The organism is Pseudomonas sp. C9D1, assembly GCF_056491235.1.
In genome coordinates this window covers 4,014,326-4,069,771 of the sequence record NZ_JBSZIE010000002.1, presented here as the reverse complement: position 1 = coordinate 4,069,771, position 55,446 = coordinate 4,014,326, and the positions used below count along the sequence as shown (strand labels likewise).

At 66.5% G+C, this 55,446-nt stretch carries 53 protein-coding genes (1 of these 53 running past the window's edge); 21 read left to right on the top strand and 32 right to left on the bottom strand.

The features are described 5' to 3' along the window. The 7 genes from ACXI0U_RS26620 to bioB form a co-directional block, all read right to left on the bottom strand. A protein-coding gene (locus tag ACXI0U_RS26620; protein WP_431483237.1) for a putative metalloprotease CJM1_0395 family protein crosses the window boundary here: on the bottom strand, positions 1-154 show its start. It extends 548 nt beyond the left edge of the window; the window shows 154 of its 702 coding nt (coding positions 1-154); its start codon is at positions 152-154; its stop codon lies beyond the left edge, outside the window. Positions 155-211: 57 nt separating this feature from the next. Further along, positions 212-481, bottom strand: coding sequence for a hypothetical protein (locus ACXI0U_RS26615; protein ID WP_271659769.1), 270 nt, complete (start codon positions 479-481; stop codon positions 212-214). A gap of 90 nt (positions 482-571) precedes the next feature. Beyond that, on the bottom strand, positions 572-1,255 hold the full coding sequence (gene bioD / locus ACXI0U_RS26610) for a dethiobiotin synthase (protein ID WP_431483236.1): 684 nt from the start codon (positions 1,253-1,255) through the stop codon (positions 572-574). Further along, positions 1,256-2,086, bottom strand: coding sequence for a malonyl-ACP O-methyltransferase BioC (bioC, locus tag ACXI0U_RS26605; RefSeq protein WP_479551039.1), 831 nt, complete (start codon positions 2,084-2,086; stop codon positions 1,256-1,258). Further along, the gene (locus ACXI0U_RS26600) at positions 2,079-2,804 is read right to left on the bottom strand and encodes an alpha/beta fold hydrolase (protein ID WP_431483234.1); all 726 of its coding nucleotides are present in this window, start codon (positions 2,802-2,804) and stop codon (positions 2,079-2,081) included. The genes bioC and ACXI0U_RS26600 overlap by 8 nt, the downstream gene beginning before the upstream one ends. Then, positions 2,797-3,978 (bottom strand): 8-amino-7-oxononanoate synthase, encoded by a 1,182-nt coding sequence (gene bioF, locus ACXI0U_RS26595; protein WP_431483233.1) that lies wholly within the window; start codon positions 3,976-3,978, stop codon positions 2,797-2,799. Before bioF ends, ACXI0U_RS26600 begins: the two co-directional genes overlap by 8 nt. A gap of 85 nt (positions 3,979-4,063) precedes the next feature. Then, complete coding sequence (gene bioB, locus ACXI0U_RS26590) at positions 4,064-5,119, bottom strand: biotin synthase BioB (protein ID WP_021222750.1); 1,056 nt, start codon at positions 5,117-5,119, stop codon at positions 4,064-4,066. A gap of 218 nt (positions 5,120-5,337) precedes the next feature. On the opposite strand from bioB, the gene ACXI0U_RS26585 reads away from it, so the two are divergent. The 5 genes from ACXI0U_RS26585 (at position 5,338) to rarD (ending at position 9,337) form a co-directional block, all read left to right on the top strand. After that, the gene (locus ACXI0U_RS26585; protein WP_021222751.1) at positions 5,338-5,631 is read left to right on the top strand and encodes a hypothetical protein; all 294 of its coding nucleotides are present in this window, start codon (positions 5,338-5,340) and stop codon (positions 5,629-5,631) included. Between the two features lie 21 nt (positions 5,632-5,652). Continuing rightward, positions 5,653-6,387, top strand: coding sequence for a ComF family protein (locus ACXI0U_RS26580; protein ID WP_431483232.1), 735 nt, complete (start codon positions 5,653-5,655; stop codon positions 6,385-6,387). A gap of 64 nt (positions 6,388-6,451) precedes the next feature. After that, positions 6,452-7,216, top strand: coding sequence for a TOBE domain-containing protein (locus ACXI0U_RS26575; RefSeq protein WP_431483231.1), 765 nt, complete (start codon positions 6,452-6,454; stop codon positions 7,214-7,216). Positions 7,217-7,297: 81 nt separating this feature from the next. Then, positions 7,298-8,272 carry a serine/threonine protein kinase gene (locus tag ACXI0U_RS26570; RefSeq protein ID WP_374979654.1) on the top strand — a complete coding sequence of 325 codons (975 nt, stop codon included), beginning with the start codon at positions 7,298-7,300 and terminating at the stop codon, positions 8,270-8,272. A gap of 174 nt (positions 8,273-8,446) precedes the next feature. Beyond that, positions 8,447-9,337 carry an EamA family transporter RarD gene (gene rarD, locus ACXI0U_RS26565; protein WP_043245743.1) on the top strand — a complete coding sequence of 297 codons (891 nt, stop codon included), beginning with the start codon at positions 8,447-8,449 and terminating at the stop codon, positions 9,335-9,337. A 214-nt stretch (positions 9,338-9,551) separates the two neighbouring features. Here the strand turns inward: rarD and ACXI0U_RS26560 are convergent, their stop codons facing one another. Together ACXI0U_RS26560 and ACXI0U_RS26555 are read right to left on the bottom strand one after the other, a co-directional pair. Then, the gene (locus ACXI0U_RS26560) at positions 9,552-10,073 is read right to left on the bottom strand and encodes a glycine cleavage system transcriptional repressor (protein ID WP_263402793.1); all 522 of its coding nucleotides are present in this window, start codon (positions 10,071-10,073) and stop codon (positions 9,552-9,554) included. A 30-nt stretch (positions 10,074-10,103) separates the two neighbouring features. Beyond that, positions 10,104-10,550, bottom strand: a complete 447-nt coding sequence (locus ACXI0U_RS26555; protein ID WP_043245742.1) for a GNAT family N-acetyltransferase — start codon at positions 10,548-10,550, stop codon at positions 10,104-10,106. Positions 10,551-10,865: 315 nt separating this feature from the next. Between ACXI0U_RS26555 and ACXI0U_RS26550 the strand changes: the two genes are divergently transcribed. Continuing rightward, positions 10,866-13,043, top strand: a complete 2,178-nt coding sequence (locus ACXI0U_RS26550; protein WP_431483230.1) for a malate synthase G — start codon at positions 10,866-10,868, stop codon at positions 13,041-13,043. A gap of 59 nt (positions 13,044-13,102) precedes the next feature. Here the strand turns inward: ACXI0U_RS26550 and ACXI0U_RS26545 are convergent, their stop codons facing one another. The 4 genes from ACXI0U_RS26545 to ACXI0U_RS26530 all read right to left on the bottom strand — a co-directional run bounded on the left by ACXI0U_RS26545 (position 13,103) and on the right by ACXI0U_RS26530 (position 15,255). Further along, a complete protein-coding gene (locus ACXI0U_RS26545; RefSeq protein WP_431483229.1) occupies positions 13,103-13,672 on the bottom strand; it encodes a TetR/AcrR family transcriptional regulator in 570 nt (189 codons plus the stop codon). A gap of 63 nt (positions 13,673-13,735) precedes the next feature. Next, entirely contained in the window at positions 13,736-14,143 is a 408-nt protein-coding gene (locus tag ACXI0U_RS26540) for a PaaI family thioesterase (RefSeq protein ID WP_431483228.1), read from the bottom strand. Then, complete coding sequence (locus tag ACXI0U_RS26535; RefSeq protein ID WP_265170330.1) at positions 14,143-14,574, bottom strand: PaaI family thioesterase; 432 nt, start codon at positions 14,572-14,574, stop codon at positions 14,143-14,145. Before ACXI0U_RS26535 ends, ACXI0U_RS26540 begins: the two co-directional genes overlap by 1 nt. 174 nt (positions 14,575-14,748) lie before the next feature. Beyond that, positions 14,749-15,255 (bottom strand): response regulator, encoded by a 507-nt coding sequence (locus tag ACXI0U_RS26530; protein WP_031289061.1) that lies wholly within the window; start codon positions 15,253-15,255, stop codon positions 14,749-14,751. A gap of 295 nt (positions 15,256-15,550) precedes the next feature. Between ACXI0U_RS26530 and ACXI0U_RS26525 the strand changes: the two genes are divergently transcribed. From ACXI0U_RS26525 to ACXI0U_RS26490, 8 genes are all read left to right on the top strand, one after another. Continuing rightward, positions 15,551-17,485, top strand: coding sequence for a putative nucleotidyltransferase substrate binding domain-containing protein (locus tag ACXI0U_RS26525; protein WP_479551038.1), 1,935 nt, complete (start codon positions 15,551-15,553; stop codon positions 17,483-17,485). Further along, positions 17,482-18,192, top strand: coding sequence for a 3'-5' exonuclease (locus tag ACXI0U_RS26520; RefSeq protein WP_479551037.1), 711 nt, complete (start codon positions 17,482-17,484; stop codon positions 18,190-18,192). Before ACXI0U_RS26525 ends, ACXI0U_RS26520 begins: the two co-directional genes overlap by 4 nt. Positions 18,193-18,316: 124 nt before the next feature. Beyond that, positions 18,317-18,835, top strand: a complete 519-nt coding sequence (locus ACXI0U_RS26515; RefSeq protein ID WP_350447537.1) for an RNA polymerase sigma factor — start codon at positions 18,317-18,319, stop codon at positions 18,833-18,835. Beyond that, on the top strand, positions 18,832-19,782 hold the full coding sequence (locus ACXI0U_RS26510) for a FecR domain-containing protein (RefSeq protein WP_431483224.1): 951 nt from the start codon (positions 18,832-18,834) through the stop codon (positions 19,780-19,782). The genes ACXI0U_RS26515 and ACXI0U_RS26510 overlap by 4 nt, the downstream gene beginning before the upstream one ends. A 157-nt stretch (positions 19,783-19,939) precedes the next feature. Next, the gene (locus ACXI0U_RS26505; protein ID WP_479551036.1) at positions 19,940-22,324 is read left to right on the top strand and encodes a TonB-dependent siderophore receptor; all 2,385 of its coding nucleotides are present in this window, start codon (positions 19,940-19,942) and stop codon (positions 22,322-22,324) included. A 140-nt stretch (positions 22,325-22,464) separates the two neighbouring features. Then, positions 22,465-23,589, top strand: coding sequence for a PepSY-associated TM helix domain-containing protein (locus ACXI0U_RS26500; RefSeq protein WP_431483222.1), 1,125 nt, complete (start codon positions 22,465-22,467; stop codon positions 23,587-23,589). Next, the gene (locus tag ACXI0U_RS26495; protein ID WP_164488210.1) at positions 23,586-23,750 is read left to right on the top strand and encodes a hypothetical protein; all 165 of its coding nucleotides are present in this window, start codon (positions 23,586-23,588) and stop codon (positions 23,748-23,750) included. The genes ACXI0U_RS26500 and ACXI0U_RS26495 overlap by 4 nt, the downstream gene beginning before the upstream one ends. A 77-nt stretch (positions 23,751-23,827) precedes the next feature. Further along, positions 23,828-24,778, top strand: coding sequence for a Vgb family protein (locus ACXI0U_RS26490; RefSeq protein WP_431483221.1), 951 nt, complete (start codon positions 23,828-23,830; stop codon positions 24,776-24,778). Positions 24,779-25,068: 290 nt separating this feature from the next. Here ACXI0U_RS26490 and ACXI0U_RS26485 read toward each other — a convergent pair whose 3' ends face one another. The 5 genes from ACXI0U_RS26485 to ACXI0U_RS26465 form a co-directional block, all read right to left on the bottom strand. Next, positions 25,069-27,162: a TonB-dependent receptor gene (locus ACXI0U_RS26485; RefSeq protein ID WP_431483220.1), complete on the bottom strand. Its 2,094-nt coding sequence runs from the start codon at positions 27,160-27,162 to the stop codon at positions 25,069-25,071. 168 nt (positions 27,163-27,330) lie between these two features. After that, complete coding sequence (locus ACXI0U_RS26480) at positions 27,331-27,498, bottom strand: hypothetical protein (RefSeq protein WP_021222773.1); 168 nt, start codon at positions 27,496-27,498, stop codon at positions 27,331-27,333. Beyond that, positions 27,488-27,814, bottom strand: coding sequence for a hypothetical protein (locus tag ACXI0U_RS26475; protein ID WP_374979643.1), 327 nt, complete (start codon positions 27,812-27,814; stop codon positions 27,488-27,490). Before ACXI0U_RS26475 ends, ACXI0U_RS26480 begins: the two co-directional genes overlap by 11 nt. A 56-nt stretch (positions 27,815-27,870) precedes the next feature. Next, on the bottom strand, positions 27,871-29,223 hold the full coding sequence (gene creD, locus ACXI0U_RS26470; protein ID WP_479551035.1) for a cell envelope integrity protein CreD: 1,353 nt from the start codon (positions 29,221-29,223) through the stop codon (positions 27,871-27,873). A gap of 340 nt (positions 29,224-29,563) precedes the next feature. Continuing rightward, positions 29,564-30,001 (bottom strand): CBS domain-containing protein, encoded by a 438-nt coding sequence (locus ACXI0U_RS26465; RefSeq protein WP_021217056.1) that lies wholly within the window; start codon positions 29,999-30,001, stop codon positions 29,564-29,566. 143 nt (positions 30,002-30,144) lie between these two features. Here ACXI0U_RS26465 and ACXI0U_RS26460 point away from each other — a divergent pair, with 143 nt between their 5' ends. Next, a complete protein-coding gene (locus ACXI0U_RS26460) occupies positions 30,145-30,867 on the top strand; it encodes a hypothetical protein (protein ID WP_184488481.1) in 723 nt (240 codons plus the stop codon). Between the two features lie 94 nt (positions 30,868-30,961). On the opposite strand, the gene creC is transcribed toward ACXI0U_RS26460, so the two are convergent. From creC to ACXI0U_RS26440, 4 genes are all read right to left on the bottom strand, one after another. Continuing rightward, positions 30,962-32,386: a two-component system sensor histidine kinase CreC gene (gene creC / locus ACXI0U_RS26455; protein WP_184488480.1), complete on the bottom strand. Its 1,425-nt coding sequence runs from the start codon at positions 32,384-32,386 to the stop codon at positions 30,962-30,964. A 13-nt stretch (positions 32,387-32,399) separates the two neighbouring features. Further along, positions 32,400-33,095 carry a two-component system response regulator CreB gene (creB, locus tag ACXI0U_RS26450; protein ID WP_021217053.1) on the bottom strand — a complete coding sequence of 232 codons (696 nt, stop codon included), beginning with the start codon at positions 33,093-33,095 and terminating at the stop codon, positions 32,400-32,402. 92 nt (positions 33,096-33,187) lie between these two features. Next, positions 33,188-33,706, bottom strand: a complete 519-nt coding sequence (rloA2, locus tag ACXI0U_RS26445; protein ID WP_479551034.1) for a retropepsin-like aspartic peptidase RloA2 — start codon at positions 33,704-33,706, stop codon at positions 33,188-33,190. Between the two features lie 61 nt (positions 33,707-33,767). Beyond that, positions 33,768-35,024: an HD-GYP domain-containing protein gene (locus ACXI0U_RS26440; protein WP_184488478.1), complete on the bottom strand. Its 1,257-nt coding sequence runs from the start codon at positions 35,022-35,024 to the stop codon at positions 33,768-33,770. 164 nt (positions 35,025-35,188) lie between these two features. Between ACXI0U_RS26440 and ACXI0U_RS26435 the strand changes: the two genes are divergently transcribed. Further along, positions 35,189-36,082, top strand: a complete 894-nt coding sequence (locus tag ACXI0U_RS26435; RefSeq protein WP_479551033.1) for an acyltransferase — start codon at positions 35,189-35,191, stop codon at positions 36,080-36,082. Positions 36,083-36,398: 316 nt separating this feature from the next. After that, positions 36,399-38,357, top strand: a complete 1,959-nt coding sequence (gene betT, locus ACXI0U_RS26430; RefSeq protein WP_479551117.1) for a choline transporter BetT — start codon at positions 36,399-36,401, stop codon at positions 38,355-38,357. Positions 38,358-38,594: 237 nt separating this feature from the next. Here betT and fdhA read toward each other — a convergent pair whose 3' ends face one another. The 7 genes from fdhA to glyA form a co-directional block, all read right to left on the bottom strand. Next, complete coding sequence (gene fdhA / locus ACXI0U_RS26425; protein ID WP_479551032.1) at positions 38,595-39,794, bottom strand: formaldehyde dehydrogenase, glutathione-independent; 1,200 nt, start codon at positions 39,792-39,794, stop codon at positions 38,595-38,597. A gap of 189 nt (positions 39,795-39,983) precedes the next feature. Beyond that, a complete protein-coding gene (purU, locus tag ACXI0U_RS26420; protein ID WP_263402768.1) occupies positions 39,984-40,841 on the bottom strand; it encodes a formyltetrahydrofolate deformylase in 858 nt (285 codons plus the stop codon). A 155-nt stretch (positions 40,842-40,996) separates the two neighbouring features. Continuing rightward, a complete protein-coding gene (locus ACXI0U_RS26415) occupies positions 40,997-41,638 on the bottom strand; it encodes a sarcosine oxidase subunit gamma (protein ID WP_021217046.1) in 642 nt (213 codons plus the stop codon). Positions 41,639-41,695: 57 nt separating this feature from the next. Next, a complete protein-coding gene (locus tag ACXI0U_RS26410) occupies positions 41,696-44,716 on the bottom strand; it encodes a sarcosine oxidase subunit alpha (protein WP_479551031.1) in 3,021 nt (1,006 codons plus the stop codon). Then, positions 44,713-45,039, bottom strand: a complete 327-nt coding sequence (locus tag ACXI0U_RS26405) for a sarcosine oxidase subunit delta (RefSeq protein WP_021217044.1) — start codon at positions 45,037-45,039, stop codon at positions 44,713-44,715. Before ACXI0U_RS26405 ends, ACXI0U_RS26410 begins: the two co-directional genes overlap by 4 nt. A gap of 11 nt (positions 45,040-45,050) precedes the next feature. Beyond that, positions 45,051-46,301: a sarcosine oxidase subunit beta family protein gene (locus ACXI0U_RS26400; RefSeq protein WP_184488474.1), complete on the bottom strand. Its 1,251-nt coding sequence runs from the start codon at positions 46,299-46,301 to the stop codon at positions 45,051-45,053. 15 nt (positions 46,302-46,316) lie between these two features. Next, the gene (gene glyA / locus ACXI0U_RS26395; RefSeq protein ID WP_374979638.1) at positions 46,317-47,570 is read right to left on the bottom strand and encodes a serine hydroxymethyltransferase; all 1,254 of its coding nucleotides are present in this window, start codon (positions 47,568-47,570) and stop codon (positions 46,317-46,319) included. Between the two features lie 507 nt (positions 47,571-48,077). Between glyA and ACXI0U_RS26390 the strand changes: the two genes are divergently transcribed. Next, on the top strand, positions 48,078-48,383 hold the full coding sequence (locus ACXI0U_RS26390; RefSeq protein WP_021218145.1) for an NIPSNAP family protein: 306 nt from the start codon (positions 48,078-48,080) through the stop codon (positions 48,381-48,383). A gap of 169 nt (positions 48,384-48,552) precedes the next feature. Here ACXI0U_RS26390 and ACXI0U_RS26385 read toward each other — a convergent pair whose 3' ends face one another. Further along, positions 48,553-48,852, bottom strand: a complete 300-nt coding sequence (locus ACXI0U_RS26385) for a hypothetical protein (protein ID WP_021218146.1) — start codon at positions 48,850-48,852, stop codon at positions 48,553-48,555. Between the two features lie 233 nt (positions 48,853-49,085). Between ACXI0U_RS26385 and ACXI0U_RS26380 the strand changes: the two genes are divergently transcribed. Beyond that, positions 49,086-50,129, top strand: a complete 1,044-nt coding sequence (locus ACXI0U_RS26380) for a threonine aldolase family protein (protein ID WP_374979637.1) — start codon at positions 49,086-49,088, stop codon at positions 50,127-50,129. Between the two features lie 775 nt (positions 50,130-50,904). Here the strand turns inward: ACXI0U_RS26380 and gbcB are convergent. Beyond that, positions 50,905-52,008: a glycine-betaine demethylase subunit GbcB gene (gene gbcB, locus ACXI0U_RS26375; protein WP_043240720.1), complete on the bottom strand. Its 1,104-nt coding sequence runs from the start codon at positions 52,006-52,008 to the stop codon at positions 50,905-50,907. A gap of 349 nt (positions 52,009-52,357) precedes the next feature. Here gbcB and gbcA point away from each other — a divergent pair, with 349 nt between their 5' ends. Further along, entirely contained in the window at positions 52,358-53,647 is a 1,290-nt protein-coding gene (gene gbcA, locus ACXI0U_RS26370) for a glycine-betaine demethylase subunit GbcA (protein WP_479551030.1), read from the top strand. A 266-nt stretch (positions 53,648-53,913) separates the two neighbouring features. Here the strand turns inward: gbcA and ACXI0U_RS26365 are convergent, their stop codons facing one another. Next, complete coding sequence (locus tag ACXI0U_RS26365) at positions 53,914-54,291, bottom strand: NUDIX hydrolase (RefSeq protein ID WP_265170321.1); 378 nt, start codon at positions 54,289-54,291, stop codon at positions 53,914-53,916. A gap of 532 nt (positions 54,292-54,823) precedes the next feature. Between ACXI0U_RS26365 and ACXI0U_RS26360 the strand changes: the two genes are divergently transcribed. Next, positions 54,824-55,132 (top strand): hypothetical protein, encoded by a 309-nt coding sequence (locus tag ACXI0U_RS26360; RefSeq protein ID WP_265170320.1) that lies wholly within the window; start codon positions 54,824-54,826, stop codon positions 55,130-55,132. Positions 55,133-55,446: the final 314 nt, after the last annotated feature.

Here is a 55,446-nt window from a genome sequence, read left to right as displayed (position 1 = left end):
CAGCACGCGTTTCGGATGAGGAAGCCAGTTCGCCGGAAGAGGCGGGATCACGAAGGGGGGAAGAGGATTCGGCTGCAACGCTGTCAACCGCGCCGCGCGTAGGCAGGAGCGTCCTCGCCGACGAAGGGAGATATGCAGCACTGCCGATCCGCATGGGGCCCTCCCTGCCCGCGCCAGGCCACCGCCGCTATCGCAGTCGGGAAGCCGTCAGTCAGGCACGGGTGTCGATCAGGGTTCCGAGTACATCGTCAGCGGTCTTGATCACCTGCGCCCCGGCTTCCGCCTGGAACTTGCCGACGTTGAGGTCCACCAGGTTGCTTGCCTGGTCGGCACCGTTGAATTCCTGCACGCGGGCGCTGGGGGCCTGCTGGTTGCGCTGCACGGACGAGCCTGCGATATCCGCACCAGCCTGGTCGATACGACGCTGGCCAGACTGCAGAGCACTCAATCCTGCGCTGAAGGCACTACCGGAGATTTCCATCACCAACCCCGAAACAAGAGATTAACGACCTAATTGAAGCAGAAAACGCCTAAAAAACGTACAAACAAAAGGCTATCAACTTCGGATCGCTTATAGCCCAAGCGGGGCGAGGTCCAGCCAGGCGGCAACGGCGCCGGGTGTCGGGGCGTCGAGGCGCGGGATACGGCCCAGGCAAGGTGCCGGAAGACGTTCTGCCAAGGTGGCCAAGTTCTCTTCCAGGCGCGAGGTATCAGGGTCCACCAGGTTGGCCACCCAGCCGGCGAGCGGCAGTCCATCCCGCAGGATCGCCTCAGCGCTGAGCAGTGCATGGTTGATGCAGCCCAGGCGTACGCCGACCACGAGGATCACCGGCAGGCCCAGGGCAATCGGCAGGTCGGACAGGTTGGCCCGGTCCGCCAGGGGCACCCGCCAGCCACCCGCCCCTTCCACCAGGGTGAAGTCGGCGCCTTTGTCGAGAATCCGCCGCACCGGGACCGAGAGCGCGGCCAGGTTCAGCTCGACACCGGCTTCGCGGGCAGCCAGATGCGGGGCGATGGCGGGCTCGAAGGCCAGCGGGTTGATCTCCTCGTAGGCCAGCGGCAGCGAGCACTCGCCCAGCAGTGCCAGGGCGTCTTCGTTGCGCAGGCCATCGGCGGTAGCCAGGCAACCGGACGCCACCGGCTTGCTCGCCGCCGTGGACAGCCCGGCCCGGCGCGCGGCATGCAGCAGGCCAGCAGCCACCGTGGTCTTGCCGATCTCGGTGTCGGTACCGGCGATGAAGAAGGCAGCGGCCATTCAGGAATCCTTGCGCAGCAGGCCGTGGACGACCTGATAGGTAACGGGCAGGCCGGCGTCATCGCGGCGACGCTCGTAGGCGTCGATCAGGGCGAGCATGCGCGCCCGGCCGGTCAGGCCACCGGGCCGACCGGGGTTGAGATTGTGCGCACCCAGCGCCTTGAGCTCATGGGTCAGGCTGCGCAGGTCGGGGAAATGCAGGGTTCGCGGGCGACGTTCGAGCTGCAGCGGAGTCAGTCCGCTTGCGCCGCAAAGCGCCTGGTAGCGCTGGAACTCACGGAAGCGGTTGACGTGGACGAAGCCGTCCACCTCCTGCCAGCTGTCGCGCAGCTCCTGCAGGGTGCCGACACAGAGGCTGCTGAACACCAGCAGTCCACCCGGGCGCAACACCCGCCGCGCCTCGGCCAGCACCGCCGCGAAATCGCCGCACCACTGCATCGCCAGGCTGCTGAACACCAGGTCCAAGCAACCATCTGCCAGCGGCAGGCGCTCGGCATCGCCCGCCGCGAAATACCGCGCGCCCCCCAGCGGTTGCGCGTGCTGCAACATGCCTTCGGCGATATCCATCGCCAGGCCGGACGAAGCTGGGAAGCGCTGCGCCAGCTGGCGCGAGAAGTACCCGGTGCCGCAGCCCAGGTCGAGCCAGCGCTCAGGAGCAAAGTGCTTGGGCAGGCTGTCGAGCAGGGCACCGCCGACGGCGCGCTGCAATTCGGCCACGCTGTCGTAGCTGGCCGCTGCGCGGGAGAAAGAGGCCGCTACCTGGCGCTTGTCCGGCAGGGTCGAAGTTTCCTGGGGAGCACAGGGCAGAGGCAGGGCAACGGATTCAGACATCTTCACCTTCGAACATGAACGCCAGCATCGCTTCGGCGACCGCATCCGGGCACTCCACCGGCAGGCCGTGGCTGGCCTCACGGATGATCGACGCCTCCACGTCCGGTAACCAATCCAGCAACGCCTGGCAGGCGGCGGCGGGCACCAGCGCATCGCGGCCGGCGAACAGGTGCAGCTGGGGGCCGCTGTAGGCACGCAGGGCGCCACGGGTATCCAGCCCGGCCAGCAGTTGCAGGCCGGCCTCCAGTACTTCGAATGGCGTCGACGGCTGGGTGACCTGCAGTTGCCGCGCCAGGGTGCGCGGGTCCTTGGCACCCTGGCTCACCAGCATGCGGAAGCGCTTGAGGGTCAACTCGGGGTCAAGGCCGAAGGCTTCGTGGAAGGCAGCGAAGACCTCGCCGGGCATGGCGCTCGGCCAATCGTCGCGGGCACGGAAACACAGGTTGCTGGCCAGCCCGATGAGCCCGCGGCATGCCCCATCGCGCCGTGCCGCCAATTGCGCCGCCAGCATGCCGCCCAGGGACCAGCCGGCCAGCCAGCAGTCGCTCGGCAGGCGCGCATCGAGTTCGTCGAGCCAGGCTTCCGGCTCCGCCAGGTCGGGCAGCGCTTCGATCTCGATGTTCAGGTGCGGCGCTCGCTCGGACAGGGCATCGCGCAGCGGCTCCAGGGCCGCCGGGCCCAGCGCCCAGCCGGGCAGCAGGATCAATCGATCACGCATCGGTTCTTCCTTCCTTAGCCAGAATGTTCCAGCTTTCGGACAACGCCAGGAGCAACAGTTCCAGCTGGGCCTCGCTGTGGGAGGCGCTAAAGGTCACCCGCAGGCGCGCGCTGCCGGCCGGCACCGTGGGCGGGCGGATGGCGCCGACGAGAATGCCGCGCTCGCGCAGCAGGGCCGCGAGCCTCAGGGCCCGGGCGCTGTCGCCGACGAGGATCGGCTGGATCGGCGTCGGGCTGTCCATCAACGTCAGGCCGATCTCGGCGGCGCCCTCGCGGAAGCGCTGGATCAGCCCGTTCAGGTGCTCGCGGCGCCAGCTCTCCTTCTGCAGCAGCTCGAGGCTCTTGAGCGTGGCGCAGGCCACAGCGGGCGGCTGGCTGGTGGTGTAGATGTAAGGGCGGGCGAACTGCACCAGCGTCTCGATCAGCTCCTCGCTGCCGGCGACGAAGGCACCGGCGGTGCCGAAGGCCTTGCCCAGGGTGCCCACCAGCACGGGCACGTCTTCCAGGCCGAGGCCGAAGTGCTCGACGATGCCGCCGCCCGTGGCGCCCAGGGGACCGAAGCCGTGGGCGTCGTCGACCATCACCCAGGCGCCCTTCTCCCTGGCCTTGGCGCAGAGCGCAGGCAGGTCGGCGAGGTCGCCGTCCATGCTGAACACACCGTCGGTGACCACCAGGGTGTTGCCTTCCGCCTTCTCCAGGCGCGAAGCCAGGCTGCCCACATCGTTGTGCAGGTAGCGGGAAAAACGTGCCCCGGAGAGCAGGCCCGCGTCCAGCAGCGAGGCGTGGTTGAGGCGATCCTCCAGCACGCTGTCGCCCTTGCGCACCAGGGCAGTGACGGCGCCCAGGTTGGCCATGTAGCCGGTGGAGAACAGCAGCGCGCGCGGCCGACCGGTGAACTCGGCCAGGGCCAGCTCCAGTTCGTGGTGCGGTCCGCTATGGCCGATCACCAGGTGCGAGGCACCCCCACCGGCACCCCAGCGCTCGGCACCGGCACGCAGCGCGGCAATCACCTCGGGGTGGTTGGCCAGGCCCAGGTAGTCGTTGGAACAGAAGGCGAGCACCGCCCGGCCATCCACCACCGCCTCGGGCCCCTGGGGGCTTTCCAGCAGGGGGCGCTGGCGGTAAAGGTCGGCGGCGCGGCGCTCGGCGAGTCGGTAAGCGAGATTGAAGGGCATAGAAAGCTCGAAGCGGGAAGCTAGAAGCTGAAAGCCCGAGCCACCCGCTTCAAGCTTCCGGCTTCAGGCTTCCAGCTCGCCGTCTTTAAACAGCAGCGTTATAGAAGAGCTTGGAGTCTCTCTGCTCCACCAGCGCCTGTTCGATGGCGGCCTGGTGCACTTCGTCGGCGTGTTCTTCGCGCTCTTCCGGCTTGATGCCGAGGCGAGCGAAGAGCTGCATGTCCTTGTCCGCCTGGGGGTTGGCGGTGGTCAGCAGTTTTTCGCCGTAGAAGATGGAGTTGGCGCCGGCCATGAAGGCTAGGGCCTGCATCTGCTCGTTCATCTGCTCGCGGCCTGCGGAGAGGCGTACATGGGACTTCGGCATCATGATGCGCGCCACGGCCAGGGTGCGGATGAAGTCGAACGGGTCGACGTCCTTCTCTTCGGCCAGCGGCGTGCCCTTGACCTTGACCAGCATGTTGATCGGCACCGACTCCGGGTGCTCCGGCAGGTTGGCCAGCTGGATCAGCAGGCCGGCGCGGTCGTCCACCGACTCGCCCATGCCGAGGATGCCGCCGGAACAGATCTTCATCCCCGCCTCGCGCACGTAGGCCAGGGTCTGCAGGCGCTCACTGTAGGTGCGGGTGGTGATGATGTTGCCGTAGAACTCCGGCGAGGTATCGAGGTTGTGGTTGTAGTAGTCCAGCCCGGCATCGGCCAGCGCCTGGGTCTGCTCCTGGTCGAGGCGGCCGAGGGTCATGCAGGTCTCGAGGCCGAGCTTCTTCACGCCCTTCACCATCTCCAGCACGTAGGGCATGTCCTTGGCGGAAGGGTGCTTCCAGGCGGCGCCCATGCAGAAGCGCGTGGAGCCGATGGCCTTGGCCTCGGCAGCGGCCTGCAGGACCTTCTGCACCTCCATCAGCTTTTCCTTGTCCAGGCCGGTGTTGTAGTGGCCGGACTGGGGGCAGTACTTGCAGTCTTCGGGGCAGGCGCCGGTCTTGATCGACAGCAGGGTGGAAACCTGCACGCGATTCGGGTCGAAGTGGCTGCGATGCACGGTCTGCGCCTGGAACAGCAGGTCATTGAAGGGTTGCTCGAACAGCGCCCGCACTTCGGCGAGGGACCAGTCGTGGCGGGTGGAGATGGCTGCGGTTGCACTCATGGGAGCTTCCTTCGACGCGTGGATCGCGCCTCTTGTAAGGGGAAATCCCGACGGCGAGCGCGGGAATTCAGGCTGATGGGCATCTTGATTTTGGGGTATGACGCTGTCAACCGAAAATTCGACACAGGTTTACATCTGGTTATTTATTAACCACAAAGAACCCTTGGCTGCCGTTTGGATCAAAGACCCTGACGGTCCTGAACGCATAAGGAATGAGCATGGGTAACGACGGTTTCTTCAGTTGGCTGGGCGAGGCGATCGGCAAGGTGATCCGCTTCATCGTGGACCTCCTTTCCACCGTCCTCGGCGGCGTCTGGGCGGCCATGGACGACTTTCTCCACGGCCTCGCGCGGGCCATCGGCATGGATGTGTCGATCTTCAGCTTCGTCGTACTCATTCTCGGCCTGCTCCTGCTGTTCAGCGGCGTACGCGCATTGCTGCGAAAGGGCATCATCAGCGGCCTGATCCTCATCTTCCTCGGCCTGGTCGTCATGAGCTGGCTGATTCACTGACCTCGCCCACGGAGGGGCGCCATGGACAGGATCGTCCACCTGCTGCGCCACCTCGTCACCCCATCCCCGACCTGCGCGCTATGCGGCGCGTGGGCGAGCGGCGGCACCTTGCCCATCTGCCCCGGCTGCGAAGGCGACCTCCCCTGGCTGGACGGCTGTTGCAGCGTCTGCGCCCTGCCCCTCCCCGCCCACGGGCTGGTGTGCGGCGAATGCCTGAAGCAGCCACCCGCCTTCGATGCCGCCCACATCGCCTGGCGCTATGACTTCCCGGTAGACAGCCTCATCACCCGCTTCAAGCACCAGGCCCAATGGCCCTTGGGGCGCCTGCTGGCGGAGCTGCTGGCCAACCACCTGCAACGGACCCAGGCCGCAGGTGAACCCCGCCCCGATGCCCTGCTCGCGGTGCCGCTGGCCGCCCGGCGCCAACGCCAGCGCGGCTTCAACCAGGCGCAGATGCTCGCCCACTGGCTTGGCCGTCAACTTCGCCTGCCCGTGCACGACGACTGGCTACTCCGCGCCCTCGACACCCCCGCCCAGCAAGGCCTGGACGCCGCCACCCGCAAGCGCAACCTGCGCGGCGCCTTCCAGCTCGCCAGGCACGCCGCGCCGAGCGGGCTGCACCTGGCCCTGGTGGATGACGTGCTGACCACCGGCACCACCGCGCAATACCTCGCCCAGTTGCTGAAACGCGCCGGCGCCGCACGGGTCGACATCTATTGCCTGGCCCGCACGCCCAAACCCGGCAGCACGCCCTGAGTGCTTGACTGAAGCGTCAGACTCACTCAGCCTGCTGCGCCATATTCACCAGCAGTTATCCGCCATGAGCCAGCTCACGCCCCTGACCCAGCAACTGACCCGCCGCCCGCAGCGCATGGCCCTGCTGGAGCAGATCGGCGTGCAGGGCTCGATCACCCGCGCGGCCAAGGCCGCGGGGCTGAGCTACAAGGCCGCGTGGGACGCCATCGACGAACTCAACAACCTTTCCGAGAAGCCCCTGGTCGAACGCAGCGTCGGCGGCAAGGGCGGCGGCGGTGCACGGCTGTCCGCCGAGGGCGAGCGCCTGCTGGCCCTATTCAAACGCATGGAAAGCCTGCAGGCGCGTCTGCTGGAAAGCGCCGAAAGCGAGCAGGACCTTGAGCGCCTCGGCCGCCTGATGCTGCGCACCAGCGCCCGCAACCAGCTCAGCGGCAAGGTCGTTGCGCTGCACGCCCAGGGTCGCAACGACGTGGTGGAGATCGAACTCCCCGGTGGTGCGAGCATGCGCGCGCAGATCACCCATGACAGCAGCGAAAAACTGGAGCTCGCCCCCGGCGGCGGCGTGATCGCCCTGATGAAGGCCGGCTGGCTCAGCGTACAGTCCCTGGGCGCTACGCCCGACCCGCAGATGAACGCCCTGGAAGGCCGCATCGAAGCGATCCTGCCCGATGACGAAGGCCCCAGCGAAGTGCGCATCACCCTGGCCAGCGGCCAGACCCTGTGCGCCCTGGCCGAAGCCCAGCAACTCAAGGCCGATGGCCTGCAGCCCGGCAGCATGGCCCGCGCCCAGTTCTCCCCCAGCCAGGTTCTGCTCGGCACCCCGCTCTGAGATGCGCTCCTTATAGATAGATAGGCCGCCCCACTGGTGCCATTGGCGCTAGACTTGCCGCCCAATCCATCGGAGCCACCCATGTCCCATCCCTTCGCCGAACTGACCCCCGACCTGGTGCTCGATGCAGTGGAGAGCCTGGGCTACCTCAGTGACGCCCGCGTGCTGGCCCTGAACAGCTACGAAAACCGCGTCTACCAGGTCGGCATCGAGGACGAGCAGCCGCTGATCGCCAAGTTCTATCGCCCGCAACGCTGGACCGACGCCGCGATCCGCGAAGAGCACGCCTTCAGCGCCGAGCTCGCCGAACATGAAGTCCCGGTGGTGGCCCCGCTCTCCCGGGATGGCGAAACCCTGTTCGAACATGCCGGCTTCCGCTTCGCCCTGTTCCCCCGTCGCGGCGGCCGCGCCCCCGAGCCCGGCAACATGGACCAGCTCTACCGCCTCGGCCAGCTGCTCGGCCGCCTGCATGCGGTGGGTGCCGTGCGCCCCTTCGAACACCGCGAGACCCAGACCGTCCAGGCCTTCGGCCACGACTCGCTGCACACCCTGCTGGAAGGCGGCTTCGTGCCCAAGAGCCTGCTGCCGGCCTATGAGTCCGTCGCCCGCGACCTGCTCAAGCGCCTCGACCAGCGCTTCGGCGAGGTGCGCTACACAGCCATCCGCCTGCATGGCGACTGCCACCCCGGCAACCTGCTGTGCCGTGACGAAACCTTCCACATGGTCGACCTCGACGACTGCCGTATGGGCCCAGCGGTGCAAGACCTGTGGATGATGCTGGCCGGCGAGCGCCACGAACGCCTGACGCAGCTTTCCGAGCTGGTGGACGGCTACCAGGAATTCCACGACTTCGACCCGCGCGAACTGCCCCTCATCGAAGCCCTGCGCGCCCTGCGCCTGATGCACTACAGCGCCTGGCTGGCGCGGCGCTGGGACGACCCGGCCTTCCCCATGAGCTTCCCCTGGTTCGGCAGCGAGCGTTACTGGGGCGACCAGGTGCTGATCCTGCGCGAGCAACTCTCGGCGATGGATGAAGAGCCGTTGCGGCTGTTCTGACGCACGAGGCTGCGGGCGGTGCACGCATGCACCGCCCTGCCGGTCGCGTCGTAACGTATTCCTTACGCTTGGATTGACTGAGCTGCACTAGAAGATCCTGAGCACACAGACAAGTCGGCCAGGCGGCCTCTAGAATGTCGGACCTTTCGTTAGCGACCTAAGCAAGGACCCTGCATGGCCACCGCCAACCCGCGTCGCGGGTACATCCTCGGCCTGACCGCCTACATCATCTGGGGCCTGTTCCCCATCTACTTCAAAGCCATCCAGGCCGTCCCTGCCCTAGAGATCATCGTCCATCGCGCGGTCTGGTCCGCCGTGTTCGGCGCCCTCCTGCTGCTGGTGTGGAAGCACCCCGGCTGGCTGCGTGAGCTGCGGGCCAACCCGAAACGCTTCGGCATCCTCGCCGCCAGCGGCATGCTGATCGCCTCCAATTGGCTGGTCTACGTCTGGGCGGTGAACAACGGGCGCATGCTCGAAGCCAGCCTGGGCTACTACATCAACCCGCTGGTGAACGTGCTGCTGGGAATGCTGCTGCTCGGCGAGCGCCTGCGTCGCCTGCAATGGCTCGCCGTGGGCCTGGCGACTGCGGGCGTGGCGCAGCAGATATGGCAAGTGGGCAGCCTGCCCTGGGTGTCCCTGACCCTGGCGCTGACCTTCGGTTTCTATGGGCTGATCCGCAAGCAGGCGCCGGTAGCCGCGCTGCCCGGGCTGGTGGTGGAAACCTGGCTGCTGCTGCCTATCGCGCTGGGCTGGCTGGCCCTGCACCCGGTGGCGCAGACCAGCCAGGTGGCGTTCTGGAGCACGCCCGAAGCCTTCTGGCTGATGGCCGCCGGCCCCATCACCCTGGTACCGCTGGTGTGCTTCAACGCCGCCGCCCGCCACCTGCCCTACACCACCCTGGGCTTCCTCCAGTACCTGGCGCCGACCTTGGTGATGCTGCAGGCCATCTTCCTCTATGGCGAACACTTCGACCCGAGCAAGCTCGTCGCCTTCTGCTTCATCTGGGCCGGCCTGCTCGTCTACAGCGTCGACGCCTGGTTCACCCTGCGTCGCAACGTCGGCTGAGCAGAAAACGAACGATCGGCTACAGGCCATGCAACGCGAGGCCTGTAGCCGTTTCTCCCAAGGTTATCCACAGCTCCATCCCCGCCCTTTGTGCACAAGCCGCTGATTTAGCTCGTTTTTCACCCAGGTAGCGGAAAGGCCCGCCCCGCGTGGCGCAGCCGTTACGCTCCCCAGGTTATCCACAGGCTTGCCCAGGTTTTCCGGGGATAGCGGCTCAGGACGCCTGGGGCTGCAGGTTGAGTTCCACCATCAGGTCGTCGGCCAGGGTCTCCAGGCGCCTCTGCAGCACATCCAGCGAAAGCGTCAGCGGCACCGCCAGCAACGCTTCGGCATGGAACAGCGGCTCGCTGCTCATGGGCGCGGGCTTCACCTCGGTCACCAGGCGCTCCAGGTTCACCCCCTCCTCGGACAGCAGCCGGGTGATATCGCGGACGATGCCGGGGCGATCGTTCCCCACCAGGTCCAGCAGGATCGGCTTCCAGGTGCAGGAGGGCTCGATGCCACTCTCCGCCAGCATCACCCGGATGCCGTGGGCGGCCAGGCCCTGCAGCCCTTCCACCAGTTCGTCATAGCCCTCGGCCGGTACCGCCACCCGCAGGATGCCGGCGAACTGCCCGGCCATGCGTGACATGCGGCTTTCCAGCCAGTTGCCGCCATGGGCGGCGATGCACTGGGCGACCCGTTCCACCAACCCGGGCTGATCCGGGGCGATTACCGTCAGTACCAGATGGTCCACGTTCTACTCCTTGCTTTAAGTGGGGCCGCCTCAGGCGAGGCTCAGCCAATAGGTCAGGTACACCTGATCACGCACGTAGCCCAGGCGCTCGTACAGGGCCTGGCCGGCCAGGTTGGTCTTCGCCGTCTCCAGCTGCAGGCCGCAGGCACCGGTGGCCTCGCCATGGGCACGCGCCGCGTTCATCAGCTCTTCGCCCACGCCTTGCCGGCGGGCATCGGGGGCGACGTACAGGTCGCTGAGCAACCAGGCCGGCGCCAGGGCCAGGGACGACATAAAGGGGTAGAGCTGCACGAACCCTTGCGCCCTGCCCTCCAGGCTACGCGCGATGAACAGCACCGAATCGCCGCGCGCCAGGCGGTCGCCGAGAAAATCACGCACCTCGCCCAGGGGGCGCGGCACTTCGTAGAAATCCAGGTAGCCGGAAAAGAGTGCGGCGAGCTCATCGATATCGGCAGCGGTTACGGCATGCACAGCCATGGTGGAACTCCGTTTTTTGTAGTGGGAGGAGTATAGAAAAGAGCTGGATGTAGTCCCGAAATCTACCTTCACAGCCTGCGGCGCTGGGTCGCAGGCACGTTTTTTCAGAAATCGTGTACGTTTTTAAGATTTATCTGGAACAATCACCCAGTTTTTTGAGAACATTCTGCCCCCGCTGTGACTGTAAGGCGTTTTCCGGTCGCATAGCGACGCACGCCCATGATTTTTACGACGGGTTCATGTAGTATGCCGCGGCTCGGACTACAAGCACTGGAGCATGGTCCGAAGCGGATATTGAGCAGAGTGAGGCAAGCAATGACTGAGCGCGTTCAAGTCGGTGGCCTGCAGGTCGCCAGAGTCCTGTTCGACTTCGTGAATAACGAAGCCATCCCCGGAACCGGCCTCAGCGCCGATAAGTTCTGGGCCGGAGCCGAAGCGGTCATCAATGACCTGGCGCCCAAGAACAAAGCCCTGCTCGCCAAGCGCGACGAACTCCAGGCGCAGATCGATGCCTGGCACCAGGCCCGCGCCGGCCAGGCCCACGATGCCGTGGCCTACAAGACCTTCCTTCAGGAAATCGGCTACCTGCTCCCCGAGCCGGCCGACTTCCATGCCACCACCACCAACGTCGACGAAGAAATCGCCCGCATGGCCGGCCCGCAGTTGGTCGTACCGGTGATGAATGCCCGCTTCGCGCTGAACGCCGCCAACGCCCGTTGGGGCTCGCTGTACGACGCGCTCTACGGCACCGACGTGATCAGCGAAGAGAACGGCGCCGAGAAGGGCAAGGGCTACAACAAGGTCCGTGGTGACAAGGTCATCGCCTTCGCCCGCGCCTTCCTCGACGAAGCCGCCCCGCTGCACGACGGCTCCCATGTCGACGCCACCGCCTACGCCATCAAGGACGGCGCCTTCGCCGTGACCCTGAAGGACGGCACCGCCACCGGCCTCAAGGACGCTGCCCAGTTCATCGCCTTCCAGGGTGATGCCGCAGCCCCGCAAGCCCTGCTGCTGAAGCACAACGGCCTGCACTTCGAAATCCAGATCGACGCCAACAGCCCCATCGGCAAGACCGATGCCGCTGGCGTCAAGGACGTGCTGATGGAAGCCGCCCTGACCACCATCATGGATTGCGAAGACTCCGTTGCCGCCGTCGACGCCGACGACAAGACCGTGGTCTACCGCAACTGGCTGGGCCTGATGAAAGGCGACCTGGCCGAGAGCGTGTCCAAGGGCGGCGAGACCTTCACCCGCACCATGAACCCCGACCGCGTCTACACCAAGGCCGACGGTTCCGAGCTGACCCTGCACGGCCGCAGTCTGCTGTTCGTGCGCAACGTCGGTCATCTGATGACCAACCCGGCCATTCTCGACGCCGCCGGCAACGAGATCCCGGAAGGCATCCAGGACGCGCTGTTCACCAGCCTGATCGCCCTGCACAACCTCAACGGCAACACCAGCCGCAAGAACACCCGCACCGGCTCGGTCTACATCGTCAAGCCGAAGATGCACGGTCCGGAAGAAGTCGCCTTCGCCGCTGAAATCTTCAGCCGCGTCGAGGATGTGCTCGGCATGCCGCGCAACACCCTGAAGGTCGGCATCATGGACGAAGAGCGCCGTACCACCATCAACCTCAAGGCGTGCATCAAGGCCGCCAGCGAGCGCGTGGTCTTCATCAACACCGGCTTCCTCGACCGCACCGGTGACGAAATCCACACCTCCATGGAAGCTGGCGCCGTCGTGCGCAAGGCCGCCATGAAGAGCGAGAAGTGGATCGGCGCTTACGAGAACAACAACGTCGACATCGGCCTGGCCACCGGCCTGCAAGGCCGCGCCCAGATCGGCAAGGGCATGTGGGCCATGCCCGACCTGATGGCCGGCATGCTCGAGCAGAAGATCGGCCACCCGCTGGCCGGCGCCAACACCGCCTGGGTGCCGTCGCCGACCGCCGCCACTCTGCACGCCCTGCACTACCACAAGGTCGACGTGTTCGCCCGTCAGGCCGAGCTGGCCAAGCGCACGCCCGCCTCGGTGGACGACATCCTGACCATCCCGCTGGCGCCCAACACCAACTGGAGCGCCGACGAGATCCAGAACGAACTGGACAACAACGCCCAGGGCATCCTCGGCTACGTAGTGCGGTGGATCGACCAGGGCGTCGGCTGCTCCAAGGTGCCGGACATCAACGATGTCGGCCTGATGGAAGACCGCGCCACCCTGCGTATCTCCAGCCAACTGCTGGCCAACTGGCTGCGCCACAACGTGGTCACCGAGGAGCAGATCCTCGCCAGCCTCAAGCGTATGGCCCCGGTGGTTGACCGTCAGAACGCCAACGACCCGCTGTACCGCCCGCTGGCCCCCAACTTCGACGACAACGTAGCCTTCCAGGCCGCGGTCGAACTGGTGGTCGAAGGCACCAAGCAGCCCAACGGCTACACCGAGCCGGTCCTGCACCGTCGTCGCCGCGAGTTCAAGGCGAAGAACGGCCTGTAAGCCGGGCTCCACAAAAAACCGCCCCTCGGGGCGGTTTTTTCATGCCTGTGAAAAGCCCTTCATCCCGGCAACAAGGGCAGCAGCTCCGCCTCGATCAATTGCAGCGGCCGCAGCGAACGCTGCACCCGGGCCACACCCAGCGCGCCTTCCAGGGCGGCGATCAGCAACCAGGCACGGCTCTCGGCGACAGCCGCCGGCACACCGTCCGCGCCCAGCGCCTGCTCGAACACGCCGTGCCAGCCATCCAGCGCGGCGCCGCAACGCTGGTGAACGCCGTTCAGCCCATCGTCGATGCTCAAGGTGGTGGCGAAGATCGGGCAGGACTCGGCGTAGCCCGACGCCTCCAGCCAACCGCGCAGTGTGGCGGTGAACCCCAGCAGGGCGTTGCGCGCATGGGGCGCCCGGCTTGCGGCCTGTTCGAGATGCGCACGCACCTCGCTGGCGACGAAGTCGATCGCCGCGCCGACGATCTCCGGCTTGCCATCGGGGAAGTAGTGATAGAGCGAACCCTTGGGCGTTTCCGAGCGCGCGATGATGTCGCCCAGGGCGGTGCCGAAATAGCCCTTGCTCGCCAGCAGTGAAGCGGTGGCGCGCACGACGCGATCGGCAGCGTTGGATTTCTTCGGCAAGGGAACCTCTCAAGGGCAGTGACGCGCGCCGGTCCCCCGGCGCGCGCAAAGCATGCCCGAGCTTCAGGGAATATGAAACACAGCGCTGGCGCGGGCCACGGGGTGCCCGCTGCTGCTCAGGTCGGCACTGGCGAAGGCCAGGCGCTGGCCGATCTTGTGGATCGCCGTGCGCACTTCCACCAGGTCGCCCAGGCGTGCCGCTCCGCAGAAGTCCAGGCTCAGGTTCACCGTGCCCATCGCCAGGGGCGGCTCCTGGGAGAAGGCCGTGGAGTAGCCCAGCGCGACATCCGCCAGGGTGCAGAGCAAACCACCATGGGCGGTGCCCCGCAGGTTGCAGTGCTTCTGCTGGATGCGCGCCGCGATGACCAGGCCGCCCTCCTCGTCGCGCCGGGAATACAGCGGGCCCAGCAGATCGAGGAAGGGGCTGCTGCGGAACAGCGGCTCGAAACCGGGAGGGATCGCGTCGTCCATCAGCGTCCGCCCTCGCCACCGACCTTGGCCACGCTGGCCAGGGCCACCGCCACCAGCTTCTCTTCGCCATTCCTGATCGCGAAGACCTCGGCGAAGGTGGCCAGGGACCGGCTCGATGCCTTCAGCACCCGCCCCCGGGCCAGCAACCGCTCACCCACCGCCGGCGCCAGCAGGTTGAGTTTGTACTCCGAGGTCACCACGTCCCCCGCCACCGAGGCCGCCGCCCAGGCGCAGGCGCTGTCGGCCATGAAGCCGACCACTGCGCCATGCACGAAGCCATGGTGCTGGTGCATCACCTCCGGCTTCACGTCGACTTCCAACTCGACGACGCCATCGCCCAGCGCATTGACGCGCGCGCCCATCAGCGCAGCGAAGGGGGTGGCGCGGATCACCGCCTCGAGTCTTTCCAGCAAACGCGGATTCTCACTCATGACACGTCCTCCTGAAGAAAATGGCCGGCCTTTTTATATAGACCGGTCTAACTATTTTGCTCAGAAAGCGATCACCCACAAGCAGGCGCAGGCCTGCATCAGGCCGGCGAATGCCAGGCCAACCAGCACCTTGATGAACGGAGGGAGGAAATGAAAAGCCGCCTCGCGGCGGCTTCAGGCGCTTTTCAGCGCGAGGATTTCGGCCTTGCCTTGCCTCGCCCTCACCGGCGGGCTCTTCGCCGGCGGAGCACCCAGCTCGTTGCGCACCAGCGTAACCAGGCGGCTGATATCCACGGGCTTGAGCAGGAAATCGAGCACCTTCAGGCGCATGGCCTCGATAGCGTCCTGCACATCGGCGTCACCGCTGGTGATGATCACCGGCAGGTCGGCACGTGCCGATTGGCGAACCTCGCGGACCAGCTCCAGGCCGCCGCCGCAGGGCAGGTGCAGCTCGGTCACCAGCAGGTCGATGGAGGGCCGCGCCAGCAGCAGCGCCAGTGCCTGCTCGGCGCTGCCGGCGGTGGTGCAGACGATGCCCTGGGCCAGCAACCGCTCGGCCAGGGCGTCACGCGCCGCCTCGTCGCCGTCCACCAGCAGGACGCTGGGCTGGGCGTTGGGCACGCGCACGAGCTCATCGAGGGCCTTCATCTCCTCCTGGCTCAGCAAGTCACCGTAGCTCATGGACTTCACCTCGTAGCGGCCGTTGCAGGCGCGCTGCTCCACACAAAACCGGAATGCGCGGGATTACGCCTGTGTGATAGCGGATGAACATAAGAGTTCCTGCACCCCCGCCGAACGGTACGAAAAACGACCAACGCGACGGCACGCACGCAAAACCCCGGTCCAGACAGCCCCGGCCTTGGCGACCGAGCGACCGGTAGGCGCCGGCGGCCTCTCTATACTTACGTCCAATGTGCAGCACCGCTGCAGCCACCGACCATGCACCCCACAACAAGAGAGCCGTGGAACCCACAGCATGAGCACGACGGACGCCTTCGCCCAGGCGGGCAAGCTGGCGGTGATGCAGAACGTCCATGGCACCATGGAATTCCTGCAGAAATTCCCCCCCTTCAACCAGATGGAAAGCGCCCACCTGGCCTACTTGGTGGAGAACTGCCTGCTGCGTTTCTACGGGCGTGGGGAATCCATCATCAAGCCCAGCGACGGGCCGGTGGAGCACTTCTATATCGTCAAGCAGGGCCGAGTCGTCGGCGAGCGCCCGCATTCGGCCAAGCGCGGCACCGAAACCACCTTCGAGATCGCCGGCGGCGAGTGCTTCCCCCTCGCCGCCCTGCTCGGCGAACGCGCTACCCGCACCGAGCACCTGGCCGGTGAAGACACCTTCTGCCTGCTCCTGGCCAAGCCGGCGTTCGTGCGCCTGTTCGCCCTCTCCGGCCCCTTCCGCGACTTCGCCCTGCGCGGCGTCAGCAGCCTGCTCGACCAGGTCAACCAGCAGGTGCAGCTGCGCGCGGTGGAAACCCTCGGCGCCCAGTACTCCCTCGACACCCGCCTGATCGACCTCGCCGTGCGCCAGCCCATCGCCTGCCCGCCGCAGATGCCCCTGCGCGACGCGGTGCGGCTGATGCATGAGAACCAGGTGGGCAGCATCGTCATCGTCGACGAGCAGCAGCAGCCCCAGGGCATCTTCACCCTGCGCGACCTGCGCCGGGTGATCGCCGACGCCTGCGCCGACCTCGGCCAGAGCATCGCCGAGCTGATGACCCAGCAGCCCTTCCACCTGCCCCCGGATGCCAGCGCCTTCGACGCCGCCATCGCCATGACCGAGCGCCACATCGCCCACGTCTGCGTGGTGGACGACGGCCGCCTGCGTGGCGTGGTCTCCGAGCGCGACCTGTTTTCCCTGCAGCGCGTCGACCTGGTGCACCTGGCGCGCACCATCCGCCACGCCGGCCGGGTGGAAACCCTCGCCGCCCTGCGCAGCGAGATCCAGCGCCTGGTGGACAGCATGCTCGCCCACGGCGCCAGCTCCACCCAGATCACCCACATCATCACCCTGCTCAACGACCACACCGTGTGCCGGGTCATAGAGCTGGCCATCGAAGCCCTCGGCGACCCCGGCCTGCCCTTCACCTGGCTGTGCTTCGGCAGCGAAGGCCGTCGCGAGCAGACCCTGCACACCGACCAGGACAACGGCATCCTCTTCGAGGCCCGCGACGCCGCCGAAGCCGCCGCCATCCGTGGGCGCCTGCTGCCCCTGGCCGAACGCATCAACCAGGACCTGGCCACATGCGGCTTCGAGCTGTGCCGGGGGCGCATCATGGCCAGCAATCCCGAGCTGTGCCTGTCGCGCCAGGAGTGGGGCCGCCGCTTCGCCGGCTTCATCCGCGAAGCCACGCCGGAAAGCCTGCTGGGCTCGAGCATCTACTTCGACCTGCGCACCGTCTGGGGCGACCGCGAGAGCTGCGAGCAACTGCGCCGCGAGGTGCTCGTGCAAGTAGCCGACAACCAACTGTTCCAGCGCCTGATGGCCGACAACGCCCTGCGCCAACGCCCGCCCGTGGGCCGCTTCCGTGATTTCGTGGTGGCCCGCAAGGGTGCCGAGAAAGACACCCTCGACCTCAAGGTCCAGGGCCTCACCCCCTTCGTCGACGGCGCGCGCCTGCTGGCCCTGGCCCACGGCATCGACAGCTGCAACACCCTCGAACGCCTGCGCCAACTGGTCGCCCACGAAGTGATCGACGCCCAGGACGGCGCCGCCTTCGAGGAGGCCTACCACTTCATCCAGCAGACCCGCATGCAGCAGCACCAGCAACAGGCCCGTCAGGGGCTGCCCTTCTCCAACCGCCTCGACCCGGACAGCCTCAACCACCTGGACCGGCGCATCCTCCGCGAATCCTTCCGCCAGGCCCAGCGCCTGCAGGCCAGCCTCGCGCTGCGCTACCAGCTATGAACGCCCTCGCCTGGCTCACCCGACGCCACCGCCCGCCGTTGAGCGATGCCCAGCAGCGCCGGCGGGAACAGCTGCCCGCCCCGCTCGGGCTGGGAGACGGCCCCCTGGGCGAACAGCGCTTCGTGGTGCTCGACCTGGAAACCAGCGGCCTGAACATGAGCCGCGACCTGGTGCTGTCCATCGGTGCGGTGAGCATCGAGAACGGCGCCATCGACCTCGGCCACCAGTTCGAAGCCACCCTGCACCGCGAAACCGGCCGTGTCAGCCCCAGCGTGCTGATCCACGGCATCGCCCCCAGCGAGTCGGCCGAAGGTGTGGAGCCCGCCGAAGCCCTGCTGGCCTTCATGGAGTACCTCGGCGACAGCCCGCTGCTGGCCTTCCACGCCCCCTTCGACCAGCGCATGCTCGCCCGCGCCCTCCGGCGTGACCTCGGCCACCGCCTGCAGCACCCCCTCCTCGACGTCGCCGAACTGGCCCCGCTGCTGTGCCCCGACGCCGGCATCCGCAACGGCGGGCTGGACCAATGGGCCGAGTATTTCGGCCTGCAGGTGCAGCAGCGCCACCACGCTAGCGCCGACGCCCTGGCCACCGCCGAAATGGCCCTGATCCTCTTCAGCCGCGCCCGCCAACAAGGCCTCGGCAGCCCCGCCGCCCTCGCCGCCGCCCTGACCCGCTGGCAACGCCGCCAGCAGCAACCCGGCCTCTGATCCCTCCGCGAACGGTCATCGCCAACCGACGGCCTGCGATTGCGGCCCGTGGCCAGCATGGGCATAATTGCGAATCATTCTCGCTCTATTTCCTACCAGCCAGCTTCGAGCGGCGGAGGTTGCAGTGTCGCTTGGGGAAACCACGAACCATGCTCTGGCGGGCGCGCTCTATCGCGACCATCGTGACTGGCTGCTCGGCTGGCTGCGCCGCAGCCTGAGCTGCCCCCATCGGGCGGAAGACCTCAGCCAGGACGCCTTCGTGCGCATCCTCGGCAAAGCCGACCTGCACCAGGTGCGCGAGCCCCGTGCCCTGCTCACCACCATCGCCCGTGGCCTGCTGGTGGACCACTTCCGCCGCAGCGCCCTGGAACGCGCCTACCTCGACGAGCTGGCCCTGGTGCCCGAAGCCGTGCACCCGGACCTGGAAGAACAGGCGCTGATCCTCGAGGCCCTGCGCGAGATCGACCGCCTGCTGGGCACGCTCTCCAGCAAGGCCCGCGCCGCCTTCCTCTACAACCGTGTCGACGGCCTGGGCCACGCCGAAATCGCCGAGCGTCTGGGCGTCTCCGTGCCGCGCGTGCGCCAGTACCTCGCCCAGGGCCTGCGCCAGTGCTACATCGCGCTCTACGGTGAGCCGACGTGAATCGCGCCCCGGTTTCCTCACAGGTTCTCGACGAAGCCATCCACTGGCAGCTGTGCCTGGGCTCAGGCGACGCCAGTGCCGGCGAGCAGGCGGAGTTTCTCCACTGGCACGCCGCCAATGCCGAGCACGCCCGCGCCTGGGCGCAACTGGCCGGGCTCGACCAGCAATTCATCGCCGCCGGCAGCGCCCCGGCCCGCCGTGCCCTGCTGCGCTCGCCGCGCAGCATGCGCCGCAGCGGCGGCCTGCTCGGCCTGGTGCTGGTCGGCGCCCTGGCCCTGGGCCTGGCCAACCAGCAGCGCCCCCTGAGCGACTGGCTGGCCGACGAAGTCACCGCCAGCGGCGAACAACGCGACCTGCTGCTGCCCGACAGCACCCACGTTCGCCTCAACAGCCGCAGTGCCCTGGACATCGAGTTCGACCCGGCCCAGCGCCGCATCCACCTGCGCAGCGGCGAGATCCTCGTCGAAACCGCCCACGGCGACCCGCGCCCCTTCGTGGTCGGCACCGAGAACGGTGACCTGCGCGCCCTCGGCACCCGCTTCCTGGTACGCGCCGAGAAAGACGGCACGCGCCTGGTGGTCCTGCAATCGGCGGTCGCCGTCCACCCGGCCCAGGCCGATGACGAACGCATCATCAAGGAAGGCCAGCAGGTGCTGATGCGCCGCACCCAACTGGAGGCCAGCCAGCCCGCCGCAGTGGGCGCCGACGCCTGGGTGCACGGCATGCTGGTGGTGGAAAACGCCCGCCTCGCCGACCTGCTGGAGCAGTTGGGCGAATACCGCAGCGGCTACCTGGGCGTCGCCCCGGAAATCGCCGACCTGCGCATCAGCGGCAGCTTCCCCCTGCGCAACAGCGACCTCGCCCTGGACGCCCTACCCCCCAGCCTGCCCGTGCGCATCGAACGCCACACCGGCTGGTGGACCCGCGTGGTGCCCGCCGAGAAATAGCGCTGCTAACCGCGTTCCCCTGCGTAGCCCGGGCTCCGGCCCGGGAAATCACCTTCCGCCGGATATTCAAAAAATATTTCGCAGTGCCCCTATCACTTTTCTATCCTGATCCGGCAACAGGTCATTGAGACTTATTTCCTATCAGGAGTCGTTCGCAATGACCTTCGCCTTCCGCCCCGGTTTCCGCCCCAGCCTGCTCGCCGCCGCGATCCTCCTGGGTAGCCTGTCCACCCAGGCCAGCGCCGATACCCAGCAGTACCAGCTGCCCGCCGCGCCCATGGCCAGCACCCTGAGCCGCATCGCCAGCGAAGCCGGCATCGTCCTGAGCATCGACCCGAGCCTGACCAGCGGCAAGACCTCGCAGCCGGTACAGGGCGAATACAACGCCGAAGGCGCCCTGCGCGCCGCCCTCAGCGGCAGCGGCCTGCAACTGGTGAAAAGCCCGGCGGGCACCTTCAGCCTGGAGCCCCTGGCGGAAACCGGCATGGCCCTGCCCGACGTCAACGTCAACGCCCGCGCCGCGGCCCAGGACGGCAGCGCCGCAGCCGGCTACCGCACCGAGAACGTGAAGAACGTCGGCGCCCTGGGTGGCATGCGCCTGCAAGATACGCCCTACTCCATCAGCGTCGTCTCCAAAGAGATGCTGCAGAACACCCAGACGACCTCCACCGACGACGTCTTCAAGCGCAACCCCTTCACTCAGCTCTACTCGCCGAAGAACGCCGGCTATGCCAGCGCCGTGGCCATTCGTGGCTTCAGCTCCGCCGGCAACCTGAGCATCGCCAACGATGGCCTGCGCTACTCCACCGGTTTCGACGCTGGTAACTATGTAGAGGAAATGGAGCAGATCGAGATCCTCACCGGCCTCAGCGGCTTCCTCTACGGCCCGGCAAGCCCCGGCGGCCTGGTCAACTACGTGCTCAAGCGCCCCACCTACGAGCGCTACAACAGCGTGACCTTGGGTAATGCCGGTGGCGACAATTACTACCTGCACGGCGATTTCGGCGGCCCCATCGATGACCAGGGCGTATTCGCCTACCGCGTCAACGTCCTGACCCAGGACGGCGAGACCGCCATCGACATGCAGAAGCGACGCCGCCAGATGATCACCATGGCGCTGGACTGGAACGTCAGCGATGACCTGCTGATCCAGTTCGATGCCTCTCATAAGAAAAGTGAAGTACGCGGTCTGAACAGCTACTGGTACGTCAACAACGGCGCCGACCGTCCGGATGCCAAAGACCTGAGCAACGACAAGCTCTACAGCCAGAAGTGGGCCTTCTCAGACACCGAGCAGGATCGTATCGGCAGCCGCTTCAACTGGCGCCTCGACGATGTCTTCACCCTGCGCGGTGCACTGGGCTACTCCGAGTACACGGAGGAATACACCTATACCGGCCCGACCGTTTATAGCTCCGGCGTTTACACCCAGCCGCTCTATGCGTTTGCCCCCACAGACAGCGCTGAAACCTCGGCCTACCTGTTCCTCGACTCGGTGTTCGATACCGGCACCATCGGTCACAAGGTCACCGTTGGCTATCAGGGCAACAGCGTCCGCACCAAGCAGCACGAAGACCACATCCCGGTTGGCTACCAGTGGAACTCTGTGGTCGGCACTGTGCCTATTGGCACCTCCCCGCAGGTCGACAAACCCGGCTACAGCATTGGCAACAAAGCCCAGCACATCTCGTCCACCAGCAACATGGACAGCTTCCTGATCGGCGACACCATTACTTTCAACCCGCAATGGTCCTCCGTACTCGGCCTGGTTCACTCCAAGATCGATACCTATGCCAACGACTTCGTCTATGGCACCGGCAAGACCCGCTACGCGAAAAGCGAGACTTCGCCGAACGTTTCCCTCATCTACAAACCGGTCGATTGGCTGACTACCTACGCTACCTATATCGAAGGCCTGCAATCTGGCGGTACTGCCCCCGATGGCGTAGCAAACCTTCCCCGAGGCACGCCGCTGTCGCCGGAAGTGAGCGAACAGTATGAGATCGGCGCCAAGGCCCAGTTGGGTGAAGCGCTGTTCACTCTGGCCCTGTTCAACATCGATAAGCCCAACTACATCACCAACTTCGCCTACACCCCCAATGGTCGCCAGGAGAACTACGGTCTGGAGTTCGGGGTTACCGGCAAGGTCACCCGCGACCTGACTCTGGTGGGTGGTATCACGCTGCTTGATCCGGAAGTGAAAAAATCCAACAGCCCGGAATTCGAAGGGAAAAAGCCCACCAACGTTGCCTCGACGCTGGCCAAGCTTTACACCGAATACGACGTCAATGACCTACCAGGCTTTGCTCTGACCGGCGGCGCCTACTACACAGGCAAGCAGTATGCGGATGGCGCCAACAACTACAGCCTGCCGTCCTTCACCACCTTCGACGCCGGTGCCCGTTACCGCATGCCGGTGGCCGACAACACCCTGACCCTGCGTGCCAACGTCAGCAACCTGGCCAACAAGGAATACTGGCTGAACAGCTACTACCTGGGTGACCCGCGCACCCTGACCTTCTCCGCTCAGCTGGAGTTCTGATCCACCCGTGACCACGAAGGCCGGCGCTGCCGGCCTTCGTCATTGATAGGCCCGGCACAGAAGATCGAAGCCTTGTGCAGGGCCCACCTGGGCGGCCGCGTAACCCTCGCGAGAAGGGGAAAGAGCCGCTGGAGAAGCCGATGAAATCAACCACCATCCGCCGCTGGTCCTTCGTCCACACCTGGACCAGCCTGATCTGCACGGCCTTCCTGCTGCTCCTGGCACTGACCGGCCTGCCGCTGATCTTCCACCACGAGATCGACCACCTGCTGGGCGACGCCCCGGTGCTGCGCGAGATGCCGGCGGACTCGCCGCGCCTCGACCTGCAGCAACTGGTGCAGGCCGCCGAGGCCCATCGCCGGGGCGAGGTGGTGCAGTACCTGGGCTGGGAAGACGACGAGCCCAATGGCGTGGTGGCCATCACCGCCGCCACCGCCGGCACCGAACCCAACTCCTCGCACACCTTCATGCTCGACGCCCGCAGCGGCGAGCCAGTGGCCATGCCCTCGGCCAACGGCGGCTTCATGATGACCATGCTGCGCCTGCACGTGGACATGTTCGCCGGGCTGCCGGGCAAGCTGTTGCTGGCCTTCATGGGCCTGCTGTTCGTGGTCGCGATCGTCTCCGGCGCGGTGCTCTATGCGCCCTTCATGCGCCGCCTGGAGTTCGGCACCGTGCGCCGCGACCGCTCCACCCGCACCCGCTGGCTGGACCTGCACAACCTCATCGGCATCGTCACCCTGACCTGGGCCCTGGTGGTCGGTGTCACTGGGGTGATCAGCGCCTGCGCCGACCTGGTGATCGCCGCCTGGCGCAACGAGAGCCTGGCCGCCATGGTCGAGCCCTACCGCGACGCCCCGCCGCTCACCGAGCGCGCCCCGGCCACGCGCCTGCTGGAGATCGCCGCCCAGGCGACGCCGGGCATGGCGCCGGACTTCATCGCCTTCCCCGGCACGCGCTTCTCCAGCGAGCACCACTACTCGGTGTTCATGAAGGGCAGCAGCCACCTCACCTCGCACCTGTGGACGCCGGTGCTGATCGACGCGCGCACCCTAGAAGTCACCGCCATCGGCGAGCGGCCCTGGTACATGGACACCCTAGCCATGTCCCAGCCGCTGCACTTCGGCGACTACGGCGGCCTGCCCATGCAGCTACTGTGGGCGACCTTGGACGTGCTGACCATCATCGTCCTCGGCAGTGGGCTCTACCTCTGGTGGGTGCGCCGACGCGCGCCGGCGCGGCAGCGTGGGGAGGCGGCGGCATGAACCTGAAGCGCACCTTCGCCGTGCCCGCGCTGCTGGCGGCGCTCACCGCCATCGGCCTGGTGGGCGCCCTGCTCGGCGACGGCCTCTGGGACGCCCTGGCCTGGGTCGGCCTGGGCATCCCCGCCTTCCTAGGCATCCGTCCCTTGCTGCTGCGGCGCTGAGCCGCCGGGGAAATTCGCGGCGAACCCTTGGAGCGCGGCGGCGTCCATACGTCTGTGTCCCAGACCTGGAGGTCGCCATGCTCCGCAACGCTGCTGCGCTCCTGTTCGCCGCCCTGCTCAGCACGACCGTGCTCGCCGCCGAGGTGAAGTACTTCCCCCTGCCACCGGGCAGCGGCCCGCGCGACGTGGCCCCCGCCACCGACGGCCGCGTCTGGTACACCGCGCAGAAACTCGGCCTGCTCGGGCTGCTCGACCCCATGACCGGGCAGAGCCAGCAGATCGCCCTCGGCGCCGGCTCCAGCCCGCGCGGCGTGGTGGTCGGCCAGGACGGCGCGGCCTGGGTCACCGACGCCGGCCTCAACGCCCTGGTGAAGGTCGACCCGGACCGCCTCAGCGCCAAGCACTACCCCTTGCCGGGCAGCGCCGCCGACGCCGGCCTCAACAGCGCCACCTTCGATAGGGCCGGGCTGCTCTGGTTCACCGGGCAGGACGGCTACTACGGCCGACTCGACCCGAAGAACGGCGAGATCAAGGTCTGGCCCGCCCCCGGCGGCGCCGGGCCCTACGGCATCACCACCACCCCCAATGGCGAGATCTGGTACGCCAGCCTCGACGGCAAGCACATCGCCCGCATCGACGCCGGCTCCGGCCATGCCGAGGTGATCGCCTCACCCGAGGCGCAGCAGGGGCCGCAACGCATCTGGAGCGATTCCAAGGGCACCCTCTGGGTCAGTGAAAGCGGCAGCGGCAAGCTCAGCCGCTACGACCCGCTGGCCAACGCCTGGAACAGCTGGGCCCTGCCCGGCGGCAAGGCCGACGCCCATGCCATGTTCGTCGACGAGCAGGACCGCATCTGGATCAGCGATTTCAGCAGCAACGCCATCCTCCGCTTCAACCCCTTCAGCCAGCGCTTCACCGCCTTCCCAAGCGACCAGGCCAACGCCCGCGTGCTGCAGCTCTCCGGCCGCATCGGCGAAGTCTGGGGCGCGGAATCGGGCCTCGACCGGCTGGTGATGATCAGGGATTGAGCGGGTACAAGGCTCAACCCAGGCACGGTCATCCGTAGGATGGGTAGAGCACCGCGAAACCCATGCTGAAGGCCCGGCACCCAAGGCGTCTCCGTGCTGGGAGCTGATGGGTTTCGCTTCGCTCTACACCATCCTACGGGCCAGGCTCGTACTCGGCGCCAGCCTCCCCGGGGTTACCCGCCGTAGGTTGGCGCCGAGTGCAGCGAGGCCCAACGGTGCAAGACCCAGCCCCGCCTCGGCCGCTGAATCGTAGGATGGGTTTCGCTTCGCTCTACGCCATCCTACGGCGATCAGAACCGATAGCTCGCGCTGGTCATCAGGGTGCGCGGGTCGCCGGGCATGATCTGCACGGCGCTGGTGGCGGTGGCGTAGTAGGTCTTGTCGGCGATGTTGGTCAGTGCGGCCTTCAGGTCCCACTGCTCCAGGCGGTAGCCGAGCATGGCGTCCCAGCGGCCGTAGCCCGGCAGCGCCACGGTGTTGGCGTTGTCGGCGTAGCGGTCGCCCACCAGGGTCAGGCCGGTTTCACCGTACAGGCCCTGTTCCGGTTTCCAGCTGAGGAACAGGCTGCCGTTGCGCTCGGCCACGTCGCCGATGCGCTTGCCTTCCAGGCCGTTGTTGTCCTTGACGATCTCCGCGTCCTGCAGGCCGATGCCGCCGCGCAGGTACCAGTTGCCGTGGAGGCGGCCGCTGGCGGTCAGCTCGACGCCGCGGGAGCGCTGCAGGCCGGAGAGCAGGAAGTTGCCCGGGTTCAGCGGGTCGGAGGTGCGGCGGTTGTACAGCTCGATCTCGTAGACGGCCAGGGTGGTGCTGAGGTTGTCCTCCAGCCAGTCGCTCTTCACACCCACCTCGTACTGGCGGGTGTGTTCCGGGCCGGTGTCGTTGGTGTTGGTGGTCGCGCCGGCGGTGACGCCGATCAGGCCGCCGCCCACCGGCGAGTAGGTCTTGCTGTAGGAGGCGTAGAAGGAATGGTCGCGCAGCGGCGTCCAGACCACGCCCACGCGGGGGCTGAAGCTGTCGTCCACCTGCTGCTCGCTGCGACGGGTGAGGCGGTTCTGGCTGTCCACGTCGAAGTGGTCGTAGCGCAGGCCGAATAGCACCTGCCACTGCTCGTTCAGGGTCACCTGGTCCTGGATGTACAGGGCGCGGCTGTCGATGCGGTGCTGGGCATCGCTGCTGGCGACCATGCGCCCGGTCTGCTGGCGGGTGGTGTCGGGGTTGAAGATGTCCAGCGAGGGCGCGGCGTTGGCGGCGCCGGTGGCGTTGGTGTAGAGCTTCGGGTCGCGGTGCTGGTTGCCCAGCTCCAGGCCGGTGAGCAGACGGTGCTCCAGGCCGGCGGTGTGGAACACGCCTTCCAGCTCGACGTTGCTGAAGATGTTGCGGGTGGTCAGGTCCTGCTGCCAGCGGGCGCGGCCCACGGTGCGGGCGGCGGCGTTGACGCTGGTGACGTAGGTGTTGTCGAAGTTGCTGTCGAGCTTGAACACGCCGAGGGTCTGGCGCAGTTGCCAGTCGGCGTTGATGTCGTAGGTCAGGCGCGAGCGCAGGGACTGCGCCTTGTCGTCGATGTAGTCGCGCTGCAGGTCGCTGTAGACGGTGTCGCGGCTGACGTCCGCCGGGTGGCCGTTGAGGCCGGGGATGCCGCGATCCGGGGTGCGGCGGTGGCGGCTGTACTCGTATTGCACCAGCCAGTTGAGGTCGGGGCTGAGCTGCCAGCTCATGGACGGCGCGAACAGCTGGCGGCTGGAGTCGATGCCCTTGCGGAAGCTGTTGGCATCCTGCTCGCCCATGTTCAGGCGCAGGGCGATGTTCTCGTTGGCGTCGGCGCTGAGGTCGGCGTAGAGGCTGCGGAAGTCCTGGCTGCCCAGTTGCGCCTCCAGGGTCGAGGCCAGCCCGGCCTGAGGCTGTTTGCTGATGCGGTTGACCAGGCCACCCTGGCTGCCACGGCCGTAGAGCACCGCCGCCGGACCCTTGAGCACCTCGATGCGCTCGATGTTGTGCAGGTCGCGGGTGTACTGGCTGTCGTCGCGGATGCCGTCCAGGTAGAAGTCGTTGCTGGCGTCGAAGCCGCGGATGCGCAGGCCGTCGAAGCGGGTGTCGCTGGCGTCGCTGACGTTGGGCAGGCCGGCCAGGGCCTGGGCGAGGGTGCGGGTGCCGTAGTTCAAGGCGTCTTCGGTGCGCACCGTGTCGATCGCCTGGGGCACGTAGCGCACGGGGGTGGCGGTGCGCGTGGCGGTGGAGACGTCCCTGACCCGCGAGTCCTGGGTGCGCTTGCCATCCACTTCGATGGCGGGCAGCTCGGTGGCGGCCATGGCCAGCGGCGACAACAGCAGGGAAGCCAGGCTCAGGGCCAAGGGCGTAAGGGCAGGTAGTTTGGCAGGGGTCGACATGGGGCAGGTCCGCATCCGAATAGGGGGCAAAAGAATCGGGTGCGGATGATATTCATTTCCATTTGATCTTTGTAGTCATTTGCATCTTTTTATTTACAAAATGCTTACATTGCTCCGTTTCTACCTCCTAGAACGCCTACAGACCTCGCCATCCGTGGCCTGCGGTCATCAGCGAGCCAGTCGCTGCGGTTGCCGGGGAGCCTCTGCCCGCCCCGGCCAGGGCTCGAAACCGATCACCACACCCTGCCTTTCCGCCCGGTAACCGGGGAACAGTTCGGCGATGCGTGAGGCCAGGCGGCGGCTGATCACGCGTTCTTCATGCAGTTCACCGCGCATCACGGGGTTCCTCCTCTTCATCACGGTGCCAGTACCACAGGCGGAAGAACCCGGCCGCCAGCAGCAAGGCGCCCTGGGAGAGCGCCACGCACAGCTGCAGGAAGGAGTTCACCGATGGGTTGTTGCGCGGGTCGATGACGCCGGTCAGCGCGTGCCAGAAGGACTCGGGCAGCACCATCAGCGCCAGGTTGGCCACCGGCTTGCCGGTGATCAGCCAGAGGTCGATGAAACCGAAATTGCCGGCGAACATCAGGCCGCCGAGGATCAGTACCGAAATCACCAGGCCAAGGGCGAAGCAGGCTGTGAATTGCACCATTGCACGCATCGTTTCTTCCTCCTGAAGGGGCGCGGCGATGGCCGCGCCCGGGGTTATCAGCCCTGAACCTGGGCGGGTTTGACGGCACCGACGCCGTACCAGTCGAGCTTGCGGGTCAGCACCATCACGCAGGCCAGCAGGCCGAACACCAGCAGCGAGCCCATCAGCAGCGCGTAGTCCTCGGCGCTGAGCAGGCCGTAGAGCATCCCGTAGAGCGCCGCCAGCCCGGCGGTGAAGCCCGCGCCACGGGCCCAGCTGTGCAACACGTGGCTGACGTAGAAGCCCACCAGCAGCACGCAGGCCGCCGCGGAGAGGCCGTAGGCCAGGGCGAACTCCAGGTGCTCGGAGAGCGACAGCAGCAGCAGGTAGAAGAACGCCAGGGCCAAGCCCACCAGGGCGTACTGCACCGGGTGCACCGCCAGGCGCTTGAGCACTTCCATGAGGAAGAAGCCGGCGAAGGTCAGGCAGATGAACAGCAGGGCGTACTTGATGGCGCGATCGGTCTTCAGGTACTGGTCCACCGGGTCGACGAAGCTGACACCGAACACCTTGCTGTTGAAGGCCTCGCAACGTTCGGCGTAGGCACAGTTGGCCAGGGCCGCTTCCATGTCGGTGGCGAAGAAGCTGGTCTGCCAGCGGGCACTGAAGCCGTCGTCACGCACCTCGCGCTCGGCGGGCAGGAACTCGCCGACGAAGCTCGGGTGCGGCCAGCCGGACTTCAGCTCAACCTGGCTGTCGCGCCCCACCGGGGTGATGCTCAGCGATTCGGTGCCCTGAAGCTTGAGGTCGAAGGCGAAATCGAGGTTCTGCACCTCCGCCGTGAGCAGGCTAGGCAGCGGCACATGCACGCCACCGGCCAGTACCGGGTCGCCGCTGCCGGGCTGGAAGTCGAAGCTGCGGCCGTTGAGCTCCAGCTTCAGCGCGTTGCTGATGCCACGGATGTCGCTGATGCCTACTGCCAGGAAAGGCGCCTCGAAGCGGTAGTCGGCCAGGCCGTCATCGATGCCGTAGTTGGCCGGCAGCACGAACTGCCCGCTGACGCGGCTATCGCTCTTGTACAACCGCGCCTGGTAGATGCCCCGGGCACGCAGCTCGGTATCCACGTCGCCGACCAGGCGCAGGCGCTCCGGCAGGAAGAACAGGCGGCTGTGCTCCTCGCTCTCATCGAGGTAGCGCTGGCCGGTCTTCTCGTTGGTCTTCCACTCGCGGATCACGCGGCGATAGGGCACCACCAGGATCGGCCCCGTCACCTGCTGGCTGTAGCTGGAGCTCTGGGCGATGTTCTCCAGCACGCCATTGCGCGCCTGCTGACGCTCGTCGATCAGGCCGTCGATCATCAGCAGCGGAATCATCAGCAACAGGATCAGCAGGGCGATGGCGCCCAGCTTGAAACCCAGGGTACGGGTCATCTCGGACTCTCCTCATGTGTTCTCGATGGGGAAAGTCTGGAGCCCGCCCAAGGTGGGGCGATGGGGGAAGTGTGGAGTTTGTGTGGGAATTGGGTGGAGAGTGGGGATCGCTCATGCGGGGATCGTAGGATGGGTAGAGCGAAGCGAAACCCATCAGCGGAGTCGGGCGTTGCCCCATGGGTTTCGCTTCACTCGCAGAACGCCGCCCGGCCCACCCTACGAGGTACCCGATAATGCGTAATGCGCGAGACGGAACACCGCCCGGTGGGTGGGTGAAGCGTCATCCACCCCACAGGCCACATTCGCGAATGAATTCGCTCCCGGCGCCCACATCAAACGATCAGCACGACCCGCGGATGTAGTCCTCCAGATGGTGGATCAGGCTTTCCTGCTCGGCGGTGATGTCGCGTACCAGGTCGCGGATGGACAGCAGCCCGATCACCTTGCCGTCATCCAGCACGGGCAGGTGGCGCAGGTTCTTCTCGGTCATCAGTTGCATGCAGAACTGGTTGCTGTCCTTCGGGCCGACCACGAAGAGGTTGGAGGTCATGATCTCCTGCACCTCGGTGCCGTAGGAGGAGCGGTCCTTGGCGGCCACGCGACGCACGTAGTCGCGCTCGGTGACGATGCCCACCAACTCGTCACGCTCCATTACCAGCACCGCGCCGATGCCCTTCTCGGCCATCAGTTCGGCCGCCTCCAGCACGGTGGTGGTGGGGTCGACCCGGTAGATGGTCGTGTGGGGCTTGCCCCGCAGTATTTCGGCGACGCTCTTCATTGGCTGCTCCCGGTTTCTCGTTGTTATGTGCACCGCGTTCCATGCACGGCGACGGTTTGAGAATAGTCAATTGTGGGCACTCGCAAGAAGCGGCAGAATCGCCGCCAGTCGGGCCTTCCGGCCCTTTGGAAAAGGACGTTCCCATGCTCCCCCGCAAGACCCTCTTTGCCCTCACCGCCCTCTCGCTGCTCATGCTCGGCGGTTGCTCCAGCAAGAGCTATGTCACGCCCAGCCATGGCGTTCCCCTGGCCGGCATCGACGACGCCGATATCGAAGAGCTGTTCAGCAAGAAACCTGCCAGCCCCTTCCCGGCGCAGTTGAGCATCGTCCGTGTCACGAGTACCTATCGGGACGGGTTCGAGGTGGTGCAAACCCGCGACATCGAGTCCGACGCCGATCTGGCGCGCATCGCCGAACAGCCGCTGATCAGCCAGACCGCGCCCCTGAGCCGCCTGCTGGTTCCCAGCGACATGAAGAGCCTGAAGGACCTGCGCCTGCCCGCCGCGCGCATGCGTTCGGACCTGCTGCTGGTCTACACCGTGGACACCACCTTCTATGTCGACAGCACCCCGCTGGGTCCGCTGACCGCCGTTTCGCTGGGCTTCCTGCCCAACCACCAGGCGCATGTCACCGCCACCGTCGCCGGCATCCTGGTGGATGTGCGCAGCGGCTACATCTACGGCTCCACCGAGGCCACCGCCCAGGAAGAACAGCGCTCCAGCACCTGGTCCACCGAGGACGCGGTGACCGAGTCGAAGAGCCGCGCCGAGAAGGCCGCGTTCGCCCGCTTCAGCGAAAGCTTCCCGGCGTTCTGGAAGGGTGTGACCGCGAAGTACGCCAAGAGCGCACCGGCCACGGCGGAGTGATTGCTCCGCACTGAGGTGGATCACGCGGAGTCCGGCCACCCGAGCACCTGGAGAGCCAGGCAGGCGGATGCACCAGGATGGTGCCTGCGCGAAATCAGGCCACCGGCAGGCGCAGGCGCACTTCCACACCGCCGTCGAGGTTGCAGACCTGCAGGCTGCCGCCGTGCAGCTGCGCCACTTCCTGGACGAAATTGAGCCCCAGGCCGGTGCTCTTGCGGCCGCTGCCGGGGCGCGGCAGGGAATAGAAGCGCTCGGTGAGGCGCGGCAGGGCGTAGTCGGGAATGGCCTCGCCCTGGTTGTACAGCCGCAGGTCCAGCTCATGGCCGTCGCGGCTCGCGGCGATGCGGATCAGGCCGCCCGCCGGGGTGAAGTCCAGGGCGTTGTCCAGCAGGTTGGCCAGCGCCTGGCGCAGCAGGAAGCGTTCGCCCGATGCCTCGAGACCGATGTTCACCGCATTCTCGATGCGGAGTCCGGCGGCCTCGATGCGTGCCGCCTGGGCCTGCAACAGGTCTTCCACCAGGGGCGCCAGCGGCACCGGCACGCGCTCTTCCAGCCCTTGGCGCTGCTCGACCTGGGCGAGGTACAGCAGCCGCTCGATCAGGTGCTGCAGGCGCGCGCTCTCGCCGCTGATATTGGCCACGAAGCGCTGGCGCTGCGCCGGGGGCATCTCGCCCTCCAGCAGCTCGGCCGCACCCCGGATCGCTGCCAGCGGGCTCTTCAGCTCATGGGTCAGGGTGTGCACGTAGCGCTCGACGTAGGCCTTGCCTTCCAGCTCGGTGCGCATGCGCTCCACGGCTCGGGCCAGTTGCGCCAGCTCGCCACCGCGCAGGGTGGGTAACTCGGCGCGCTGGCCTTCGCTCACGGCCTGGGCATAGCGGGTGAGGCGCCGCAGGGAGCCGCTGAGCCACCAGGACAGCAGCCCGCCGATCAGCAGGCCGAGCCCGATGAGCCCGGCACCGAGCCAGGCCAGGCGCATCTGCGAGCGGTAGATGTAGGGCTGCAGCGAGCGGTTGGGCTTGGCCACCGAGACCACACCGATGATCCGACCGTTGTCGCGGATCGGCGCCGCCACGTACATCACCGAGGAGTCCGGGTCGCTGGGGTCTTCACGGGTGGAGCGGGCGCCGTACTGGCCGCGCAGGGTCAGCAGCACGTCGTTCCAGCCGGAGTAGTCCTGGCCCACGGCCAGGCCGCTGGAGTCCAGCAGCACCTTGCCGGTGCCGTCGGTGACGTAGATGCGGTGGTTCACCTCGGTCTTGCGCACGCCCCAGATCTCGGCGCCGGGCTGGCGCTTGCCATAGGCCTTGAGCAGCTCGGGCAGATTGCTCTGGCCCAGGGTGCCGTCGCGCACCGGATCGCGGAGGATCTCGGCCAGCAGGTTGGCGGTGTCCACCAGGGTCTCTTCGGTGGACTGGCGCACGCCGGGGCGGATCTCGTCCATCACCGTGCTCAGCACGAAGTAGCCGGCCAGGCCGACGAAGAGGAAGTACACCAGGAAGATGCGGACGCCGAGCGGCATGGCGGGGCTCCGGTCAGGCGTTGGGGTCGTAGCTGTAGCCGAGCCCGCGATGGGTCTGGATCGGCTCGGCCTCGGCGTTCACCTGGCGCAGCTTGGCGCGCAGGCTCTTGATGTGGCTGTCGATGCTGCGCTCGTAGCCGGCATCGCTGGCGACGCCCACCGAATCCAGCAACTGCTCGCGGCTGAACACCCGCTCGGGCTGGGCCAGCAGCGTCTGCAGCAGGCGGAATTCGTGGCGGGTGAGGCTGAGCAACTGGCCCAGGTAATGAATGCGCACACGCTCCGCATCCACCACGAAGGCGCCTTCGGCCGCCGGGGCGGGCACGCTGGCCCGCGCGGCCTCCCGGGGCGCGGTGCGCTTGAGGATGGCGCGCACCCGAGCGGCCACCTCGCGGGGGCTGAAGGGCTTGACCACGTAGTCGTCGGCACCGATTTCCAGACCCACCACGCGGTCGATCTCGGCATCCCGGGCGGTAAGGAAGATCACCGGCACCTCGGAGAAGCGCCGCAGGCGCTTGCAGGCTTCGAAGCCGCTGATATCGGGCAGGCCGACATCGAGGATGACCAGGTCGAACGGGTCACGGGCCAGCAGTTCCAGCGCCTCGCTGGCCAGGCTCAGCCAGGTGACCTCGAAACCGTCAGCCTGCAGGGCATAGACCAGGGTGTCGGCGATGGCCGCTTCGTCTTCGACAATCAGGATAGTGGGCATGGCGTCCGTGCAGGCGGGGAAATAGCCGGCACGGTGCCGCAGGCCTCGGGCGGCGTCAATCCCGCCGAGGCCGTCACCTCAGCCGGCGCGGCTCAGCACTGGGGCTTGCCGGCGGTGAACTTGCGCCCGGGGTAGATGGCGGCGCGGAACTCGCGCAGGGCCTTGGCGCCGATCAGCAGCGGGTAGTTGAAGCTGCTGCGGTCGGTGAGGTTGACCTCGACGGTGCGCTTGGTGTCGCCCAGGCACATCTCCATCTCGATCACCGGGCGCTTGGTCGGGTCGGCCTTCTCGCCTTCGTCGTCCTCTTCGTCGCCGGCCTCCTCGGCGCGCGTCTTGATCTTGCTGATGCGCGCCAGGCGGTGCTCGTAGAGGGTGTCGTCGGCGTCCTTGGTGGCCAGGCGGAAGCGCACCCAGTCGTCACCGTCACGCTTGAAGCGCTCGATGTCCTTGGCCGACAGCGAGGCAGTCAGGGCGCCGGTGTCCATCTTGGCCTTGAGGGTCTGGCCGATCTCCGGCAGGCGGATGTACTCGTAGCGACCATAGAGCTCGGGGTCCTCGGCGGCGAAGGCCGGCAGGGCGACCAGGGTCAGCAGGGCTAGGAAGCGTTTCAACGGGTTCTCCTCGGGATCAGGGTGCAGGGAGTAGGACTGGATGGCCGGCCATTCGTTCGCGTCACTTCGCCTTGGCGGGTGGCAGGCGTTCGCCACCCCAAAGGGCGTCGAGGTTACGGAAGCCCCAGTCTTCCGGGGCTTCGCGGCCGATGATGCGGTCGCGGCCGTCGAGGGCGGCGAGGTCGATCACCTCTTGGGGAATCGGCACCTTCGAGCGGGCCGAGAAGAACACCTTGACCCGCGGCAGCAGCAACGAGCGGGCGTTCTGGTCGATCACCACGCCGAGACGGCCGCTTTCCAGGCGCACCAGGGAGCCAGTGGGGTAGATGCCGACGGTCTTGACGAAGGCCTGGAACACCTGGGGATCGAAGTGCCCCTTGGTCCACTCGGCCATCTTGTGCAGGGCCTCGGCCGGCGCCCAGCCCTTCTTGTAGGGGCGGTCGGAGGTGATGGCGTCGTACACGTCGCAGACCGCGCCCATGCGCGCCAGCAAGCTGATCTGCTCGCCGCCGAGGCGGTGCGGGTAGCCGCTGCCGTCGAATTTCTCGTGGTGGTGCAGGCAGACATCCAGCACCAATGCGCTGACCTGACGGCTGTCGATAAGCATGCGCGCGCCAGCCTCCGGGTGGTGGCGCACCGTGGCGAACTCGGCGTCGGTGAGGGCGCCGGGCTTGTTCAGCAACTCCAGCGGCACGGCCATCTTGCCGATGTCGTGGAGCAGGCCGGCCAGGCCCGCCTCGCGCACCAGGGCTTCGCTGAGCTGCAGTTGGCGCGCCAGGGCGATCATCAGCGCGCAGACGGCCACCGAGTGCATGTAGGTGTATTCGTCGGAACGCTTGAGCCGCGCCAGGCTGATCAACGCATTGGGGTGGCGCAGTACCGAGTTGGTGATGGATTCCACCAGCTCGGCGGCGTGGCCCAGTTCGATGGCGTGGCCGAGGCGGGCGTCGCTGAACATCTCCATCACCGCCTCGCGGGAGCGGGCACAGAGCTGCACCGCGCGGGACAGTTCTTCCTCCATGCTCGCCGGGCTGACCACCACCGGCGGCGCCTTGGCGGCTTCCAGCAGGCGCGCTTCGGCTTCCTGCTGCACCTGCTCGGCGGTGCTGCCGCCATTGGCGGAGCCCGAATCGATGTCCAGGCCTTTGGACGCGTCTATCCACACCTCGGTGACGGCACTGTCGAGGATGCGGGCGAGGTCCTTTTCGGATTTCAGCAGGAAGCTGCTCTTCCAGAAGGGGTGGTCCATCCATGAACCGCATAATTCCTGGACGTACATGCCCAGGCGCAGGTCGGACACGGCGATCTTCTTGAGCACGATAACTACTCGATGGACATACGCGAATGCAGCTCCATCATGCCTGATGGCCAGCTGCCAGGACAGCTACCCGCGATGGACTTTCGCACCCCGTCACGTCTTGGCAAGCGAAGCCCACTGCGTATCATGGCAACGCCACCCACAGGCCAAGGAGCCAAGGACCTATGCGGGCGCTGCTGACCGGTATCACCACCATCCTGCTCATCCTGATCAACACCCTGGTGCTGATCGGCCCCATGCTGCTGATCGCGCTGCTGAAACTGATCCTGCCCGGGCAGGCCCTCAAGGACGCCTGCTCCCGCGCGGTGATGTGGATCGCCGAAGCCTGGGCCGAGAACGACAAGCGCATCTTCGCCCTGCTCACCCCCACCGTCTGGGACATCCGCGGCGGCGACGGCCTGCGCAGCGATACCTCCTACTTGGTGGTGTCCAACCACCAGTCCTGGGTGGACATCCCCGCCCTGGTGCAGGCCTTCAACCGCAAGACGCCCTACTTCAAGTTCTTCCTCAAGAAGGAGCTGATCTGGGTGCCCTTCATCGGCCTGGCCTTCTGGGCGCTGGATTACCCCTTCATGAAGCGCTACTCCAAGGCCTTCCTCGACAAGCACCCGGAGATGAGGGGCAAGGACCTGGAGATCACCAAGGCCGCCTGCGAGAAGTTCAAGCGCTTGCCGGTGACGGTGGTGAACTACCTCGAAGGCACGCGCTTCACCCCGGCCAAGCAGGCGCAGCAGGGCTCGCCCTACCGCCACCTGCTCAAGCCCAAGGCCGGCGGCGTGGCCTTCGTGCTCGCCGCCCTGGGCGAGCAGCTCGACGCCATGCTCGACGTCACCCTGATCTACCCCGGCAAGCAGGTGCCCGGTTTCTGGGCGCTGGTGTCCGGCCAGGTGCCGACGGTCATCGTCGACATCCAGACCCGCGACATCGACCCCTCGCTGTGGCAGGGCGACTACGAGAACGACCCGCAATTCCGCCAGCACATCCAGGACTGGGTGACCCGCCTCTGGGCCGAGAAGGACGCACGCATCGAGCAGCTGCGCGCCGAACTGCAGGGCTGAATCAGCCCGCCTCCGCGCCCTCCACCCTCTTCCGCAGCATTTTCCGACGAAACGGCACAGCCCCCTTGAGCACTGGCTCAGGGGGCTGCGATGCCCTGCGCGACGGGGTGTGGGAATTGGCCGAAAAGACGCTTGCCGTGTTTATATTGAACGCTCGATCAATTTAAAAGGAACCTCGACGCCCTCTTCCGTTTCTCATCAGGCGCGTGCCTGAACCTGCGTCAAAGGAGTATTTCTTGTCGACCCCCTCCCCCTTCCGCCAAGAGGCCGCCCGATCATGAGCGTGCCCAATCCCCCCGGCAGCCTGCCGCTGCGCATGAACACGCCCGTCCTGCTGGGATCGGCGGGCTTCGTCCTGATCTTCGGCCTGGTGGTCGCGATCTTCACCGAGCAGGCCGGCGCCTGGTTGCTGCAGGCCCAGGCCTGGGCCGCCAACAGCGTGGGCTGGTACTACCTGCTGGCCATGACCCTGTACCTGGTGTTCGTGGTGGTCACCGCGCTGTCCGGCTACGGCAAGATCAAGCTCGGCGCCGACCACGACGAGCCGGAATTCAGCTACCTGTCCTGGGCCGGCATGCTGTTCGCCGCCGGCATCAGCATCACCCTGTTCTTCTTCTGCGTCTCCGAGCCGCTGACCCACCTGCTGCAGCCGCCCCAGGGCGAAGCCGGCGGGCCCGAGGCGGCGCGCCAGGCGATGCAGCTGCTGTTCCTGCACTGGGGCCTGCACGGCTGGGGCGTGTTCGCCCTGGTAGCCATGGCCCTGGCCTATTTCGCCTACCGCCACAACCTGCCGCTGGCCCTGCGCTCGGCGCTCTACCCGCTGATCGGCAAGCGCATAAACGGCCCCATCGGCTACACGGTAGACGCCTTCGGCATCATCGCCACGGTGTTCGGCCTGGGGGCGGACATGGGCTTCGGCGTGCTGCACCTGAACGCCGGCCTCGACTACCTGTTCGGCATCCCCCACAACCAGTGGGTGCAGGTGCTGCTGATCGCCCTGATGATGGGCGCGGCGGTGCTGGTGGCGGTGAGCGGCGTGGAAAAGGGCGTGCGGGTGATGTCCGACGTCAACATGCTGCTGGCCTGCTCGCTGTTGCTGTTCGTGCTCTTCGCCGGGCCCACCCAGCACCTGCTGAACATGCTGGTGCAGAACGTCGGCGACTACCTCAGCGCCGTGCCGGCCAAGAGTTTCGACCTCTACGCGTGGAACAGCCCCTCCGGCTGGCTGGGCGACTGGACGGTGTTCTACTGGGCCTGGTGGATCGCCTGGGCGCCCTTCGTCGGCCTGTTCATCGCGCGCATCTCGCGTGGGCGCACCATCCGCGAATTCGTTTTCGGCGTGCTGTTCATCCCCCTCGGCTTCACCCTGGCGTGGATGTCGATCTTCGGCAACAGCGCCCTGGAGCTGGTGCTCAACCACGGCATGACCGAACTGGCGGTCGGCGCCATCGAAGACCCGTCGATGGTCATCTACCGCCTGCTGGAAACCTACCCCTGGAGCCGCACGGTGATCGCCGTGACGGTGTTCGTCAGCTTCGTGTTCTTCGTCACCTCTGCCGACTCCGGCACCGTGGTGCTGTCGACCCTCTCCGCGCGCGGCGGCGAGGAAGGCGAGGACGGGCCCAAGTGGCTGCGGGTGTTCTGGGGCGCGATGACCGCGCTGATCACCAGCGGGCTGCTGTTCGCCGGCAGCATCGACGCGCTGAAGTCGGCGGTGGTGCTCACCTCCCTGCCCTTCTCGCTGATCCTGCTGCTGATGATGTGGGGCCTGCACAAGGCCTTCTACCTGGAATCCCAGCGCCAGCGCGCGCGCCTGCATTCCCTGGCGCCACTGGACCAGCGGCCACGCAAGGGCGGCTGGCGCCAGCGCCTCAGCCAGGCCGTGCACTTCCCCTCGCGGGACGAGGTGTACCGCTTCATGGAGCAGGAGGTGCGCCCGGCCATGGAGGCGGTGGCGGAGCAGTTCCGCGAGAAGTCGCTGCGGGTGGAAACCGAGCTGGACCCGGCCAATGCCAGCCTCAGCCTGGAAGTGGGCCACGGCGAGGAGTCGCCCTTCCTCTACCGGGTGGTGATGCGCGGCTACTTCACGCCCTCCTTCGCCGTCGCCGGCCTGGACGCACGCAACCTGCGCAACCGCCGCTACTACCGTGCCGAGGTGCACCTGGCCGAAGGCAGCCAGGACTACGACCTGGTGGGCTACAGCCGCGAGCAGATCATCAACGACATGCTCGACCAGTACGAACGGCACCTGCAGTTCCTGCACCTGGTGCGCTAGCTAGGGAGGCCGGGCTACGGAGCAGTCCGTAGGATGGGTAGAGCCCCGCGAAACCCATCGCTCCGAGGTGATGGGTTTCGCTTCGCTCTACCCATCCTACGTCCTACAGCAAGCTCCGGGCCGTAGTACGACGGGTGAAACCCGACATGCCTTCCCCCATAAAAAAGAGGAGCCCAAGGGCTCCTCGAAACAGGTACCGCAACGTAGCAGACGCGGTACCGGGGGTTTGCGGGTGGGTCAGGCGGCGCTGAACAGCTTGTGCGGGTCGATGACGAATTTCTTCGGCACGCCGGCGTCGAACTCGCCGTAGCCACGGGGCGCGTCGTCCAGGCTGATGACCTGCACGCCGACCACTTCGGCAATGTTGATGCGGTCCCACATGATGGCCTGCATGAGCTGGCGGTTGTATTTCATCACCGGGGTCTGGCCAGTGTGGAAGCTGTGGGACTTGGCCCAGCCGAGGCCGAAGCGGATGCTCAGGCTGCCGATCTTGGCCGCCGCGTCCACCGCGCCCGGGTCTTCGGTGACGTAGAGGCCGGGGATGCCGATCTTGCCGGCGACCCTCACCACCCCCATCAGCGAGTTGAGCACCGTGGCCGGCGCTTCGTGCTGGGCACCGGCATGGCCGTGGCCGCGCGCTTCGAAGCCCACGGCGTCGACGGCGCAGTCCACTTCCGGCTCGCCCAGCAGGGCGGCGATCTGCTCGTGCAGCGGGGTGTCCTTGGACAGGTCGGCGATCTCGAAGCCCTGGGCCTTGGCATGGGCCAGGCGCACCGGGTTGACGTCGCCGACTATCACCACCGCGGCGCCCAACAAGCGCGCGGAGGCGGCAGCGGCGAGGCCGACGGGACCGGCACCGGCGATGTAGACAGTGGAGCCCGGGCCGACGCCGGCGGTGACCGCGCCGTGGTAGCCGGTGGGCAGGATGTCGGAAAGGCAGGTCAGGTCGCGGATCTTCTCCATGGCCTTGTCGCGGTCCGGCAGCTTCAGCAGGTTGAAGTCGGCGTAGGGCACCAGCACGTACTCGGCCTGGCCGCCGGTCCAGTCGCCCATGTCGACATAGCCGTAGGCGCCGCCGGCACGGGCAGGGTTGACGGTGAGGCAGACGCCGGTGTGCTGTTCCTTGCAGGAACGGCAGCGGCCACAGGCGACGTTGAAGGGCACGGAAACCAGGTCACCGATCTTCAGGTTCTCGACGTCGCTGCCCTTCTCGATCACCTCGCCGGTGATCTCGTGGCCGAGCACCAGGCCGACCTGGGCGGTGGTACGGCCGCGCACCATGTGCTGGTCCGAGCCGCAGATGTTGGTGGATACCACGCGCAGGATGACCCCGTGCTCGATCTTGCGACCGCGCGGGTCCTGCATCTTGGGATAGTCGATCTTCTGCACCTCGACCTTGCCCGCGCCGAGATAAACAACACCACGATTACCAGACATGCATGAATCTCCTTTGTTGTTGTGGATACAAAGGCGCGGCCTGGGGCCACGCGGCCTTGTACTGGAGCGTGTGTCTGTTGCCGGAGCCGCCGGGTGGAACTGGCAGGGCGGCTGCCGAAAGCTGTAGCCGGACCTCAGTCCGGGGTCTGGCACGCTCCCGGGCTGGAGCCCGGGCTACGTCTGTTCAGGTCAGAGCACCACGGTGCGGTTGGCGTTGAGGAACACCCGGCGCTCGATGTGCAGGCCCACGGCCTTGGCCAGGGTCAGGCATTCGATGTCACGGCCCTTGGCGATCAGGTCCTCGGGGTAGTGGGCGTGGTCCACCGGCTCCACGCCCTGGGCGATGATCGGCCCCTCGTCGAGGTCGTTGTTGATGTAGTGGGCGGTGGCCCCCACCAGCTTGACGCCCTTCTGGTACGCCTGGTGGTAGGGCTTGGCGCCCTTGAAGCCGGGCAGCAGCGAGTGGTGGATGTTGATCGCCCAGCCGTCCAGGCGCCGGCACAGCTCGGGGGACAGCACCTGCATGTAGCGGGCGAGCACCACCAGTTCGGCGCCGGTGTCCTCGATCACCTGCAACACGCGCCGCTCCTGGGCGGGCTTGTCGTTGGGGTCGAGGGGGAAGTGGTGATAGGGAATCCCGTGCCAGCGGGCCAGGGGCTCCAGGTCCGGGTGGTTGGAGACCACCGCGACCACGTCCATGGCCAGTTGGCCGATGCGCTGGCGGTAGAGCAGGTCGTTGAGGCAGTGGTCGGCCTTGCTGACCATCAGCACCACCTTGGCGCGGTAGCTGGGCGGGGTCAGCTCGATCTGCATGTCGAAGGGCGCCACACGCTCGGCCAGGGCGGCGCGGAAGGCCTGCTCCTCGAAGCCGTCGGGCTGGCGGAATTCGATGCGGATGAAGAAGCGCGCGGAGAGCCGGTCGTCGAAGGAGTGGTGCTCGGTGACGTAGCAGCGCTGCTCGTAGAGGAAGCGCGTCACCGCGTCCACGGTGCCCAGCACGCTGGGGCAATGGGCGGTGAGGATCCAGGTATCGGGGGTGCGGCTCATGTCGATCTCCTCGGGTACGGCGGCAGGTTGGTACGGGCCACGTTGGGCCTCGCTGCGCTCGGCACCAACCTACGGATGCAGGCGCAAGGTGGATGACGCTTCACCCACCCTGGCTGTCCTGCGGTGGACGAAAAGAGCGTCGTCCACCCTACCTCTCAAGCCTTGATCGCCAGCCCGTACTCGGCGCTGGCGTCCTGCAGCCAGAGCCAGAAGTAGTCGGAGAAGCTGCGGCGGATCAGCAGTTCCCAGGTGTCCTCGCCGGTGTGGCGGATCACCAGTTGCGACTTGGCGAAGGTGGTACCCACCGCCTTGCCCACCGGGAAGTTGCTCGGGTGCAGGTCATAGGGCGTGGACTTCATCAGCATCTCGCGCACCTTCGGCCCGCTCAGCTCCAGCAGCGTCTGCCCGCCGCTGACGTTGATCACCGCGTGGTGCAGCCCTTCCAGGGCGGCGCGCAGGCGCTGCTCGGCAGCGAACTCCTCGCCACGGGGCAGGATCAGCAGCCACTCGTCCGGCGACAGCCACTGCAGCGAGGTCTCGCCGCTGGCCACCAGGGTCAGCGCCACCGGCAGCTCCAGGCCCAGGGCCTTGTGCACGCCGCCGGCGAAGGCCGGGTCGCGGGCATCGCCACGCAGCACCAGGTGGCCCAGCAGCTGCTTCTCGCGCAGGGTCACGCCGGCGGCGCCGGATTTGCCCAGGGCGCCCTTGCCGGCCAGCTCGTCGAGCCCGGCGTGGAACAGCGGCGACTCGCCGGCCAGTTCATCCGGACGCTGCTTGTACACGTTCACTGCGCTCATTTCTCACCTGCCTGGTGCACGCCGGCACCGTCGAATTCCATGCTCTTGGCCCGTTGCTCACACATTCTGGCGTTCCCCTTTCGGGTCGTAGAACACCGAGCTGACGATCTCCGCCTCGATCACGCTGCCGTCCGCCAGCGGGGCGAAGACCTTCTCGCCCATGCGCTTGAGACCGCCGCGTACCACGGCGAGGGCGAAGGAATAGCCCATGGCCGCGCTCATGTAGCTGGAGGTGACGTGGCCGACCATGGTCATGGGGATCGACTGCTTCGGGTCGAACACCAGCTGCGAGCCTTCCGGCAGCACCTTGTTCGGGTCCAGGGGCTTGAGGCCCACCAGCTGCTTGCGGTCTTCGCGCACGCAGTCCTCGCGGTTCATGCCGCGCCAGCCGATCCAGGAGAAGGGCTTGTTGCGGCCGACGGCCCAGCCCATGTCGAGGTCGTCCGGGGTGACCGAGCCGTCGGTGTCCTGGCCGACGATGATGAAACCCTTCTCGGCCCGCAGCACGTGCATGGTCTCGGTGCCGTAGGGGGTCAGGTTGTATTGCTTGCCGGCCGCGATGAGCTTTTCCCAGACGCCGGCGGCGTAGTCGGCCTGGACGTTGATCTCGTAGGACAGCTCGCCGGTGAAGGAGATGCGGAACACCCGCGCCGGCACGCCGCCGACCAGGCCTTCCTTCCAGCTCATGAAGGGGAAGGCGTCCTTGTCCAGGTCGATGTCGGTGACCTCGGCCAGCAGCTTGCGGCTGTTGGGGCCGGACAGGGTCATGGTGGCCCAGTGGTCGGTGACCGAGGTGAAGTACACCTTGAGCTCCGGCCATTCGGTCTGGTGGTAGATCTCCAGCCACTCGAAGATGCGCGCGGCGCCGCCGGTGGTGGTGGTCATCAGGAAGTGATTGTCGGCGAGGCAGGCGGTCACGCCGTCGTCCATCACCATGCCGTCTTCCTTGCACATCAGGCCGTAGCGGGCCTTGCCCACGTCCAGCTTGGTCCAGGCGTTGGTGTAGACGCGGTTGAGGAACTCGCGGGCGTCCGGGCCCTGGATGTCGATCTTGCCCAGGGTGGAAGCATCGAGGATGCCCACGCTGTCACGCACGGCCTTGCATTCGCGGGCCACGGCGGCGTGCAGGTCCTCGCCGTTCTTCGGGAAGTACCAGGGGCGCTTCCACTGGCCGACGTCCTCGAACTCGGCGCCATTGGCCAGGTGCCAGCGCTGCATGGCGGTGTAGCGCTTGGGCTCGAACAGGTGCCCGCAGTGGCGACCGGCGACGGCGCCGAAGGCCACGGGGGTGTAGTTCGGGCGGAACATGGTGGTGCCCATTTCCGGGATGCTGATGCCCAGCGAACGGGCGGCGATGGCCAGGCCGTTGATGTTGCCCAGCTTGCCCTGGTCGGTGCCGAAGCCCAGCGCGGTGTAGCGTTTGACGTGCTCGACCGACTCGAAGCCCTCGCGGGTGGCCAGCTCGATGCCGGCGGAGGTGACGTCGTTCTGCAGGTCGACGAACTGCTTCGGCGCACGGGCGGTGGATTTGTCGTGGGGCACCTGGAACAGCGCCAGGGTGGCTTCCTCATGGCGCTTCTCGGCCTTCGGCAGGCTGCCGCTGACTTCCTTGAAGCCCGCTTCGGCAGCGGCCTTGGCACCGGCCTCGAAGCCGTCGGCCAGGGTGTCGCCGAGGGCGAACACGCCATTGACGGCGCCGGCGCAGATACGTTTCTGGAAGCCGCCCTCGCCCGGGACGAAGGCCAGGATGTCTTCACGCCAGGTGGGCTTGCCACCCAGGTGCGAGGCCAGGTGCACCACCGGGCTGTAGCCGCCGGAGGTGGCGATCAGGTCGCAGTCCACCACTTCACCGGGGCTGGTGACCTTGTGCGCACGGGTGTCGATGGCGCAGATGCGCGCACCGCTGACGCGCTTGCCGCCACGGGCCTCGACCACGGCGCTGCCGGTGAGGATGCGCACGCCACGGGCACGGGCCTCATCGACCCAGGCGCCGCGCGGGTTGCTGCGGGCGTCGGCCACGGCCACCACCTTCTGCCCGGCGTCGAGCCAGTCCAGTACCAGGCGGTAGGCGTAGTCGTTGTTGGTGGACAGCACCAGCTCCTTGCCGGGTGCCACGCCGTAGCGGCGCACGTAGGTGGAGACGGCGCCGGCGAGCATGTTGCCCGGCACGTCGTTGTTGGCGTACACCAGCGGGCGCTCGTGGGCGCCGGCGGCCAGCACCACGCGCTTGGCACGGACGCGGTGCACGCGATGGCGGGCCTGGCCCATGGGCGCGGTCTCGCCGAGGTGGTCGGTGAGGCGCTGGTGGATGGTGAGGAAGTTGTGGTCGTGGTAGCCGTTGACCGTGGCGCGGGGCAGCAGGGTCACTTCCGGCAGTTTTTCCAGCTCGGCGATGACTTGGGCCACCCACTCGGCGGCGGGCTTGCCGTCCAGGGTCTCGCGGGTATCCAGCAGGCTGCCGCCGAACTCTTCCTGTTCATCGGCGAGGATCACCCGCGCGCCACTGCGGCCGGCGGCCAGGGCGGCCGCGAGGCCGGCGGGGCCGGCGCCCACCACCAGCACGTCGCAGTGCTGGTTCATGTGGTCGTAGATGTCCGGATCGTTCTCGGTCGGCGCGCGGCCGAGGCCGGCGGCCTTGCGGATGTACTTCTCGTAGGTCAGCCAGAGGTTCTGCGGGTACATGAAGGTCTTGTAGTAGAACCCGGGCGGCATCATCTGCCCGCCGACCTTGCCGAGGATGCCCATCAGGTCGGTGTTGACGCTCGGCCAGCCGTTGGTGCTGCCGGCCACCAGCCCGGCGTAGAGCGCCTGCTGGGTGGCGCGCACGTTGGGCACCTGGGTGGCGGGGCTGGAGCCGATCTGCAGGATGGCGTTGGGCTCTTCGGCACCGGCGGCGACGATGCCGCGGGGGCGGGAATACTTGAAGCTGCGGCCGACGATGTCGACGCCGTTGGCCAGCAGCGCGGCGGCCAGGCTGTCGCCGGCGTAGCCCTGGTAGCGCTGCCCGTTGAAGGTGAAGGTCAGGGGCTGGGCGCGGTCGATGCGGCCACCCTTGGAAAGACGGTTGGGCTGGCTCATGCCGTTACTCCTTGGTCCACGGCTTTCTTCTCCTGGGGCCCGGCTTCGGTGACGGCGGGGCGTTCACCGACCTTGTAGGTCTCGAGGATTTCGTAGGTCACGGTGTGGCGGGTGACGTTGAAGTACTTGCGGCAGCCGGCCGCGTGCACCCACAGCTCGTGGTGGATGCCGCGCGGGTTGTCGCGGAAGAAGATGTAGTCGCCCCACTCCTCGTCGGTGCAGGCGTTGGGGTCCAGCGGGCGCGGGATGTGCGCCTGGCCCTTGGCGTGGAATTCCTCTTCGGAGCGCAACTCGCCACAGTGGGGGCAGAAGATGTGCAGCATGGCGGGTCTCCTTAGTGAGCCACGGCAGCGGCGCCGTGCTCGTCGATCAGTGCGCCGTTGTGGAAACGTTCGATGGAGAAGGGCTTGGCCAGCGGGTGCATCTCGCCCTTGGCCAGGCTCGCCGCGAACACGTGGCCGGAACCGGGGGTGGCCTTGAAGCCGCCGGTGCCCCAGCCGCAGTTGAAGAACAGGTTCTGCACCGGCGTCTTGGCGATGATCGGGCAGGCGTCGGGGGTGGTGTCGACGATGCCGCCCCACTGGCGGTTCATGCGCACGCGGGAGAGCACCGGGAACATCTCGACGATGGCCTGCAGGGTGTGCTCGATGGTCGGGTAGGAGCCGCGCTGGCCGTAGCCGTTGTAGCCGTCGATGCCGGCACCGATCACCAGGTCGCCCTTGTCGGACTGGCTGATGTAGCCGTGCACGGCGTTGGACATGATCACGCTGTGGATCACCGGCTTGATCGGCTCGGACACCAGCGCCTGCAGCGGGTGGGATTCCAGCGGCAGGCGGAAGCCGGCGAGCTTGGCCATGTGCCCGGAGTTGCCGGCGGTGACCACGCCGACGCGCTTGGCGCCGATGAAGCCGCGGTTGGTCTCGACGCCGATCACCACGCCATCCTGCTTGCGGAAGCCGATCACTTCGGTGTTCTGCAGCAGGTCGACGCCCAGGGCGTCGGCGGCGCGGGCATAGCCCCAGGCCACGGCATCATGGCGAGCCACGCCGCCGCGACGCTGTACGGTGGAGCCCATGATCGGGTAGCGGGTGTTCTTGCTGCAGTCGAGGTAGGGAATCTCCTCGGCCACCTGCTTGGCGTCGAGCAGTTCGCCGTCGATGCCGTTGAGGCGGTTGGCGCTCACGCGGCGCTCGGAATCACGCAGGTCCTGCAGGGTGTGGCACAGGTTGTAGACGCCACGGGCGGAGTACATGACGTTGTAGTTGAGGTCCTGGGAGAGGTTTTCCCAGAGCTTCATCGCATGCTCGTAGAGGTGCGCCGACTCGTCCCACAGGTAGTTGGAGCGGACGATGGTGGTGTTGCGCGCGGTGTTGCCGCCACCCAGCCAGCCCTTCTCCACTACGGCGACGTTCTTCACGCCGAACTCCTTGGCCAGGTAGTAGGCCGTGGCCAGCCCGTGGCCGCCGCCGCCGACCACGATCACGTCGTAGACCGGCTTGGGCGTGGGGTTGCGCCACATGCGCTGCCAGTTCTCGTGGTGGCTGAGGGAGTGCTTGAACAGGCCGAAGCCGGAATAACGTTGCATGCGCGTGCTCCTGGATCAGCGGTACACGGGGAAATCGGCGCAGAGGGCCGCGACCTGTTTGGCCACCTGGGCCTCGACGTCGGCATCACCGAGGTGGTCGAGGATGTCGCAGATCCAGCCGGCCAGCTCGATGCTCTGCGGCTCCTTGAAGCCACGGGTGGTGATGGCCGGGGTGCCGATGCGCACGCCGGAGGTGACGAAGGGCGATTGCGGGTCGTTGGGCACGGCGTTCTTGTTCACGGTGATGCCGGCGCGGCCGAGGGCGGCGTCGGCGTCCTTGCCGGTCAGGCCCTGCTTGATCAGCGAGAGCAGGAACAGGTGGTTGTCGGTGCCGCCGGAGACCACGTCGAAGCCGCGCTCGATGAACACCTTGGCCATGGCCTGGGCGTTCTTGATCACCTGGGCCTGGTAGGTCTTGAAGCCGGGCTCCAGCGCTTCCTTGAAGCACACCGCCTTGCCGGCGATGACGTGCATCAGCGGGCCGCCCTGGGCGCCGGGGAACACGGCGGAGTTGAGCTTCTTCTCGATCTCCTCGTTCTTGCGGGCGAGGATCAGGCCGCCGCGCGGGCCGCGCAGGGTCTTGTGGGTGGTGGTGGTGACCACGTCGGCGTAGGGCAGCGGGCTGGGGTACAGACCGGCAGCGACCAGGCCGGCGACGTGGGCCATGTCGACGAACAGCAGCGCCCCGACCTTGTCGGCGATGGCGCGGAAGCGCGGGAAGTCGAGGGTCTTCGAATAGGCGGAGAAGCCGGCGACGATCATCTTCGGCTTGTGTTCCACGGCCAGGCGCTCGACTTCGTCGTAGTCGATCAGCCCGGTGCGGGTGTCGAGGCCGTACTGCACGGCGTTGTAGAGCTTGCCGGAGGACGACACCTTGGCGCCGTGGGTCAGGTGGCCGCCATGGGCCAGGCTCATGCCGAGGATGGTGTCGCCGGCATTGAGCAGGGCCAGGTAGACGGCGGAGTTGGCGGAAGAGCCGGAGTGCGGCTGGACGTTGGCGTAGTCGGCGCCGAACAGCTCCTTGGCGCGGTCGATGGCCAGCTGCTCGACCTTGTCGACGTATTCGCAGCCACCGTAGTAGCGCTTGCCCGGGTAGCCCTCGGCGTACTTGTTGGTCAGGCCGCTGCCCTGGGCTTCCATCACCCGCTGGCTGGTGTAGTTCTCGGAGGCGATCAGCTCGATGTGGTCTTCCTGGCGCTGTTCTTCTTCCTGCATCGCACTGAAGAGTTCGTCGTCGTAGCCCTGGATCTGGTCGTGCTTGCTGAACATCGCTGATCTCCTGCCGCGCCATCGGTTGGCGCCTGTCGTTGGGTACGGGGGTTTCCCCGTTTGCAGCGATGGTATGACTCGGCCTGCCTTGCCAGATGCCTACGGACGCCACGGGAGAATGCGTTTGCGACATGCAAAGGGTCGCAATCGAACATCCGTGCGGCGGACGCCGATCACCCACAGTTTCCGTGGACCAAGCTGTGGATAAGCTGTACACCCCCGGCTAGCGGCCAGGTGCGTCGGGCCCTGCAGGGAAGTGACGGTTTTTTGAGCGATATCAGTCAGTTAGCAAAAGCGTTACACACAGAAGCTGTGCAACGATCTGTGGACAAGCTGTGAATGGATGCGCCAGGACCAGCAACGGCAGTGCTCCTGGTCGGCTGTACGCGAACCGACCAGCCCGGCACAGGCGGAATTGCCCACAGCGACATGCCTGGACAGGCCTGCTGGCAGTGGATAATTTCGACGCCCCCGCAGCATTCCGCATGCGCCTGGACGAGCGACTCCATGATCACCTGCTACCTGCGCTACATCATCGACCCGTACAAGCTGGCCGAATTCGAGCACTACGGAAAACTCTGGATTCCCCTGGTGGAGAAGTTCGGCGGCACCCACCACGGCTACTTCCTGCCTTCCGAAGGCGCCAACAACGTCGCCCTGGCGATGTTCAGCTTCCCCAGCCTGGCGCTCTACGAGGACTACCGCATCCGCTCCATGGCCGACGCCGAATGCATCGCGGCCTTTGGCTACGCCGAGGAAACCCGCTGCATCCTCAGCTACGAGCGCAGCTTCTTCCGCCCGGTATTCAGCTGATCGCGGCCTCGTTCCCGGGCTGAAGCCCGGGCTACGCCACGCAGCAATCCGCCCACAAAGACCGTGGACCACCCTGTGGATAAGCTGTGCGGCAAACGCGCGGCACCAGGCACGGCGCCGGATGGCGCCGCCTGGCTTTTTTCTGATCAGGCCAGGCGGGCCCGGCAGATCAGTTCAGCTGGGGGAGGCACTGGTTGGTGACGCTCAGCAGCCGCTCGTGGGTGGCTTTCGGCAGGGGCGTCTTCTGGGCTTTCAGCTCGTTCAGCTCGGCCTGGCTGAACTCGGCACCAACCTTGTCGGCCGCACAACCGCAGTACTTCTGCAGCTTGTCCGGGCTGACCTGGGCCTGGGCTCCCGCCGCGCACTCCTTGACGAAGTGGTCGCGTTCGCCCGGTGCCCATTCGGCGGCATTGGCCGACAGGCTGACCAACAGCGGCGCGGCGAGAGCAAGCAGGTAGGGATAGCGCATCGGTGTCACTCCTCATTGATGGCAAGGTCCGTCCCCGTGCAGGCACGGTTATGTTGTGAGCGGCAAAGGCCCCGGTGAGTTCCTCCCAGCGCGGGCACGGCCGCAGCGGGAACAGCGCCTGGTCTAAAAAGGATGTCGCCTGAAGCCATATTCCGTCGTCCATCCTGGCGTAAAGTTAGCTCCCATACGCCCTCCCCGCCCGGGGCATGCGGCGACCGGACCAAGGACCCGAGATGACCGACCAGACCCAGCAATTCGCCAGCGACAACTACTCGGGCATCTGCCCCGAAGTCTGGGCCGCCATGGCCAAGGCCAACCACGGCCACGACCGCGCCTACGGCGACGACCAGTGGACGGCCCGCGCCGCCGACCATTTCCGCCGCCTGTTCGAGACCGACTGCGAAGTGTTCTTCGCCTTCAACGGCACCGCCGCCAACTCCCTGGCCCTGGCCTCGATGTGCCAGAGCTACCACAGCGTGATCTGTTCCGAGACCGCCCACGTCGAGACCGACGAGTGCGGCGCGCCGGAGTTCTTCTCCAACGGGTCCAAGCTGCTGCTGGCCCGCACCGAGCAGGGCAAGATGACCCCGGAGGCGGTCCGCGAGATCGCCCTCAAGCGCCAGGACATCCACTACCCCAAGCCGCGCGTGGTCACCCTCACCCAGGCCACCGAAGTAGGCACTCTCTACCGCCCGGAAGAGATTCGCGCCATCAGCGACGTGTGCAAGGAACTGGGCCTGCGCCTGCACATGGACGGCGCGCGCTTCTCCAATGCCTGCGCCTTCCTCGGCTGCTCCCCGGCGGACCTGACCTGGAAGGCCGGCGTCGATGTGCTGTGCTTCGGCGGCACCAAGAACGGCATGGCGGTGGGCGAGGCCATCCTCTTCTTCAACCATGAACTGGCCGAGGATTTCGACTACCGCTGCAAGCAGGCCGGCCAGCTGGCCTCGAAGATGCGCTTCCTCTCCGCCCCCTGGGTAGGCCTGCTGCAGGACGACGCCTGGCTGCATTACGCCAACCACGCCAACAGCTGCGCCCAGTTGCTGGCCGAGCTGGTGGCGGACGTGCCGGGCGTCAGCCTGATGTTCCCGGTGGAAGCCAACGGCGTGTTCCTGCAGATGTCGGAACCGGCGCTGGACTATCTGCGTGCCCGCAACTGGCGCTTCTACACCTTCATCGGTGCTGGTGGCGCGCGCTTCATGTGCTCCTGGGACACCGAGAAGGAGCGCGTGCGCGAGCTCGCTGCCGATATCCGCGCGGCCATGGCCAATACCTGATCCTCTCCGGCCCGGAATCTCCGGGCCGACGCCCCTCCCCCGGCGGCGCGAACCTCCAGGCACAGCACGGGGGAGATATCCCCCGCTGCGCGCTTATCCTCGATTCCGGTGCATCACCCTGTGGACAAGCTGTAGAGCGACCGCCACGGCCCTGGCGGTACGGCGCCCCTGGGCAATCGCTCACTTCGTGAGCAAATTCAATCAGTTACGTAAATTCGGCACACAGTTTCTGTGCGGCACTCTGTACGCAAGCTGTGGATAGAATGCTGCAGGCCAATAACCACATGACCTGCAGACCATCGCTCGTTTTCTAATCAGCCCTGAAAGCCCCATGTTGCCTGGAGCCGGGTTTCTGCGAGCGGTGCCCAGCAGGCAGTGAGCAGAACAGGTTTTCCCCTGCTGCGGTGGATGCCTCTGTGGACAAGCTGTGCGGCGTTCGCTAAAGGCACCAGCCCGCAAGGCATGCGTGCTTCAGCCTATTTATCGAACGATTTCAGGGGGATGGGAGCAACCTTGTGCACAGCTGCTGTGCAAGGAGCTGTGACCAGCCTGTGCATAACTCCTTGCAGGCCACGGGCTGCGGTGGATACAGGCGTTAGATCAATCCGTAACCAGCACGCCGTGCACCTCGAAGAGTCGCTGCAGCCCTTGCCGGGCGGGGCCTTCATCCAGCTGAACAACCCACAGATTCGCTGTACCAGCCTGTGGACAAGCTGTTCACCGAGCGCCAGGAGCCCCGCAGGGCGGGGCCTGGCGAGGATCGTACGTTTTCTGCTCAGTAGTCGATGGCCACGTCGCCCTTGGGCACGCTGCAGCAGGACAGGATGTAGCCCTCGGCGACGTCTTCGTCGGTGATGCCGCCGTTGTGCTCCATCTCCACCTCACCGGCGGTCTTCATCACCTTGCAGGTGCCGCAGATGCCCATGCCGCAGGCCTTGGGAATATGCAGCCCGAGCTTGGCCGCCGCCGCGTGCACGGTTTCACCGGGCGCCACGCGAATGCTCTTGCCGGTGCTGGTGAAGTCCACCTGATGCAGATCGGCTGCGGGTACGGGCGGCGCGTCCGCTGCTTCGGCCGCCAGCTCCTTCACTTCCTCGCGGATTTCCGGCGGCGTGGGGCCAAAGGCCTCTTCGTGGTAGCGCCGCATGTCGAAGCCGTTGGCTTCCAGCAGTCGCTTGATCGCGCTCATGTAGGGCGTGGGGCCGCAGCAGAAGATCTCGCGCTCCATGAAGTCGGGGGCGATCAGCTGCAGCATCGGCTGGCTGAGGTAGCCGCGGTAGCCGGACCAGGTTTCGCCGATGTCGTATTTCTCGCAGACCAGGTGCAGCTTGAAGTTGTTGATGCGCGAGGCCATGTGGCGCAGCTCGCGGTGGTAGATGATGTCCTTCGGCGTGCGCGCGCTGTGGACGAAGACCATGTCGACGTTGGCACTGGTGTCGAAGAACCAGCGTGCCATGGACATCACCGGGGTGATGCCGACGCCGCCGGACAGGTAGAGCACCTTGTCGGCGGGGAAGTCGATGGCGTTGAACAGGCCCACCGGGCCGTGCACCGGGATGACGTCACCTTCCTTGAGGTTGTCGTGCAGCCAGTTGGAGACCTTGCCGCCCGGCACACGCTTGATGGTGATGGAGAAGCTGTAGGGCACCGAGGGCGAGCTGGAGATGGTGTAGGAGCGCATGATCGGCAGGCCGTCGATCTCCAGCTCCAGGGTCACGAACTGCCCCGGCTTGAAGAAGAACACCATGGGCTGGTCGGCCATGAAGCAGAAGGTGCGCACGTCCCAGGTCTCCTGGACGACCTTTACGCAGCGCACCAGATGACGGCCGTTGGCCCAGGTCTGTGTCGTCACCGGATTCAGGAAGCTGTTGCTGCTCATACGCATCTCCGCGCGGCCGGACGTCGGCCCCATATGAAGCGGATTCTGCGTAAGCGAAAAAACGCCCACTTACCTAGCTGCGACATTCACATGCTCATCGCGACCTGCCAGCAGCACCAAGGGCTGCGGAGTCGGAAACGGATGTGGCCGTGTCGCCCATGGATAAGGTCGGGTCAGGCCCCAACGCCACACTCAGCCCCAGCCGAACACAAGCAATCGAGCGACATTCCCCCCTCTATCAGCGCGCTATCGGCAGCGTCGGAAGGGGAGGTGAAGCCGCCTTGCGTCATGACCGAAAGCCATATTTCGCGGCGGCCGCCCAGGGCGCCCCGCCATTGAGGAGTCAACGATGGATATCACTTCCACCCTGAGTCTGGGCGACCCGCTGGAACCGGCGCGCAAGGCGACCGCAGAGATGCTGCGCGAGCGCGACCACAGCTTCTCGCTACCGCAACCCTTCTACAACGACGAGCGCCTGTTCCAGATCGACATGCAGGAGATCTTCCACAAGGAGTGGCTGATCGCCGGGATGACCTGCGAGATCCCCGCCAAGGGCAACTACCTGACCCTGCAGATCGGCGATAACCCGGTCATCGTGCTGCGCGGCGCCGAAGGGCAGGTGCATGCCTTCCACAACGTCTGCCGCCACCGTGGCTCGCGCCTGTGCGTCAGCGAAAAGGGCAAGGTCGCCAAGCTGGTCTGCCCCTACCACCAGTGGACCTATGAGCTGGACGGGCGCCTGCTGTTCGCCGGCACCGAGATGGGTGCCGACTTCGACCTCAAGGACTACAGCCTCAAGCCGGTGAAGGTGAAGACCGCCGGCGGCTACATCTTCATCTCCCTGGCCGAGAATCCGCCGGCCATCGACGACTTCCTCTCCACCCTGGCCCATTACATGGAGCCTTACGACATGGAGAACACCAAGGTCGCGGTGCAGACCACGCTGCGGGAGAAGGCCAACTGGAAGCTGGTGCTCGAGAACAACCGCGAGTGCTACCACTGCAACGGCTCGCACCCCGAACTGCTCAACACCCTGCTGGAGTGGGACGACGTCACCGACCCCCGCGCCAGCCAGGCGTTCAAGGACCAGGTGGCGGCCTGTACCACTGCCTGGGATGCCGAGAAGATCCCCTATGCCCACGCCAGCTTCGGCCTGCGCAACCGCATCGTGCGCATGCCGCTGCTGCAAGGCACCGTGTCCATGACCATGGACGGCAAGCAGGGCAGCAAGAAACTCATGGGCCGCATCCAGAACCCGGACCTGGGCTCCATGCGCATCCTCCACCTGCCGCATTCCTGGAACCACTGCATGGGCGATCACATGATCGTCTTCACCGTGTGGCCCATCAGCGCCCAGGAAACCGTGGTCACCACCAAGTGGCTGGTGCACAAGGACACGGTGGAAGGCGTGGACTACGACGTGGCGCGCCTGCGCGAAGTCTGGGACGCGACCAACGACCAGGACCGCCGCCTCGCCGAGGAAAACCAGCGCGGCATCAACTCCACCGCCTACCAGCCGGGCCCCTACTCCAAGACCTACGAGTTCGGCGTGATCAACTTCCTCGACTGGTACAGCGAGCGGATGCTCAACAACCTGGGCGACGTCCCGGCTACCCGCCTGCGCCAGGTCGGCGAATAGGGCCATGAGCCTGAGCCTCGGGTTCATCCTGCTGCTCACCCTCTACGCAGCGCTGGCCTGCCGCAAAGGCCGGCGCTGAGAGGCAACACACTGAGGTCCCGCAAGGGACACCCCTCGCCCCCGTCAGGACGTCGGCCCTGGTGGGGGCTTTTTTTGCACAGGCCTCGCGCGCCCGACGCCAGGCCAACAGGCCCCGACGGCCCAGGCCTCAGCCCGGGGAACCGACACGGAGCAGGGTTCGAGGGGCCTTCCCGAATGGCGTGAGCCTATGCGCCTGGGCGCTGGCAGGTCTTGAGCAGGCGTCGGATGGCCTTGTTGATGCTGCGCTTGCCCAGGTCTTCGACTGAGAACCAGCGGCAGTCGGCGATCTCGTTCAGCGGCGTGGGCTGCTGGGATTCCGGCATCGGCGCTTCGAAAACGTAGTGAAGGGTCGTGTACAGCTCCAGGGGCGCAATGTAGTCGAGGGTCTCGACCGCGAGCCCGGTCTCCTCCACCAGTTCGCGGAACGCCGCCTGCCCGGGCGCTTCATCCGCCTCGATCCGGCCGCCTGGCAACGTCCACTTCGACTTGGGTTTGCGCACGAAGAGGATCTTGTCTTCCAGGCGGCAGATGACGGTCGCCCGTTCTTTGATTGCCCTGCCCATCTGCTCACCCCCTGCCACTGCGTTGAAAGACCGGAACGGTCACGAAAACCCTCGTAACCAAGGCAAGAAGGGCGCCAGACATGGCCGGCCCCCACTCGAGAACGCGCCTGTATCTAACGTTAGGCGCCCTTGGCGATATCTGCCTCACGCAGAACGTTGGAACAGGGCTTTCCGGGGAAGATTCCCGGTCTATTCGCTGCGGCAGGAGGATCCGGTCCGTACTTCGGGTGAAGCCACCCGCGAAAAGCAGGCGGTAAACGAGGCGTGGATGCGCAGAAAGACCGGAAGCCCGACGGAAATTTCTGCGAGGCGGATGGAGGAGTATCCCACGTGTCACGAGGAAGTTTGTAGGTCGGATTAGTCCGACTTACCACCGAACCGGACCGGGTTCACAGCCTGGCGCCAAAGGACCGGGATAATGCGAAACCATCAGGTTCCTACAGTTAGGACCTACAAAAAATCCGGATCGCCAAAGTGTGGATCGTAGGAGCCATCTGATTTTTACTCAGTTCAGCCTGTAAGGAGTGCTGAGATGAAACGACTACTGAATATTCCCCTCCTCGCCCTCATCTGCGTCGCCGGCCTGGCCCACGCGGAAAACGCGTCACCGGCCCTAGGACAGATCACTTTCGTGGGAAGCATCTGCAAGGACCTTTGCGATACCCCTACAAGCACCTGGCTCGAACATGTAGGACGCCGCAGCGGCCTCAGCCCCATCGGCCGATCAGAGCCCAGCGGGCGCGGCCATTGCGCAGGCCTGGGTGAAACCAGCTCGGTGAGCATGACCAGCATCGCCTCCCGCACGGGCGACGCCGGGATCATCACGGTGATCTACAACTGAGGCCGTATGCCGGGCACACCGCGAACGCCGATCCGGTACGCGGCACTGGGAGCCGCCATCGCACGGGGTCGTGCATGGCGGCAAGGCGGGAAGGATTCGCTTGATCGATCGGCAAGTTGCTGGCGCGACAGCCGGAGTCCGCGGCCATCGACCTGGGGCAAGCCTGCTTGCACATCGGTCAAGACCGCGCGGTGGATGGTCCAGGAGGCGCGATGAAGGCTGGCGAGCCTGCGATCGAGCGGCGAGTCCGCCGACTCGGAACCCTGGATCGCGTGCCGACCACGGACGCATCAGCACCGGTCCGAGCGCCCGCG

What these genes read in the sequence shown, in the direction of transcription:
- ACXI0U_RS26615 (WP_271659769.1), bottom strand. Translation starts at nt 481, where the DNA reads ATGGAAATCTCCGGTAGTGCCTTCAGCGCAGGATTGAGTGCTCTGCAG.
- bioD (WP_431483236.1), bottom strand. Translation starts at nt 1,255, where the DNA reads ATGGCCGCTGCCTTCTTCATCGCCGGTACCGACACCGAGATCGGCAAG.
- bioC (WP_479551039.1), bottom strand. Translation starts at nt 2,086, where the DNA reads ATGTCTGAATCCGTTGCCCTGCCTCTGCCCTGTGCTCCCCAGGAAACT.
- ACXI0U_RS26600 (WP_431483234.1), bottom strand. Translation starts at nt 2,804, where the DNA reads ATGCGTGATCGATTGATCCTGCTGCCCGGCTGGGCGCTGGGCCCGGCG.
- bioF (WP_431483233.1), bottom strand. Translation starts at nt 3,978, where the DNA reads ATGCCCTTCAATCTCGCTTACCGACTCGCCGAGCGCCGCGCCGCCGAC.
- bioB (WP_021222750.1), bottom strand. Translation starts at nt 5,119, where the DNA reads ATGAGTGCAACCGCAGCCATCTCCACCCGCCACGACTGGTCCCTCGCC.
- ACXI0U_RS26585 (WP_021222751.1), top strand. Translation starts at nt 5,338, where the DNA reads ATGGGTAACGACGGTTTCTTCAGTTGGCTGGGCGAGGCGATCGGCAAG.
- ACXI0U_RS26580 (WP_431483232.1), top strand. Translation starts at nt 5,653, where the DNA reads ATGGACAGGATCGTCCACCTGCTGCGCCACCTCGTCACCCCATCCCCG.
- ACXI0U_RS26575 (WP_431483231.1), top strand. Translation starts at nt 6,452, where the DNA reads ATGAGCCAGCTCACGCCCCTGACCCAGCAACTGACCCGCCGCCCGCAG.
- ACXI0U_RS26570 (WP_374979654.1), top strand. Translation starts at nt 7,298, where the DNA reads ATGTCCCATCCCTTCGCCGAACTGACCCCCGACCTGGTGCTCGATGCA.
- rarD (WP_043245743.1), top strand. Translation starts at nt 8,447, where the DNA reads ATGGCCACCGCCAACCCGCGTCGCGGGTACATCCTCGGCCTGACCGCC.
- ACXI0U_RS26555 (WP_043245742.1), bottom strand. Translation starts at nt 10,550, where the DNA reads ATGGCTGTGCATGCCGTAACCGCTGCCGATATCGATGAGCTCGCCGCA.
- ACXI0U_RS26550 (WP_431483230.1), top strand. Translation starts at nt 10,866, where the DNA reads ATGACTGAGCGCGTTCAAGTCGGTGGCCTGCAGGTCGCCAGAGTCCTG.
- ACXI0U_RS26540 (WP_431483228.1), bottom strand. Translation starts at nt 14,143, where the DNA reads ATGGACGACGCGATCCCTCCCGGTTTCGAGCCGCTGTTCCGCAGCAGC.
- ACXI0U_RS26535 (WP_265170330.1), bottom strand. Translation starts at nt 14,574, where the DNA reads ATGAGTGAGAATCCGCGTTTGCTGGAAAGACTCGAGGCGGTGATCCGC.
- ACXI0U_RS26530 (WP_031289061.1), bottom strand. Translation starts at nt 15,255, where the DNA reads ATGAGCTACGGTGACTTGCTGAGCCAGGAGGAGATGAAGGCCCTCGAT.
- ACXI0U_RS26525 (WP_479551038.1), top strand. Translation starts at nt 15,551, where the DNA reads ATGAGCACGACGGACGCCTTCGCCCAGGCGGGCAAGCTGGCGGTGATG.
- ACXI0U_RS26520 (WP_479551037.1), top strand. Translation starts at nt 17,482, where the DNA reads ATGAACGCCCTCGCCTGGCTCACCCGACGCCACCGCCCGCCGTTGAGC.
- ACXI0U_RS26505 (WP_479551036.1), top strand. Translation starts at nt 19,940, where the DNA reads ATGACCTTCGCCTTCCGCCCCGGTTTCCGCCCCAGCCTGCTCGCCGCC.
- ACXI0U_RS26500 (WP_431483222.1), top strand. Translation starts at nt 22,465, where the DNA reads ATGAAATCAACCACCATCCGCCGCTGGTCCTTCGTCCACACCTGGACC.
- ACXI0U_RS26495 (WP_164488210.1), top strand. Translation starts at nt 23,586, where the DNA reads ATGAACCTGAAGCGCACCTTCGCCGTGCCCGCGCTGCTGGCGGCGCTC.
- ACXI0U_RS26490 (WP_431483221.1), top strand. Translation starts at nt 23,828, where the DNA reads ATGCTCCGCAACGCTGCTGCGCTCCTGTTCGCCGCCCTGCTCAGCACG.
- ACXI0U_RS26485 (WP_431483220.1), bottom strand. Translation starts at nt 27,162, where the DNA reads ATGTCGACCCCTGCCAAACTACCTGCCCTTACGCCCTTGGCCCTGAGC.
- ACXI0U_RS26480 (WP_021222773.1), bottom strand. Translation starts at nt 27,498, where the DNA reads ATGCGCGGTGAACTGCATGAAGAACGCGTGATCAGCCGCCGCCTGGCC.
- ACXI0U_RS26475 (WP_374979643.1), bottom strand. Translation starts at nt 27,814, where the DNA reads ATGGTGCAATTCACAGCCTGCTTCGCCCTTGGCCTGGTGATTTCGGTA.
- creD (WP_479551035.1), bottom strand. Translation starts at nt 29,223, where the DNA reads ATGACCCGTACCCTGGGTTTCAAGCTGGGCGCCATCGCCCTGCTGATC.
- ACXI0U_RS26465 (WP_021217056.1), bottom strand. Translation starts at nt 30,001, where the DNA reads ATGAAGAGCGTCGCCGAAATACTGCGGGGCAAGCCCCACACGACCATC.
- ACXI0U_RS26460 (WP_184488481.1), top strand. Translation starts at nt 30,145, where the DNA reads ATGCTCCCCCGCAAGACCCTCTTTGCCCTCACCGCCCTCTCGCTGCTC.
- creC (WP_184488480.1), bottom strand. Translation starts at nt 32,386, where the DNA reads ATGCCGCTCGGCGTCCGCATCTTCCTGGTGTACTTCCTCTTCGTCGGC.
- creB (WP_021217053.1), bottom strand. Translation starts at nt 33,095, where the DNA reads ATGCCCACTATCCTGATTGTCGAAGACGAAGCGGCCATCGCCGACACC.
- ACXI0U_RS26435 (WP_479551033.1), top strand. Translation starts at nt 35,189, where the DNA reads ATGCGGGCGCTGCTGACCGGTATCACCACCATCCTGCTCATCCTGATC.
- betT (WP_479551117.1), top strand. Translation starts at nt 36,399, where the DNA reads ATGAACACGCCCGTCCTGCTGGGATCGGCGGGCTTCGTCCTGATCTTC.
- fdhA (WP_479551032.1), bottom strand. Translation starts at nt 39,794, where the DNA reads ATGTCTGGTAATCGTGGTGTTGTTTATCTCGGCGCGGGCAAGGTCGAG.
- purU (WP_263402768.1), bottom strand. Translation starts at nt 40,841, where the DNA reads ATGAGCCGCACCCCCGATACCTGGATCCTCACCGCCCATTGCCCCAGC.
- ACXI0U_RS26415 (WP_021217046.1), bottom strand. Translation starts at nt 41,638, where the DNA reads ATGAGCGCAGTGAACGTGTACAAGCAGCGTCCGGATGAACTGGCCGGC.
- ACXI0U_RS26410 (WP_479551031.1), bottom strand. Translation starts at nt 44,716, where the DNA reads ATGAGCCAGCCCAACCGTCTTTCCAAGGGTGGCCGCATCGACCGCGCC.
- ACXI0U_RS26405 (WP_021217044.1), bottom strand. Translation starts at nt 45,039, where the DNA reads ATGCTGCACATCTTCTGCCCCCACTGTGGCGAGTTGCGCTCCGAAGAG.
- ACXI0U_RS26400 (WP_184488474.1), bottom strand. Translation starts at nt 46,301, where the DNA reads ATGCAACGTTATTCCGGCTTCGGCCTGTTCAAGCACTCCCTCAGCCAC.
- glyA (WP_374979638.1), bottom strand. Translation starts at nt 47,570, where the DNA reads ATGTTCAGCAAGCACGACCAGATCCAGGGCTACGACGACGAACTCTTC.
- ACXI0U_RS26390 (WP_021218145.1), top strand. Translation starts at nt 48,078, where the DNA reads ATGATCACCTGCTACCTGCGCTACATCATCGACCCGTACAAGCTGGCC.
- ACXI0U_RS26385 (WP_021218146.1), bottom strand. Translation starts at nt 48,852, where the DNA reads ATGCGCTATCCCTACCTGCTTGCTCTCGCCGCGCCGCTGTTGGTCAGC.
- ACXI0U_RS26380 (WP_374979637.1), top strand. Translation starts at nt 49,086, where the DNA reads ATGACCGACCAGACCCAGCAATTCGCCAGCGACAACTACTCGGGCATC.
- gbcB (WP_043240720.1), bottom strand. Translation starts at nt 52,008, where the DNA reads ATGAGCAGCAACAGCTTCCTGAATCCGGTGACGACACAGACCTGGGCC.
- gbcA (WP_479551030.1), top strand. Translation starts at nt 52,358, where the DNA reads ATGGATATCACTTCCACCCTGAGTCTGGGCGACCCGCTGGAACCGGCG.
- ACXI0U_RS26365 (WP_265170321.1), bottom strand. Translation starts at nt 54,291, where the DNA reads ATGGGCAGGGCAATCAAAGAACGGGCGACCGTCATCTGCCGCCTGGAA.
- ACXI0U_RS26360 (WP_265170320.1), top strand. Translation starts at nt 54,824, where the DNA reads ATGAAACGACTACTGAATATTCCCCTCCTCGCCCTCATCTGCGTCGCC.